This window comes from Litorerythrobacter xanthomarinus, from assembly GCF_046254955.1.
GTDB lineage: Bacteria > Pseudomonadota > Alphaproteobacteria > Sphingomonadales > Sphingomonadaceae > Qipengyuania_C.
In genome coordinates, this window is sequence record NZ_JBJXRG010000002.1 from 1 (window position 1) to 53917 (window position 53917).

Below are 53917 nucleotides of genomic sequence, written 5' to 3' on the forward strand. Positions count from 1 at the left end.
GGCGCCGGGATCGCAGGCAACACCGGCGATGACCGCGTCACCGCACAAATCGGCTTCGCAATCGGGTTCTGAGGAGGGGAGGCGGCGCGGATTGCTTGATTGCCGATCCGTGCGCCTTGCCATTCGGCGCGTTTTGCGCGACTTCTCCCGTCAGGTGGGAGTAGATCATGGTCACAATCTGGCATCGGGTTCGCAAAGGCGTTTCGGGCATCGGCGATACCGAATGGGCGCTGTTGCTGTTCGAGACGGTCGGAATCGTGCTTGGCGTGCTGCTGGCAGTGCAGGTTGGCACCTGGATCGAGGACCGCAAGGAAGCGCGTGAGCAGCGTGAACTGGTCGAGCGATTGTTCGAGGAATCGCAAATGGCGATCCCAATAATTCGTGGTCAGATCGGATTTTTTGAACGACCGAAGGAGAGACAAGTTGAAGCGCTTGACCAGCTGATCAATAGAGGCTCGTGTCCAGGACGAAGCGGCTGGGGCGCGCTTGCTAACACGCAATTTTTTCCCCCGCTTAATCCACCCTCAACGGCTTATGACGAGATGGTCGGCGCGGGAGGCCTCGGCCGCCTGAGAGATCCCCAAGTGAGGAATGCCGTGAGTACATTTCACGGTGGCCTCGCCCAATTCACTCAGCAGCAGGAGTTCTTCCGCAGCATTAACGTTGAAGAAGGCGCTTTGTTCAATGACAAGTTTCCTCTTAGTTTTGATCCCGAGACTGCCGAAGTGGGCATCGGAGATGAGGGCTACGATGCGCTTTGCGAAGATGACGAAATCAGGATGCACATGCTTTCTGCCTTCCGCTCTTCGCATGTGTTGAATAGCGCGCGCGAGGAATTGATGTCAGCCGCGATCAGAATGTGCGTTTTGCTGGGTGATGAAGTCGGCCGCGAATGCGTTCCAACCTTCGGCGAGCCGCTCACTCAAGAGCAAATCGCTGCGGCAAGAGGCCAGGACCGGGAGAGCGAATAGTCGAATTCCTTTGACTTTTTGCAGTGCAGCATCCACATGGCGCTCGAACGAAGCGCGCTAGCCAGCGTGAAGCGGCGGAAAAAAATCAAAATCATCCGCCCGGCCGCGACTTCGACGATTTCCAAGAGACTTCCCTTTTCACGCGGGTCGTTTTGACACCCGCGCCGCGCGAGCTGTGACTCTGCGCGCCGCATATATTGCGAGTTTAACACTCTATAATGACTACTACTTTTGATTCTCTCGGGCTGTCGCAGCCCGTGCTCCAGGCCCTCGATATGAAGGGCTATAGCGAACCCACGCCGATCCAGGCGCAGGCAATCCCGGCTGTACTCGACGGGCGCGACCTCATGGGTATCGCCCAGACCGGTACCGGCAAGACTGCGGCTTTCATGCTGCCAGCTATCGACCGGCTGCGCGCTGCCGATCGTCAAACCCCATTCAAGAGCTGCCGCATGTTGGTGCTCGCGCCAACGCGCGAACTGGCCGGGCAGATTGCCCAGGCAGCCAAGGAATATGGCGCATTGGCGGGCCTCAAGGTTCACTCGATCGTCGGCGGGACCTCGGTCAACAAGGATCGCAACAAGCTGCACCGCGGCACCGATATCCTGGTCGCCACGCCGGGCCGCCTGATCGACCTGATCGACCAGCGCGCCTTCCGTCTCGACGGTGTTGAGATCCTCGTGCTCGACGAAGCCGATCAGATGCTCGACCTTGGCTTTATCCACGCTCTGCGCAAGATCAGCGAGCTGGTCCCGGCCGAGCGGCAGACGCTGTTCTTCAGCGCCACCATGCCCAAGCAGATCAAGGAATTGGTCGGCAAATATTGTCGCAACCCGGTCCATGTGAGCGTGACCCCATCTGCCACGACCGCTGAACGCATCGACCAGTATCTTTTCATGGTCCAGCACGAGGAGAAGCAGGCTCTGCTCGAGCTCATCCTCTCGCAGCGCCACGAAGTACCCGGCAAGTTCGAGCGCGTGCTGATCTTCACGCGCACGAAGCACGGCGCTGATCGTGTGGTGAAGAAGCTGAGCCAGAAGGGCATTCCGGCTAACGCGATCCATGGCAACAAAAGCCAGCCGCAGCGCGAACGCGCGCTCGCCGAGTTCAAGAAGGCCAAGACGCCGATCTTGGTCGCGACTGACGTTGCCGCGCGCGGGATCGATATCCCGGGTGTAAGCCACGTGATCAATTACGAGCTGCCCAATGTGCCCGAGCAGTATGTCCACCGCATTGGCCGGACGGCGCGTGCCGGGGCAGACGGTATTGCAATCGCATTCTGCGGCGAGGACGAACGCGCTTATCTCAAGGATATTCGCAAGACGACCGATGCCGAATTCGAACGCTTGCCGTTGCCGGAGAACTTTCGCGCAGTGGTTGAAGGCGTCGGCCCGACCAAGCCGCCGCCCAAGCAGCAGCGTCAGCGCGTCAACCCGAAGCCCAAAGGTGCTCGTCCGCAAGGCGATACGCCGCAAGGAAACCGCTCCAAGCGCAAGCATCCGTCGCGCAAGGGTAAACCGGCGCACGCTGGCCAGGGTAATCCCGGCGGCGGCAATCGCCGGGGCGGCAATCGTCGCGGTGGTAAGCCAGGAAATGCACCGCGCGCTGCCCAGGGGTAACTTCCTGCTGCCAAGTAGCGAATAGCTCCTGACAACGGCATGGTTGGCAAGCGCGTTGCTTGCCGCCATATCCCCCGCACAGCAGGAGCATTCGCATGGCCGACCAGGATTCCGAAAACTACGACTACGACCTTTTCACCATCGGGGCCGGCTCGGGCGGCGTGCGCGCCAGCCGCGTTGCCGCCGCGCATGGTGCGAAGGTGGCAGTGGCCGAAGAGCACCGGGTTGGCGGAACCTGTGTCATCCGCGGCTGCGTACCCAAGAAGATGCTCGTTTACGGCGCGCACTTCGCCGAAGATCTGAAGGATGCGCGCAATTTCGGCTGGTCGACCGATGATATCGAGTTCGACTGGATTACGCTGCGCGATAACGTGCTCAACGACGTGGATCGTCTCAACGGGCTCTATGAAGAGACGCTCGAGAACCACAATGTCGAGATTTTCCATGAGCGGGCAGAACTTGTTGGACCGCACGAGATCAGGCTCGCCAGCGGCAAGACCGTCACCGCGAGATACATCCTGATCGCGACCGGCGCGCGTCCGCATGTCCCCGAATTCGAGGGCTCCGAGCACGCCATCACCTCCAACGAAGCCTTCCATCTCGACGAAATTCCGAAGAAGATCATCATCGCCGGCGGCGGCTATATCGCCAATGAGTTCGCCGGTATTTTCAACGAGTTCGGAAGCAAGGTCTGCCTCGTCAATCGCGGCGACCAGTTGCTGCGCAGCTATGACGAAGCTTTGCGCGATCGTCTGCTGCAGATTTCGATCATTAAAGGCATCGAATTCAAGTTCAACACGGTATTCAAGTACATCAAGCCGTGTGACGATGGTGGCTTCCATGTGAAGCTTTCGGACAATGACGAAGAGATTGTCGACCTGGTCATGTTCGCGACCGGACGTGTGCCCAATGTCGAAGGCCTGGGCCTTGGCAATGCAGGAGTCGAGCTGGGCGAAAAGGGCGAAATCAAGGTAGACGAATTCTCGAAAACCAATGTCGACCACATCTATGCGGTGGGCGATGTGACCGACCGTGTGCAGTTGACCCCCGTCGCGATCCGCGAAGGGCAGGCCTTCGCCGATAGTGTGTTCGGCGATGTCGAGCCCTATGCGGTCGACCATTCCTGCATTCCCAGCGCCGTGTTCAGTCATCCGCCGATTGCAGCGGTGGGCCTCACCGAAGGCCAGGCGCGCAACTCATTGGGCAATATCAAGGTTTACCAGTCGGACTTCCGGCCGATGAAGAACGTGCTCGCGGGTCGCAACGAGCGCTCGCTGTTCAAGATGGTCTGCGATGCAGCGAATGACCGGATCGTGGGCATCCACATGATCGCGCCCGAGGCTGCTGAAATGATGCAGGCTGCTGCTGTGGCAGTGAAGGCCGGGCTGACCAAGGCCGATTTCGATGCCACAACCGCGATCCACCCGACCATGGCCGAGGAGCTCGTACTCTTGCGCTGATCGGCGTTCAGCATCCGCTCATTAGATGAGGCGAGAATATTGCGCTCAATTGATGCAAGGTCGATTCCATGCGTATTTTCAATCTGTTGCCACTCATCGCGCTGTCCTGTGCTGCCTGCAGCCAAGGCAATGAAGGGGCCGCAGCGAGCGGCCCGACCGAATATGCCACGCAGACCCAAGCGCCCACTCCTGATTACAAGGCGCTGATGGCCGAACCTCGTCTCGGCGACGGAAGCTGGGTCCGCCGCGATGGGAGCCCGCCATTGCCTTCAAATGCCATGGAGATCGGCCAGGCCTGGTATGACCGGCTGGAGGCACGCAACGCGCTGCTTGGTGCAGGCTTCGGAGGCAAGGGCCCGGATGGCCCGGTCAATATGCTCGACACGGGGATGACTGAAGCCGAGTTCCTCGCCTGGGTCGACGATAACGACTGGACGATCCCCCAGCACATCACATTCAGCTTTGTACCGCCGATGAACCTTCCGGCGGTTTCGGATGCCGCGGATGGCGGAATCCGGATTTGGCCCGCATCAACCGCGCGCACCGGGGCCCAGAACGAGGCGTTGCTGTCGGGCCGGGTCGAGCTGCGCGATGGTTGCTTTTACGGGTCCGAAGGCTTCGGAACCCCGGATAAGCTGGCCTTCTTCCACGGGGAGATCGGTCTCGATATCGATGACGAAGGATATTACATCCTGCGGGATCGCGTTTCCGGGCATGTGCGCGCGCGGCTTGGCGAAGATATGCATTGGGGCGGTCCGCCTTCGGCATATATCGATCCAGAGCTCGAAAAGGAGATCCAGGAACAATGCGGCCCGGGAGAGATCCTGGTAGTTGGTTCACCGGAATCGCGTGAGCGTTTCTACGCGCAATATCCGCATACCCGCGACCCCAATGTTCTCCCGTCACCGCCAAGCGAATAGACCCGTTGCTGCCTGCAACCCTTTGGCGTAGCCTACGTTCAAAGGGAGATTTACATGTCGGGAACAGTACTGGTCACAGGCGGGACAGGCTATATCGGCGGCGAAGTCATCGGGCAGCTGCTCGCCAAGGGCTATACGGTCCACACCACTGTAAGAAACAAGGCCAAGAGCGAGCCGGGGCTGCGCGAGCGCTGGAGTGATGCTGATGATCACCTCAAGGTGTTCCAGGCTGATTTGCAGAGCGACGAGGGCTGGGCGGAAGCGAACGCCGGTTGTGAGGGCGTAATCCACGTCGCCTCTCCCATCCCGATCAATGCACCCAAGAATGAGGACGAGCTGATCGTTCCGGCGCGCGAAGGCACTTTGCGGGCGTTGCGATTTGCGAGCGATGCGGGCGCAAAGCGGTTCGTCCAGACAAGTTCGATGGCAGCGATTGCCTATGGCCGCGACGACAAGGTCTACACCGTCGACGAAAGCGACTGGACCGACGTCAATCATCCCGATGTCTACGCTTACGTGAAATCGAAGACGATTGCAGAACGGGCAGCGCGCGAATGGGTCGACGCAACGGGAACCGATATGGAATTCGTGTCTGTCAATCCATCGATGGTGCTGGGACCGGTTTATAGCGGGGATTTCTCCGCCAGTGTCGAACTGGTGAAGCAATTGCTCGACGGTTCGATGCCCATGGCACCGGATCTCGGTTTTGCCGTGGTCGACACCCGCGACATCGCTGATCTGCATGTGCGCTGCCTGGAAGAGCCGGGCCTGGCCGGCGAGCGGTTCATGGCCGCCGGTCGCTTTATGAAAGCGCTCGAGATCGGTGAAGTGCTTCGAAATGGCTTGCCGGAAAAACAGGCGCGCAAGGTTCCGACCAGACGCATGCCTGGCTGGATGGTGTCGGTGTTGGCGTTATTCAATCCGGGCGTGAAGCAGATCAAGGCCGAGCTTGGCAAGACACGCAATGCCGATTCCTCGCACGCAAAGGAGCGCCTCGGTTGGAAGACTCGCGCCGAGGAAGAGACGATCCTCGATTGCGCCAAGAGCCTGATCGAGCACGGCGTGGTCAAGGTTTGAGCTGTTCCCATGTGGAACGCCGCCAAGAGGCACGTTGCAGGCGCAAGCAGGGCCTGCCTATACCCGCAAGTGATCGAATCGCCTGCAATCCGGTTTCGGGGGACTGAATGAACGTTCTTGCTTCGCGCGGACAACTTCGTGCCAGCTTCTTTCGCTGGGCCTTGCTGACAGTACCAGCTGTACTGCTGCTCGGCTTCCTGAGCGGCCGCGCCGCACCGGGCGGGGCAGAAAACCGCTGGTTCATGTCGCTCGACATGCCCGACATCATGCCGCCGTTCTGGGCATTCCCATTGGCCTGGACAATTCTCTACCTCCTGATGGGTATCGCGCTGGCACTGGTATGCGCTGCGTGGGGCGCTCGCGGGCGCGCGATCGCCATCACCGCCTTCATCGTCCAACTGCTGGTCAACGTCACCTGGAATCCGGTGTTCTTCGGGATGCGCGACATCGAGATGGCACTAATGATCATCGGCATTCTCGACTTGCTAGTGATCATCACCATCGTGCTGTTCTGGCGCGTGCGGCGTCTAGCTGCTTTGTTGCTGCTGCCTTATCTCGCATGGATCCTCTTCGCGACGGTGCTCAACTGGCAGTTCCTCGAGCTCAATCCCAACGCCTCTTCGAGCGGAGATGGCAGCGCGGTCCAGCGGGTGGAGCTATAGGGGGTTGCCGCGGGGCGCCTCGATCTCCAAATACTCCATCATGCAAAGTGAAAACCCCCTCGTCGCCGATCTCGTTAAACTCGCCAATGGTGCCGCGGGCACTTTTGCCGGCATGACGCGCGAGGCGCGCGAAGGCGCAAAAGAACGCCTGCGTGAAGCGGTTGGCGGAATGGATTTCGTCAGCCGAGAAGAATTTGACGCGGTCAAGGCGATGGCAGCGAAGGCGCGCGAAGAAGCGGAAGAGCTCAAGGCCCGCGTTGCGCAGCTGGAAGCGAAGCTCTCGAAATAATCTTGCTGGCGCTGTAGGCGCTTGGCCATGCAGCTTCGCGCACCCGCCATCCTTGTTGCCGCTCGCCCGCATGGCGAGACGGCGGTCGTGGCGCGTATGCTCACCGAGCAGAACGGCCTGGTGGCGGGCTATGTCGCCGGGGGCAGGGGGCGGCAATTGCGGCCCGTAGTCATTCCCGGAAATCTCGTCGAGGCTGACTTGCGCGCCCGCTCTGACAGCCAGCTACCCTTCGCGCGGCTGGAACTTGTCACCAGTCGCGGACCCTGGCTGAGCGAACCTTTGGCCGCTGCAGCGATCAACTGGACCTGCGCGCTTACCGCCAGCGCCTTGCCCGAACGCAATGCCTATCCCGCGCTCTATCACGCGCTGGGCGGCTTGCTCGACGCGGTCTGCGGAGCGCCCTCGGCGCGTGGGTGGGCACCTGCGCTGGTCGCCTTCGAAAGCCTGATGCTGCGAGATCTCGGATATGGCGGCGGCGAAACGCGTCCGCAGGTAGCCAATCTATCGGAGGCCCTCGAAATTCTCGACCTCATGGAACCTCAAATCGCGCGCAACCTGCTTGCCGGGCATCAAAGCGATGTTATGGCAACGCGAGCGCTGCTGAGAGCGCGACTGGCACGGATGGAAGAATGAAGATTGCGCTCCTTCCCGGCGATGGGATCGGCCCCGAAGTTTCCGCGCAGGCGGTGCGCGTGCTCGAAGCGCTCGATTTGCCCGGTGTCGAAATGCGCACAGCCGATGTCGGCGGCATCGCCTTCCGCAATCACGGTCATCCGCTACCCAAGGAAACGCTCGACCTCGCGCGCGCTTCGGAGGCAATCCTGTTCGGTGCGGTGGGGGATCCGGCCTGCGACGATCTCAAGCGCGAGTTGCGGCCCGAACAGGCGATCCTGGGCCTGCGCGCTGAACTCGGCCTGTTCGCCAATCTGCGCCCGGCCAAGCTATTCGAAGGGCTGGAGGAGCTATCCACGCTGCGCCCAGAAGTGGCGAGCGCCATCGACCTGCTGATTGTGCGCGAACTGAACGGCGACGTCTATTTCGGTGCGAAGGGTATCGACACGCTGGAGAATGGCGAGCGCGAAGGCTGGGACCGGATGTCCTACCGGACAAGCGAAGTGAGGCGGATCGCCGAGCTCGCATTTCGCGCGGCGCAGGGGCGCCGGGGCAAGGTCACCAGCGTCGACAAGGCCAATGTCCTCGAAACCAGCCAGGTGTGGCGCGATACGGTGATCGAAGTCGCCAAGGACTTCCCCGACGTCGCGCTCGAACACATGTATGTCGATAACGCCGCGATGCAGCTGGTACGCGCGCCCGGCGCTTTCGACGTAGTGCTGACCGGAAACCTGTTCGGCGATATCCTCTCGGACCAGGCGAGCGTCTGTGTCGGTTCGATCGGATTATTGGCGAGCGCATCGCTCGGCGAACGGCGGACCGACCATGGCACTTTCGGCCTTTACGAGCCGATTCATGGCAGCGCGCCCGATATCGCGGGGAAGGATATCGCCAATCCGATGGCGATGATCCTTTCGGCCGCGATGATGCTGCGCCATTCCTTCGGCTGCGAAGCGGAGGCGGCACGGATCGAAGCGGCGGTTGCAAAGGCGCTCGGTAATGGCGTGCGCGGCGGCGATATCGGCGGTGAAGCAGGATGCCGCGAAGTCGGCGACGCGGTGCTCGCGCGGCTCTGAAAAATGCGCTGAGAGTAACCTTGCGTTGACGTTTACCATATATCGCGCGAGGTCATGGACATGACGCACACGACGGTTTCCGATGCCGTAAGGGCAGCGAGCGACGGAAAGTCGCTCGAGCTCGCCATCATTCTCCCCACGCTCAACGAGCGCGATAATCTGCCTTCGCTGGTCGAACGGATCGATGGCGCGCTTGGAGCGCTGCGCTGGGAAGTGCTGATTGTCGACGACAACAGCGCCGATGGCACCGCCGAGGCCGCACGTACCCTCTCGCTGACGGATCCGCGCGTGCGCGTGATCCAGCGCATCGGTCGCCGCGGCCTTGCAAGCGCTGCAATCGAAGGCTTTTGCGCGACCGCTGCGCCGTATGTCGCGGTAATGGATGCCGATCATCAGCACGATCCGGCATTGCTTCCTGGTATGCTCGAAGCCGTGCGCTCGGGCGAAGCGGATGTGGCAGTCGCTTCGCGCTTTGCCGAAGGCGCGAGCATGGAAGAATGGGGCCGTCCGGACCGAGAAAAGCTCTCCGGCGTCGCCAATGCCATGGCGCGCAAGCTGACGGGCGTATCGCTGAGCGATCCGATGAGTGGCTATTTCCTGCTTTCGAGCGATCGGGCGCGGGCGCTCGTGCCGAACCTCTCGGGTATCGGCTTCAAAATCCTGCTCGACCTGTTGGCGACATCTTCGGAGACTCTCACCGTGAAAGAATTTCCTCTGAGCTTCGCAGCGCGCCGTTCGGGCGAAAGCAAGCTCGACCGCGCGATCGCATTCGATTTCCTCGCCGGCCTTTACGACAAGACATTCGGCAAGCTGATCCCGACGCGATTTGCACTGTTTGGCACCGTTGGGGCGAGCGGAGTTCTCGTCCATATGGCGGTGCTGTGGGCAGTGCTGTTCATCTACGATGGCGCGTTCACTGTCGCTCAGACAATTGCCGTGCTCAGCGCGATGAGCTTCAACTTCTGGCTCAACAACTGGCTGACCTATCGCGACCAGCGCCTGAAAGGAACGAAGGCCGTGATGACCGGCTGGATCAGCTTCTGCTTGACCTGTGCAGTCGGCGGATTCGCCAATGTGGCGGTTGCAACGCTGCTCGAATCCGAAGGCTTGCACTGGATCCTGGCGGCCCTCGCCGGGATCGGCGTAGGCTCGGTCTGGAACTACGCACTGTCGTCCCGATTTGTCTGGGGCAGGTATTAACTACCTCCAGCTGTCGAGCCACATCCATGTCGTGAATGCTTGCGGTCCACCGAGCGGGGCCGCGCTGAGGATCGGGTAGAACCACGCGAAAATCGCAATACTTGCAGCGGGAATGAACATCGCGATCCGGCGCCAGCCGTCGCGCCAGAGCTCGTCAACCAGAAGCGCAAGCGCGGCCAGCAATGCGATGCTGGGTACAAAGTAGTGGTAATAGAACTGCACCGGCTTGTCGGCGACGAACCAGGCGCCAAGGCTCGCCAGATAGATTACCACCACGGAGAGGCAGTCGACCCGCCTGTGTTTGATCGCGGCCCAGGCGCACCAACCCAGCGCGCCGAGACCCAGCAGCATGGTAAGCGGATTGCCGATTAGCATTACACCGCGCTGAGCTCCGTCGACGGGCTCGTAGAGATACCAGATTGCACGCACGTTGAGCACCCAGTCAGGCCAGGTACTCTGGTAGGGATGCAGTTCGAGCACGCTCTGATGCAGCGCAATCATCTCTTGCTGGCGCGCGATGAATGCTCCGAGATCGAGGCCCCCGGTGACTGGCCAGAAGGTCAGCCAGTACGCGAGGAACGGGACCAGCCCCAGCCACAACGCGGCTTCCGCAAGGCTAATTCCCGGAACAGGCGCCCCGCGCGATGACCAAGCCGCGCGCCAGCCTGTCGCATGAATGCGCGCGGCGAGGAAAGCGAGGCCGGGCAGGGGAAGCAACGGCAGCGCGTTCCATTTCGAGGCTGCTGCCAGGCCCAACGCGGTTCCGGCAAGAGCCAATCGTATTCTGCCGCGTTCCGGTTCGCGAATGGCGGCAGCGAACTGCCACGCTGCGATCGCGCAAAAGCAGGCCATGAAGATATCCAGCATGGCGATCCGCGACTGGATGAACAGGATGAAGCCGCTTCCCAGAAGGACGCCGAACGCGATGGTGGCGACGTGCGAAAAGCTGGCAAACCACAAGGCGCGGCAGCTTGCGAAGAGCGTGGCAACGCCGGCAAGAGCCGGGAACAGGCGCCATCCCAGCGGAGCATCGCCCAACATGGCCATGCCTGCCGCGATGAGTTCCTTGCCAAGCGGGGGGTGTTCCCGGTTTAGGGCCTCTGCGCCATCGATCAGCGCGCGCGCGGCGGGCAGATAGTGCACTTCGTCGAACAGCGGCTGCGAGGGAATGTTGATTCGGATCACGATCAACGCACCAAATAGCGTAGCAATGGCCCAGCACCAGCCGATCGGGTCGCGAGGATGGGGCGGCGCGTAGCTCATTAAGGTACTGGCTAGAAATGGAATCCCCGCAGAGCAAGCAAATGTCTTTGGGAAATAGTTTGCGACTCAATTCGTCGCGCAAAATTCTCGTTTTGCCGCAAAGAAGGGCGAAATGGCTGATTCATACAACATATTTGGAACGCTATCTGCCACAACACGTTCTCAACCAAGAGTCGCAGTAATTCAGGGACATGAACATGAAGCTAGGAAAATTCGCATCGGCATTTGCAGCTGTATCGCTTGCAGCCGCACCGGTAGCCGTACAGGCACAGACAGCACAAACCGCTACTGCTGAGCAGGAAAGCGAACTTGGCTCGATTTCGCCACTGATTTTGGTCCTCGCTGCTGCCGCAGCGGTTGGTCTCTACCTGATTATTGACGATGGAGACGATGATCCGATCAGCGCCTGATCGCGACCATCAACATTTCAAGAAAAGCGGGGCCATAGCGCCCCGCTTTTTTGTGCCTGGAATGCTTTCCTCAACTTTCGCTATGACGTTCCAACCAGAATAGCCGAGCCACCATCGCGAGCAAGCCGATGCTGGCGGTCGCGGCCACGAACAATGCCCATGGCAAGATCTTCATGCCCCGAGCCCGCGCGCGAGGCGCGATCAAGAATAGTGCGAGGCTGACCGATATCAGCAGGTCCCACCACACCTGTACGCCCCAGAAAGTCTCCGTGTGATTGGCCCAAAGGATATCAGCACCTTCGCGGCTCATCGTAAGAAAGGTGTAGCCGCCAAAGCCAAGCGATAGCGCCGCAGCAAGGAGGGGGCTGCCGGTTTCCACCTGCGTGGCAACGATATAGATAATCACCGCCACTGTGGCGGCGATGCCGATTATGGCCAGGATCTCGAATGACGACATGTATTCTCTCCGACTCGTCTGTAGCAGATGCTACATTTGTACATGAATGTAGCACTTGCTACAAGTGCGTATGGACGTGCCAATGAACAGTTCTCCAAAGAAGCTACGCATGTCGCGTGAAACGCTGCTTCCGGCGCTTGCAGCGCACGTACTTGAGCACGGGATGGAGCATGCAAGCCTGCGCCCCTTGGCTAAAGCCGCCGGAACCAGCGACCGCATGCTCATCTATCACTTTGGCAGCAAGGAACAGCTTGTCGACGACGTTCTCGATTACATTGCCGAGACATATGCGAAGCTGCTCGATGCCGCATTTGCGGCCAAACCAGCCAAGTCCCGAGAGGAAGTGCTGGCGCGCGTGCTTGATTCCACCGGCGATGACGCGATGAAACCGTTCCTCGCGCTGTGGTGGCAAATCGTCGCCGGCTGCGCGCGGGGCAATGCCGGATATCTGAGCGCTGCGCAGTCGGTGATGGATACACTGCTGGCATGGCTCGAACGGCAAATGCCAGCTGACGATCCCGATCCAGCTAGCGGCGCGCGTTACCTGCTCACGCTGATCGAAGGAACGCAGATGCTCGAGGCGATCGGGCGGGGCGGCATTGCGGCAGACGGCCTGAAATCGCAGAAACTCGGCTGATCACCATGGCCAAGGCGCTTGCCCGCGTTAGTAACCGCGCTTACACCGCCCCGCGATGAAAAAGACCACTGGCACAGATCGCTCGATCACTTCGAAATGGCGCCCCGCAACGCGCGCCATCCGCGGAGGTACTTGGCGCAGCGAGCATGGGGAAACGAGCGAGGCGCTGTTCCTCACTTCGGGCTACACCTACGATGATGCTGCAACCGTTGCCGCGCGCTTTGCGGGCGACGAACAAGGCATGACCTATTCGCGCCTTCAGAACCCCACAGTCGCCATGCTCGAAGAGCGTATCGCGCTGCTCGAAGGGGCCGAAGCTTGCCGCGCACAGGCCAGCGGAATGGCGGCGATGACTGCGGCGCTATTGTGCCAGTTATCGGCAGGTGACCACTGCGTTTCGGCGCGCGCTGCATTCGGCTCGTGCCGTTGGCTGGTCGATGAGCTCCTGCCGCGCTTCCGCATCGAGACCACAGTGATCGACAGTGCTGACAATGACGCCTGGGAAACGGCGATACGGCCCAACACCAAGGTGTTCTTCTTCGAAACGCCCGCCAATCCCACGCTCGATATCGTCGATCTCAAGCATGTCTGCGATCTCGCGAAGTCGCACGGGATTACAACGGTCGTCGATAATGCCTTTGCCACCGCTGCGCTCCAGCGCCCGCTCGAATTCGGTGCGGATGTGGTTGCTTATTCGGCCACCAAGCTGATGGACGGGCAGGGCAGGGTGCTCGCCGGTGCGGTCTGCGGGACCGAGAAGTTCATCAACGAGACACTGCTGCCATTTCAGCGCAACACCGGGCCGAACCTCGCGCCCTTCAATGCCTGGGTGGTCCTGAAAGGGCTCGAGACGCTTTCGCTGCGCGCCCACAAGCAGAGCGAGAATGCACTTGCGCTGGGCAAGTTCATGGAAGGCCGCGTGCCGCAGATGCTGCATCCGGGCCTCCCGAGCCATCCGCAGCACAATCTCGCCATGAGCCAGATGGACGCCTGCGGGCCGATTTTCAGCTTCGTCGTCGATGGTGGGCGGAAACAGGCTCACGCGATCCTCGACGCTTTGCAGCTCGTCGATATCTCGAACAATATCGGCGACGCGCGCAGCCTCATGTGCCACCCGGCCTCAACCACCCATGCCGGTATGACCGAGCAAGCGCGACAGGAAATGGGCGTGGTGGAAGGCATGCTGCGGATCAATGTCGGCCTTGAGGACATCGAAGACCTCAAGGAGGACATCGACGAGGCGCTAAAGGCAGCAGGGCTAGAATCATGACCAAGACCGTGGAACTGATTTTCGACTGCGTTAGCCCCAATGCCTATATGGTGTGGTGGCCGCTACGCGAGCTGGCCGAACGTCAAGATGCGCAGCTGGAAGTCACACCGGTATTCCTCGGCGGGATGCACAAGCTGACCGGCAATGCTCCGCCGTTCATTCGCGATGCCGAAATCAAGGGCAAGAACGCCTATGCGATGATCGAGATGCAGCGTTTCATTGCGAAGCACGGCCTCGATAAATACACCATGCCGCCTGAGTTTCCGTTTAATTCGATAACGTCGCAGCGCATGCTGCTGGCTGTAGAAGGCAGCGAGCGTGTCGCTTTGGCAGAAACCATTCTCAAGCTGGTGTGGGAAGACAGTGTCCTGCCGGGCGATGCCGAGACGTTTGGGGCGGCTCTAAGCGAAGCGGGCCACGATGGCGCGGCGCTGCTGGACGCAACGCAGGATCCGGCAATTAAGCAGCAACTGATCGAAAATACCGAAAGCGCGGTCGAACGCGGGGCATTCGGCATTCCGACGATGTTCGTCGATGGCGAGATCTATTTCGGCAAGGAACGCCTGGGGCAAATCGAAGAACAGCTCGCCGGCTGAGCCTCTGCTAGCCGCAGCGTTCTCTGGCCTTGGTTAGAGGCCCGCCTGCAGGTAAATCTGCTTTTCCTCGTTGATCACGATCGGCGGGATCGGTGCAAACGGCAGCAGCGGCTGCAGTTCGTACTGCATCACCATCTTGCCGAAACTCGCGCCATTGGTGCTTGTACCGCGGGTAAACACCAGCTTCTTGATCCCGCTGTGCGCGACGCCAACGAACTCGTCCTTGGTTTCATCGGTCACTTCGGCGGCGGTCGCTGTTGGATTGACCTTGGCGAGCCGTAGCCCTTCGCCCATCGCGTTGCGCATCGCGCCCGACGCATGCAGCACCATCGCGAACTGCAGGATCCCGAGCATCAGCGTCACCAGGATCGGCAAGGCGATGGCAAATTCGAAACCGAGAGAACCGTTCTCGTCACGCTTGATCGCGTGGAAGGGCTTGAGACGTGTGATCATTGGTACCTCACAGTGCTGTCGCCCACGACACGAACGGTCGACGACCGCTCCTTGCCGTCGAAGAAGCTGGCCATTTTCGACCAGTTGAAATCGGTCTGAACCGCATCCGCGATCGAGACATAGGCGAAGCGTGCGGTGGTCTCGGTGTCGAGGCACTCGTCGGTGACCTTATCGGCCCGGACGCCATCGCATTCGAGGAAAAATGTGACAGTGACCTTGTCGGTACCAACACCGGCTGCTTCGGCTGCTTCGGCAGTGTATTTTGTCGTCCGGCCGTCGGTCGGACGTTTGGCGAGCACGAAATCGGTTGTGCGCTGAGCCGCCTGTTCGAGGTCGATCTTGGCTGCGACAAGGCGCGAGATATCGATCATGCCGAGGCACAGCAGCATCAGCAGCGGGATCGACATCGCCATTTCGACCAGGGCAACGCCTTCCTGGTCACGCTTGAGCGCGCGCAGGGTCTTGAAGATGGACAGTTTTGGCATGATGATCACTCCACCACCCGGATGATCTTGGAAGCGTTATCGATCGTCGACGTATCGAACGGACACTTGGTCGAATCGTAGTCGAGCGAGGATTCGCCGCCGAATGTGACGGTGCTGGCAACCAGCAGCAGGCAATCGGCATGCTGGCCCGAGCTGCCGTTGAACTGCACATCGCCATTGGGCATGTAGACAATGCCTTCCAGACCGAGGTCCGAACCGCCGTTGATCGTGCTGGTATGGTTCGAACCCACCGGATCCTGGTAAATCAGAATACCGTCCCAGTCGCTCGTATCGTCGTCGGTCGCCGTGAGGTCGACCACCGCGCTACCCGAAATATCGACATCGGCCATCTTGCCGGCATTGTCGCCCGTCAGGATGATGGTGACATCGTTACCGGTGATCTTTGCGCCCGAGTTGATCTTCAGATCACCACCATCGATGACGTAGATCCCCGACTGCAGGGTCAGCGTGCCTTTCACGTCAAGGCCGCCGCAAATCGTGGTAAAGCCGTCACCGTCTTTGTCGTAGACGATGCTCCCCGCGCTACTGGGATTTATGACCTTATTGTCAGAAGGTGCGATCGAAATACCCTTGTTGCCGGTATTGTCACAGGCGGAGTTCGGCGGGGTCAGGTTGCGCCCGGCAATCGGGTCTGCGACCTCTTCACCATAGGGAATCAGCGTCGTCCCGCTGTCGATGTTGGAATCGGCATAGTCGATCCCGCCTTGCGAGCTGATCGGGTTGGCCTTGAGGTAGCTGTTACCGTCGAGCTTTACTGCAGGGCTGCTCTTGGAGTTTGCCGCGACGCCGCAACCCAGATTGACATTGGCCGTACCGACAACGCCGATCCCGACACCGTTTTTCTTAAGCGAGATCACGCAGTGCTCACCTTCGCCGATCGCAGTTGCGACCGAACGCACGCGGATCACGGCAGCGTTTTTCATAAATACGCTAGAAAACGGTAGCTTGGCACTAGTCGTTGCGATGACTTCGATCGCCAGATTATCGCCCGTATAGGCGCCCGTGTCCGGCGGATTGGTCAGTTTCTCGATCGAGTAAGGTTCGTTGGTGGTCTTATTCATTGCGAGCTTGGCAGCCGCTTCCCAGTCGTCGCCCTTGTGCAGCGCAAGCGCCGCAGCCATCGATCCGGAATCCACAGTCTGCTGCATCTGCCGCTTCCACAGATACCATTGTACGGCATCCACGCCGATGCCGGCTGAGCCCACCAGGGCAGCCGTGCCCGCGCCAACCATCACCAGGATGTTGCCGCTCAAATCGGTTCTCAGCTGCTTGAGCCGCCGAAACAATGCACGCATCGTCAGTTCTCCAGATACTGCGCAAAAGGCGCAATTCGTCATTGCTTCCATGCCACCGGTCTCCCTAAAGAATTGCTCGAAAACAGGGTTTCCGCTTGGTTAAGTATGCGCCTGTGGAAACCCGCGAGAGACCTGCTTTTCAGGCGCAAGAACGGCCGAAAACTCTGGAAAACTCGCAAGTATTTGCCCCCGTTACCCCTTGCAGGAGCGGACAAAGCCGTTAGGCTGGCATCACTATGAAGGAGCTATTCCAGCACGCCGCGGTCACCGACGGCATTACCGTGAGGGTCGCGGTCAACTTCCTGCCCGAGCAGTCGCAGCCGGAAGCTGGCAAGTGGTTTTGGGTCTATCACGTCCGGCTCGAGAACCACTCGCACGAAGTCATCCAGCTGGTTTCGCGTCACTGGCGGATCACAGATGCACGCGGCATGGTCAATCATGTCGATGGCGAAGGCGTAGTGGGCGAGCAACCGGTCCTGCGGCCCAATGAGAGCCATGACTATGTCTCGGGCTGTCCGCTGACGACGCCGCATGGCTCGATGGAAGGCTATTACACTTTCTACCGCGAGGATGGTTCACCGCTTGAGGTGGCAATCCCGTTTTTCCCGCTTGCGGCACCCGCGACCGCTACCTGAACCTATTCCAGATCAAAGTCGCCGGTCTCGATCACAGGTTCGAGATCGAGCCAGCTCGCCAAAACCTCAAGATCGAGCGTTAGAGGGTAGTGCGCCAATGCCCTGCGGCTCTTGTCGAGCCGCAGTGTCAGCCGTTCTTCATTGCGGGTGAGCGAACTGGCGGAGAGCGACATGCGCGAAGCTGCCCCCAGCCGCCGTGCCAAGCGAAAGCCAAGTCCCCAGGTCAGTGCTTCGCGCAGATCGTCGTCGCTGGCGAGGCGGCGGAACGAAGCGGGGACTGCGGTGCGTCCGAGACTACCGAACAGTGCAGCGCAGATCATCGCCTTGCCGCGCGCGTCACAGCCGATCCAGCGCTTGTCGAGCGCCCATTCGGTGGCGTGATTGACCCGCATGTTGGGCTCGACCCGCTGGAGAGCCATCGCCAGTTGCGCAGCGGCAAGCCGGTAGCGCTCGTTATCCTTCCCGTTGCCTCCTGCCAGCTCGACCGTCCAACCCGCCAGCAGCGTTGCATCGGTGATGGTCGCAAGGCGCACCGAAGCGAAGGAATCGATCCCGGCAAGCAAAGGATCCTTGGCCTGCTGCAATGGATCAAGCTGGTCGAACAGCAGACCTTCACGAAGGCCCCAGGCCGAAAATACCAACCGCTCCGGTGCGAATTCCTTCAGCATTACGCGCAGCAGGGCGGCGGCATCGGGCAAGTAGCCTGCCCGCATCGGGCTGATCCCGCCGATCTCGACCAGCCGGTCGGGCTTCGCCCGTACCAGCTTCGCGCAAAGCCGCTCGGCCGTTTCGACATCGAGCACAAACCCGTGCGGATCGGTCAGCGGATAACCGTCGCTGTGCATCGCGTAGCTCGCCAGCGCGCGCCAGGTTCCGCCCACCATATAAAGCGGCCCGGGACTGGATTGCGCCCAGCCGGCCTTGCCCAGCGCGCTGCGGACCCGCCTGCCAAAGCCATCCTTCGCGCGCAGTGAGGGGAGCCGCAGGGTTCCGAGCGGAAAGGTCGCGCCGTGGTGGCAATCCCCATCGGCAATCGAGACCAGCTCAAGACTGCCGCCGCCCAGATCGGCGACGACCCCGTTGGCACCGGGGAAAGCGCCGATCGTGCCCATCGCCGCGGCGCGTGCTTCTTCTTCCCCGCTGAGTAGCCTAGGCTCGAGCCCTAACTTTGAAACTTCTGCAAGGAACTCAGCGCCATTGCTGGCATCGCGCGCCGCTGCGGTAGCCACCGTCTGGATCTCATCGACTTCCAGATCCTTCACGATCAGGGCCTGCCGGGCGAGGGCGCCCAGCGCCTCATTCCATGCTTCTTCCGGTATCAGCCCGGTAGTCGAGAGGTCCCGCCCCAGCCGCGCGGCGACTTTCTCGTTCCAGACCACTTCGGGCGCGCGCTGCGGACCCTCGTATACGACCAGTCTGACGGTGTTTGACCCGATGTCGATCACGGCACGGCGCGGATGGATGATGCGCCGTTCCCAGCGCGCCTTGCGCGGCCCGAGTTCGGTCACGCCGTGCGCTCGCCGGGTTGGCGTCCTTCCAGCGACAGGCGAGGGACCTCCTGCGATTTGAGCGCCGATCCGCGACCGGAAAGCGAAGGATTGCTCATGAAATACTCATGGCAATTGAAGCCTTCTTCACCGATCCGCATGCGCTCATACTGCCCGTCGGCGAGCAATTCCCAGCTCTGTTCGGTGTCGAGGATATTGGCCAGCATGACCTGGCCCAGCACCTGGTCGTGCACGGTCTTGTTGGTGATCGGAACCATGACCTCGACCCGGCGATCAAGGTTTCGCGACATGGCATCGGCGCTGGTGATGAACACCTCCGCCTTGCGGCTCGGCAGCTCATGTCCATTGGCAAAGGCCCAGATCCGCCCGTGCTCAAGAAATCGGCCGATAATCGATTTGACCCTGATATTCTCGGACAAACCGGGAATGCCTGCGCGCAGGCTACAGATGCCGCGCACGACAAGATGGATCTCAACCCCAGCATTGCTCGCTTCGTAGAGCTTGTCGATCATTGCCTTGTTGGTGATCGAATTGAGTTTGGCCCAGATACCTGAAGGTTTGCCGGCCTGCGCATTGGCGATCTCGCGATCAATCAGCTCATTCAGCTTCTGGCGTAGACCGATCGGGGAAACCGAAAGCTTTTCCAGCCCCGCCGGTTCGACATAGCCAGTGACGAAATTGAACAGTTTAGCAGCATCGCGGCCCAGCGCCGGGTCGGCGGTAAAATAGCTCAGATCGGTATAGATGCGCGCATTGACCGGGTGGTAATTCCCGGTGCCGAAGTGGCAATAGGTGCGGTATCCCTCGTCCTCGCGGCGCACCACGAGCGAGACCTTTGCGTGGGTCTTCCATTCAGTGAATCCGTAGATCACCTGCACGCCAGCGCGTTCCAATTCGCTTGCCCAATGAATGTTGCGCTCTTCATCAAAGCGCGCCTTGAGTTCGACCACCGCCGTTACCGCTTTGCCTGCCAGTGCCGCCTCAATCAGCGCAGCGATTACGGGTGACTGGTCGCCTGCACGGTAAAGCGTCTGTTTGATCGATACGACCGCCGGATCGATTGCGGCCTGGTGGAGGAAATCGACCACCACTTCGAAGCTTTCGTAGGGGTGGTGGATGACGATATCCTTCTCGCGAATGGCAGAGAAACAATCGCCATCATGCGCCAGGATACGCTCGGGATAGCGCGGATCGAACGGCGCGAATTTCAAGTCTGGACGGGATTCGTTGCAGATTGCATCGAGATGCCTGAGGCCGATCATGCCTCCGGTCTTCACGATCATCGCGGCATCGATGTTGAACTGCTCGCGCAGCAGGGCCTCTGCTTCCTCGTCGCATTCGTCGTCGAGCTCGAGCAGGACAGCGCGGCCGCGGCGCCGCCGCTGGATCGCGGTGCGGAAATAGCGCACGAGGTCCTCGGCCTCGTCTTCCACTTCGATATCGCTGTCGCGCAGCACGCGGAACACGCCGTCGCCGCGGATCTTGAAACCGGGGAAGAGCTGGGCGGCGAAGCGGGTGATGAGCTGCTCAATCCCGACATAGATCGCCTGCGGGCCGGGCACACGAACGAAGCGCGGGACGCCGCTGGGGATCAGTACCATTTCGACGAGCTCGCCCTTGCGCTTGCCGCGCTTGAGGCGGAAGATCACGCCCATTCCGAGGTTCGCGACGAACGGGAAGGGGTGCGAGGGATCGATCGCCTGCGGCGTGATCAGTGGCAGGATGTCGTTGGTGAAGTATCCTTCCAGCCACGCGATGTGTTCTTCGCCCAGCTGGTCGATCGCGGGGATCAGGATGTCTTCCTCGACAAGCAGTTCGCACAGCGTGTCGAGCGCTTCCTGCTGGCGGTGCTCCAGTTCGAGCACTTGCTCCCGGATCGCTTCGAGCTGCTGGGCGGGGGACTTGCCGTCAATCGCCGTGGTCTCGATTCCTCGGCTCGCCTGCCCTTCCAGACCCGCAATGCGGATCATCGTGAACTCGTCGAGGTTGCTGGCAGAGATCGAGAGGAACCGCAGCCGCTCTAGCAGCGGGTAGCGCTCGTTCTCCGCTTCGGCGAGCACGCGGCGGTTGAACGACAGCCACGAAAGCTCGCGATTGACATAGCGAGCGTCCGCACCGTCGGCTGAAGCTGGGACAGCAATGTTCCCTGGCGCATTCATCTCGGGTTCTTGCTCCATCGCCGGCCGGGCTTGCGGGCCGGATGTGACAGTCTCGTTACAGCTTTGCGCAAGGGGCGGGGCGGGGCAAGCCATTTCACGTTGTTGCGATGCAGCGAAGGTCGGTCTAAAGGCCCGATCCGGACATGAAACGCACGCACCTGCCCCTCAATGCCCTGCGCGTATACGACGCGGCGGCGCGCCACCTCAGCTTCACCCGCGCGGCGGACGAGCTGGCGGTGACCCCGGCTGCCGTCGGCCAGCAGATCCGGGCGCTGGAGGATCACCTCGGCACGGTGCTGTTCCGCCGCACCAGCAAAGGGCTCGAGCTGACCGAGGAAGGCGCCTCTGGCCTAGACGCATTGCGCGAAGGCTTCCTCAAGTTCGAGGAGAGCGTGCAGGCGATGCAGGCGGGGCAGGCGAGCGATCGCTACACCATCGCCGCGCCGCGCGAATTCTACGCCCAGTGGCTCGCGCCCAAGCTGGCCCAGTTCCGCGAGGCCAACCCCTCGATCACCTACCAGCTGATCGAGAACGAGAATGCCGACTTCACCGAAGCCAACCTTGATCTTGCGATCCGGCTGGTCAACGGCCCGGGCGAGCTTGAAGGGGTGGAGCTTGCGCCCGCACGCCGGGTGATCGTCGCCGCGCCCGGTGCCAGCGAGGAGACGCTCTCCACCTGGATCGACTGGCCGGGCAAGGAGCTGCCCGAAGGCGAGCGGGCCTGCGTCCACGTCGGCAATGCCGGGCAGGCGCTGTCGAGCGCGGTGGCCGGGCTGGGCAAGGCGATCATGCCGCTGCTGCTGGTCGAGGAATCGATCGCGGCGGGCAAGCTGGAAGTGCTCGAAGGGCCGGAAGAGGGCAACCGCGCTTACTGGCTCGTCGCCCCGCTGCCGCAATGGCGCCAGAAGAAGGTGAAAGCCTTAGTCGCCTTCCTTTCAGGAGATGGATGATCAGGTTTCATTTGTTTAGCCTCAAGCGCCGGCGTTCGCCTCCGCTCACTTGGCTTGCGGCCTAACCGGCCAGGAAAGTAACCGAGGCGTAGCCGAGGCAAGGCCGACCGGCCGCCCGCAGCGACGCGACCTTCAGGTCGCATGAGCGAGGATTTCGCACTGCGGAGGCAGTGCGGAAAACAAACAATCAGCGAAGCGGCGCCAGCAGCCGCGCCAGTTCCTTGTCGCTTTCGACGCGCGCCTTGTGCTGCTCGAGGATCATCTGCGCATTCTCCGGCAGGCTCTTGGTCTTGTCGAGCCCCTCGACCCCCGGCTTCCGGTTGCGCCGGTTGGCGACCATATGGTCGAACAGCGCATTGAACGCCTCGATATTGTCCCACTGCCGATCGCGCAGCCACTCCTCGGCGGCCTCCATCGCCTGGTCCTCCAGCTTGCGGCGCAGTTCCTCGGTCACCGTCTCGCGCTCGGGGCCATAGCGGGTGGGCAGGCGGTGCGAGAGGAGGAAGCGCAGCAGCGCATTGTCGGGCTTGTCCCACCAGCCGAGGATTTCGCCCCCGCTGACGATCGGCGTGCGCGTGCCGAACATGGCACGCTCATGCGCAATATCCTCGAGCCGCCGCGCCCCGCGGTCGAGCGCCATGTCCCACGCTTCGGAAAAGCACTCGGCCCCCGGCTTGTGGCGTAGCTTGTAAAGCGCTTCGAGAGACTTGCCGATATACCGCGCGGCACTTTTGACGATGCCGGTGGCGGCGAGATGCGCGATAAAGCGGCGCTGCAGATCGGGCGTGATCGAGTTGGAGCGCGGTGCCTTGTGGATATAGGGCGGGAAGGTGAGCAGCGGATCTTCGTCGTCCGGCTCCTCGCCCTGGAACGCGACCGCCGATGTGGCCTGCCGGGAAATGGCGCGGGTGTTTTTCGGGGAGGTCACAGGGCAAGGGTCCTAACTGGCGAAATCAACCGAGCCGGAGGCGAGGCAAGCGCGACCGCGCGCCGGCCGGTTAGGCCGGAAGCCAAGGCGGACGGACGTCCGCCGCCCGGCGATTGAGGGACTAAATCAAACTAAACCCAAGTAGGAAAATCGTTTCTGGCTGGTGCTGTTTCCGAGGCGAAGTCGGGACAACGCCGACTGGCCGTCGCGCCTTATGGCGCGGTAGCCAAGGCGGACGGAGGTCCGCCGCCCGGCGCCTGAGGGACAAAATCAAACAAACTCTATTCTTCACCCACCCCAGATTGCAGAAATTTAATGAGTAGGAAAATGGATTGAAGCCAGAGCTACAAAGCTTCCAATTGTCCTGGCGCATACCGCTGAATAACAATGATTGCCTCTTGGCATGCAAGGGTTAGGTCTTCCGGCGGAGGAATTTCTTCGAAGAAGGATCCGTGAGATAGGGCATTGATAATGACGCTCTTTATCTTAATTCCCTCTTCCCCAGCTAGGTGGATGATGAAATTCGACAAGGTATTCGCTTTGTCTGGCCGACAGAAACGACCAACGGCTTCCAGAACACTTCGAACGCAATTGGCGGTGCCGAAATCTGGCGGGGAACCATCTGCGACAGCCTTAATGTGTCGCAACTGTTCTTGAAACGGCGCAACAAAAGTTTGCAGCTTCTTCGCGGTATGGATTTCACCGTCCGCTGAGATGCTAAAGGCTGCATTAGTCTTGATGACCCTGTTTGTATAAAGGACGTTGAAGAAATAGCTGCTGTGGGTGAGTATCAACAGCCTGGGTCGGGACGTATCCTGACCATCTATCTCTGCCGGATTTAGCGAAACTTCTCCAGTTTTTGAGATGCTTAAGTTCTTCAAGATTTGTGCTATTGAAAAGATGAAATCATATGACATTGAGGCGACTGGATCATCAAGAACAAGAAACAGCCGCTCGTACTCGAAGTCAGCTTCAACACACTTGTGAATAGACGCGACGAAGTAGCAGAACGCTATCGCGGTTTTCTCGCCATCGCTTAGTGTCTTGTCTGTTTGTCGTGGGAGAGCTTTGTCCGAAAGGGTAAGCACGAACCTTTCTCGGTCAAATTTGTACTTTCCCGTGAATACTGCTCCTAGGAGCAATTCAAAGGTTTCCGCGACCCTTGTCTTCGCATCAGTGGCTGGCATGGACCGCTGTAAGCGCGCTATTTCTGCCGCTTGTTTTTTCTCATCAATTGAGAGAATCCTTAGCGACTCGAGTTTCTGCCAGTTATCAATAGCGAATTGTTTTCCGAACACTACGCAAAGCCTGCGGTGCAAGTTCTGTCTTTCCGCATCAGAAAGACGAATGGCTTCGTTCAGCGATTGCACTGCGACATTGTTTCGTTGAAGTGCATTAACGAGCAACTCCTGTTCGGATTCGTACTTCGATGAATCCCAGTGGAGCGGCTCATCCAGTCGGGTAAACTTCTCCTCGATTTGCTTCAGTGCGCCACTTAACTCTGCTTGCATGGTCGTGATGAAATTGATCGGAGCTTCGATTATTTCGCCCCGTTTGGAAGGTAGAAAAGTCTTGAGTGAATCGAACTCCGCGACTTGATTTTCCGCGCTATTCCTAAGCATTGACAACGATTGCTGCAGCTTCTGGATTTTGGACTGCAAGAGTCGAAGCTCCTGCTTGTGGCTCTCTTCCTCGTCGTTGAAATAGCGCAAAAGTGAATCGATAAGGCCTTTAGCTCGCTCAGTTTGGAGGTCCTGCTCACAAAATGGGCAGGTGTTATCTTCAATCTGAAAGAGGGCGGTCCCGATCCGATAGAATTCTGGTTCTTTCTCGATCTTGGACTTGATATCTTCGGCAATCGTCGAGAGCGACGTAGTGCGACCAAGCGACTCATTCAAAGCAGTCGCATCGAAGACACCAAATTCGTTCCATGATGCTTCGGCAGGATATCTCGGACTATCTGGGATGCCTCGGACCGTCTCGAGATCGGAAAGAAGTTGAGCAAATGTAGGGCTTGGTGGGTCTGGTTTATCTCCCACACGAAGGTGTTCGAGCGTGACGTTCTTAAACTCTCGAAGTCCTTTGTTCACCCCAGCGCCTTTTGACAGCTTTTCGTTCTTCTCACGATTGAACTGCCGTTCTAATTCGTCGCCGAATTGTGATCTCTTCAGGACTGTTTCACTCAGCCTCGCCTCAGCTTCGTCCAGTTCGATGTTGTCTCTATCTACTGCTATGTGGCCAGTGATTTCACTGTCTGGATCGAAGCCTCTAGCCCTTAGTTCATCGCGAACGAAGTCTTCGGAAAAAACATGAAAAATGAGTTCCCCAGAATCCGTTTGGGTCGAGGCCGTTGTTCGATCTAGGATGGCTTGTGCGGCTACTGTCTCGTCGAGGTGTAGTTTCAGAGAGCCGCGCCCATCGATTGCTTCCTGCGAGACTATCTCATTTGGCGCCCGAGAGAGGAATTCCTCGCCTCTATTTCTTTCCAAACAACGCAGGGTTCGGGCCAGAAATGACTTACCTGTCCCGTTGCGGGCAAAGATCAAATTCTGCGCATGCTTAGTCAGTTCGGCGTCTAACTGAAAAATGGGGCCAAGGTTGCGAGCACTGACTTTCAAAGTTGGATTTGAATTTGTCATCGCGACCCTCCATCATATTGACGATGCTATAGTAAATGGGCAGGGCAAGAAAGCTGCTCGGCATAATAGTTCGTAGTTCCCCTACAACCCTTGACCTTTCCAACATTCCAACATAGATGCGCGCCCATCCGAAGGGTCTCAGGTGATTCACCTGCTTTCCCCCAGGTAGATAGAGCTGAACATTGCCGGTTTGTCCCGGGAGCCTGTCGCTGTTGCGACGAGGCTCTTTTCTATTGAGCGCATATGCGTTGGGGCGGCCGTCAAAGTAACCCGGTGGCCATAGGCTGATGGGTGGAGTGAATTTAGCTCGCGCCTCGATGTCGCGCTTTCGCGCGGCGTTTTATCTCGCTGGATCCCGGATCATCTCCGGGATGACGATAGGCGGGATAGCGCGAACCTCACTCCTCACCCTGACGCACACGTCGCCGCCATATAACCGGTGAAGAGTACTTATGCCGACGATTAACCAGCTGGTCCGCAAGGGCCGCACTCCGCAGAAGGCCAAGTCCAAGGTCCCTGCGATGGAGCAGAACCCGCAGAAACGCGGTGTCTGCACGCGCGTCTATACGACGACGCCGAAGAAGCCGAACTCGGCGCTGCGCAAGGTGGCCAAGGTCCGCCTGACCAACCAGCGCGAGGTCATCAGTTACATCCCAGGCGAAGGCCACAACCTGCAGGAGCACTCGGTTGTGCTGATCCGCGGCGGGCGTGTGCGCGACCTTCCCGGCGTGCGCTATCATGTGCTGCGCGGCGTGCTCGACACGCAGGGTGTGAAGGACCGCAAGCAGAGCCGTTCGAAGTACGGCGCCAAGCGTCCGAAGTAATTTAGGCGCGGGAAGGTCCGGCTCCGGCCCGATGCGCCACCCGGCTACCTACACGGTAGTCTTTGGGTGGCCGGGTGGGGGAGCGGGCTGGAGCCGCAAGGTGGGCCCGGACGGGCGCACCGCACTCCCAAGGAGTTTTAAACATGTCACGTCGTCGTCGTCCCGAGAAGCGGGTCATCCTGCCCGATCCCAAGTTTGGTGATCAGGTGCTGTCGAAATTCATGAACAACCTCATGCTGGACGGTAAGAAGTCCACTGCCGAGCGGATTGTTTACGGTGCGCTGGAAACGGTCGAGACCAAGGCCAAGGCCGATCCGATCGCGTTGTTCCACGAGGCGCTCACCAATGTCGCCCCGCAGGTCGAGGTTCGCTCGCGCCGTGTGGGCGGTGCAACGTACCAGGTGCCGGTCGAGGTTCGCCCCGAGCGTGCCCAGGCCCTCGCCATCCGCTGGCTGATCGGCGCCGCGCGCGGTCGCCCCGAAACCACCATGTCGGCGCGCCTTTCGGGCGAGCTGATGGATGCGGCCAACAACCGCGGCAATGCCGTCAAGAAGCGCGAAGACACGCACCGGATGGCCGACGCCAACCGCGCGTTCTCGCATTACCGCTGGTAAACTGGCGCTGGTAACTATTTTACGAGGGGGCTGATCCCCTCACACGGAGACTTAACATGGCCCGCGAATATCCGCTGGAGCGTTATCGCAATATCGGCATCATGGCTCACATCGATGCCGGCAAGACCACCACGACCGAGCGTATCCTCTATTACACCGGCAAATCCTACAAGATCGGCGAAGTGCACGATGGCGCGGCGACGATGGACTGGATGGAGCAGGAACAGGAGCGCGGGATCACGATCACGTCTGCTGCCACCACGACGTTCTGGCAGAACGATGATGGCAAGGGTGAAAAGCACCGCATCAACATCATCGATACGCCCGGGCACGTCGACTTCACGATCGAAGTCGAGCGTTCCTTGCGCGTGCTTGACGGCGCGGTCGCCGTGTTTGACGGCGTCGCGGGCGTGGAACCTCAGTCGGAAACGGTTTGGCGCCAGGCCGACAAGTACAAAGTCCCCCGGATGTGCTTCATCAATAAATTGGATCGCACGGGCGCCGACTTCTATTACTGCGTGCAGTCGATCATCGATCGCCTCGGCGCGACGCCGCTGGTGCTCTATCTCCCGATCGGCATCGAAGGCGGCCTTAAGGGCGTCGTCGACCTCGTCAACAACCGCGGCATCGTCTGGAAGGATGAGAGCCTGGGCGCAGAATTCGAATATGTCGATATCCCGGAAGATCTCGCCGACAAAGCGGCCGAATATCGCGAGAAGCTGATCGAAGCAGTTGTCGAACTCGATGACGAAGCGATGGAAGCTTATTTCGAAGGCAATATGCCCGAACCTGCCAAGATCAAGGAACTGGTTCGCAAGGGTACGCTTGACCAGGCCTTCGTCCCGGTCCTGTGCGGCTCGGCGTTCAAGAACAAGGGCGTGCAGCCGCTGCTCGACGCAGTGGTCGACTACATGCCTTCGCCGCTTGACGTTCCCGCGATCCGCGGCGTGCTGCCTGACAGCGACGAAGAAGAGAAGCGCCCGTCAAGCGACGATGCGCCGTTCTCGGCGCTGGCCTTCAAGATCATGAACGATCCCTTCGTTGGCTCGCTCACCTTTACCCGCATCTATTCGGGCAAGCTGGCCAAGGGCCAGGTCCTGAACTCGGTAAAGGACAAGAAGGAAAAGATCGGCCGCATGCTGCTGATGCACTCGAACAACCGCGAGGACATCGAAGAAGCATTCGCTGGCGACATCGTTGCCATCGCCGGCATGAAGGATACGACGACCGGCGATACGCTGTGCGATCCTGCTCACCCGATCATCCTTGAGCGTATGGAATTCCCCGATCCGGTTATTGAACTGTCGGTGGAACCCAAGACCAAAGCCGACCAGGAAAAGATGGGTGTTGCGCTCAATCGCTTGGCAGCTGAAGATCCGTCTTTCCGCGTTTCGACCGATCATGAAAGTGGTCAGACGATCATCAAGGGTATGGGTGAACTTCACCTCGATATTCTTGTTGATCGCATGAAGCGCGAATTCAAGGTGGAAGCCAATGTCGGCGCGCCGCAGGTGGCCTATCGTGAAGCGCTCAAGCGCGAAATCGAGGTCACCTACACCCACAAGAAACAGTCGGGTGGTTCGGGTCAGTTCGGTGAAGCCAAAGTCGTCGTCACTCCGGGTGAACGCGGCCAGGGGATCATCTTCGAAGACAACATCAAGGGCGGCAACATTCCCCGCGAGTACATTCCTTCGGTCGAGAAGGGTATGCGCGAGCAGGCGGAGAGCGGCTATCTTGTCGGCTTCCCGATCATCGACTTCACCATCCAGCTGATCGACGGCAAGTACCATGACGTCGACTCGAGCACGGTCGCGTTTGAAATCACCGGCCGCGGCGCGATGCGCGAAGCGGCGGATCGAGCTGGTATCAAGCTTCTCGAGCCGGTGATGAAGGTCGAGGTTGTCACGCCCGAGGAATACCTCGGCGACGTGATCGGCGATCTCAACTCGCGTCGCGGGCAGGTGCAGGGACAGGACACGCGTGGCAACGCCATGTCGGTCGACGCCTTCGTGCCGCTCGCCAACATGTTCGGCTACGTCAATGAGCTGCGTTCGTTCACTCAGGGCCGCGCCCAGTACACGATGCAATTCAGCCACTATGACGAAGTTCCGGCAAGCGTGGCGCAAGAAGTTAAGGAGAAGCTTGCCTAAGCTTCACTGAGCGTTTAGGGGCGGCGCCTGATTCAGCGGGTGCCGTTTTCCCCGCAGAAAATCACATCTGATAGACAGAGGTTAAGAGTAAAATGGCTAAGGAAAAATTCGAGCGGAACAAGCCGCACTGCAACATCGGCACCATTGGCCACGTTGACCACGGCAAGACGACGCTGACAGCAGCAATCACCAAGGTGCTGGGTGCACCGGTTGATTTCGGCAACATCGACAAAGCTCCCGAAGAGCGCGAGCGTGGGATCACGATCTCGACCGCACACGTCGAATATGAAACCGATGCTCGCCACTATGCGCACGTCGATTGCCCGGGCCACGCTGACTATGTGAAGAACATGATCACCGGTGCGGCGCAGATGGATGGTGCGATCCTGGTTGTGAACGCAGCTGACGGCCCGATGCCGCAGACCCGCGAGCACATCCTGCTTGCCCGTCAGGTCGGCGTTCCGGCGCTTGTCGTATACATGAACAAGGTTGACCAGGTTGACGATGAGGAAATCCTCGAGCTCGTCGAGCTGGAAGTCCGCGAACTGCTTTCGAGCTACGACTTCGACGGCGACAACATTCCGATCATCAAGGGCTCGGCTCTCGCTGCTCTCGAAGGTCGCGACGACGAAATCGGCGCGAACTCGATCATGGAACTGATGGCTGCTGTTGACGAGCACATCCCGCAGCCCGAGCGTCCGGTTGACCAGGCATTCCTGATGCCGATCGAAGACGTTTTCTCGATCTCGGGTCGTGGTACGGTTGTTACCGGCCGTGTCGAAACCGGCGTTGTGAACGTGGGCGACGAAGTCGAAATCGTAGGTATCAAGGACACCACCAAGACGACCGTTACCGGCGTCGAAATGTTCCGCAAGCTGCTTGATCGCGGTGAAGCCGGTGACAACATCGGTGCCCTGATCCGCGGTGTTGGTCGTGAAGAAGTCGAGCGTGGCCAAGTTCTGGCGAAGCCCGGCTCGGTTACCCCGCACACCGAATTCAGCGCAGAAGTCTACGTCCTGTCGAAGGACGAGGGCGGCCGTCACACGCCGTTCTTTGCGAACTATCGTCCGCAGTTCTACTTCCGCACCACCGACGTGACCGGTGAAGTTATCCTGCCCGACGGCACCGAAATGGTGATGCCTGGTGATAACGTGACCATCAACGTCAAGCTGATTGCTCCGATTGCAATGGACGAAGGTCTGCGTTTCGCAATTCGCGAAGGCGGCCGTACCGTTGGTTCGGGGGTTGTCAGCAAGATCACGAAGTAATATAGGCCGCGCGAACGCGGGGATTCGTCTCCGCGCCGCCGAGCTTGCTTCGGTTACATTTGAATTCATCAGCCCCGCTCTCCCTCGGAGACGGGAGGGGGCGGGGCTGATTTTTTGTTTGCTCTTTCTCATCGGTAGTTGGACATGGAAGCCCAGAATATTCGCATTCGCCTTAAGGCGTTCGATCATCGCGTTCTCGACCAGGCAACTGGCGAGATTGCCGAAACAGCACGCCGTACTGGCGCGCTGATCCGGGGTCCCATTCCGATGCCGACGAGGATTGAGAAGTTCACCGTGAACCGCGGCCCGCACATCGACAAGAAGTCGCGCGAGCAGTTCGAGGTGCGCACTTACAAGCGGTTGCTCGATATCGTTCAGCCGAACGCCCAGACAGTCGACGCTTTGATGAAGCTCGATCTCGCTGCCGGCGTAAACGTCGAAATTAAGCTCGCTTAATCGGCAATCCGGTCGCAAGGCCGGCAAGACATAGAGATACCGCCGGAAAGAACTGTGGTTCTTGGCCGGGTCTGCGTCTCCCGTCTCGCCCACAAGGCCATATTGGCTGCGTGAGCATTCAGCCCGGACGGGGCGACGCATCATAAATTGGGCTGACAAGCACCTGGGGATGGTCCCCTTGTGCCTCTGTTAGGAGAATGGATCATGCGCACTGGCGTGATCGCGAAGAAAGTCGGGATGACCCGCTTGTTCCAGGCGGACGGGCGTCACATTCCTGTTACTGTCCTCGCATTAGAAAATTGCCAGGTTGTGTCGCATCGTACTGCCGAGCGTGATGGTTATTTCGCGCTTCAGGTCGGTTCGGGCGAAGCCAAGCAGAAGAATGTCAACAAGCCGCAGCGCGAACATTTCGCCAAGGCTGAAGTGCCGCTAAAGATGCGTGTCGCTGAATTCCGTCTCGAGAACGAGGAAGGTCTCCTTCCCGTTGGCGCGACGATTACGGCTGACCATTTTATCGCTGGCCAGAAGGTCGACATTACCGGCCACACGCAGGGTAAAGGCTTTGCCGGCGCCATGAAGCGTTGGGGTTTCGGTGGTCTGCGCGCGACGCACGGTGTTTCGCTATCGCACCGATCGCACGGTTCGACGGGTAACCGCCAGGATCCCGGCCGCGTCTTCAAGAACAAGAAGATGGCCGGCCACATGGGCGATCGTCAGCGCACCCAGCAGAACCTTGAAGTGGTTCGCACGGATGCGAATCGCGGCCTGATCTTCGTCAAGGGATCGGTCCCGGGATCGAAGAATGGCTGGCTGATGGTTCAGGACGCTGTGAAGCTGCCTATCCCTGAAGAGGCTCCGTTCCCTGGTGCTATGCGCCGCAATGCTGACGAAACTGCTACCGAAGATGCGCCGGCCGGTCTGGTCGAAGCATCGGCAGAGCACGAAATTGTCGAGCAGGTTCCTGCCGAACAGCAAGAAGAGCTGGCGAAGGAAGCCGAAGCGGAGATCGCCGCAGACAAGGACGCAGGCGCTGACGCTCCGGCTGAAGAAAACACCAACGATGCGCCCGAAGCTGATGATGCTTCAGGCGAAGATAAGGAGGGCTGATCCGTGAAGGTGAAGGTCCAGAAAATCGACGGCAAGGCGTCAGGTGACATCGAGCTGAATGATGATGTGTTCGGGGTAGACCCACGCGCCGACATTCTGCATCGGGTCGTGACCTGGCAGCTTGAGAATCGTCGCGCCACCGCCCGCCCGACGCGCGAGCGTTCCGACGTCAACCGTACGGGAGCCAAGTTTGGCAACCAGAAGGGCGGCGGCCGTGCTCGCCATGGTGACCGTGGTGCCCCCATCTTTATCGGTGGCGGTAAGGCACACGGTGCTCGCAAGCGTGATTTCAACCAGTCGCTGAACAAGAAGATCCGCGCACTGGGCCTGAAAATGGCGCTGTCGAGCAAGGCGAAGGACAGCCTCGTGGTTGTCGATACGCTCGAACTCAAGGACGCCAAGACAAAGGTGCTCAAGGGTCAGCTGGAAAAGGCTGGTTATGCTGGCAAGATCCTGGTGATCGACGGAGAAGCCGTGAACGACGGTTTCAAGAAGGCCGCTGGCAACCTCAAGGGTGTCAACGTTCTTCCGGCCGCAGGTGCCAATGTTTACGACATCCTCAACCACGACACGCTCGTCCTCACCAAGGACGCGGTCGAAAAGCTGGAGGCGCGCTTCAATGGCTAAGAAGCAAGAAGTCGATGCGCGTCACTATGACGTCATCTTGGCCCCGCACATCACGGAAAAGGCTACTCTGCTGTCAGAAAACAACGCGGTTGTTTTCAAGGTAGCGGGCGATGCCACCAAGCCGCAGATCAAGGAAGCTGTTGAGGCGATTTACGCGCCGCAGAAAGCCAAGGTGGTCTCGGTCAACACGATCGTGACGAAGGGCAAGAGCAAGCGCTGGCGGGGCAAGCCCTACAAGCGCAACGACGTGAAAAAAGCGATTGTCACCCTCGCTGAGGGTTCGATGATCGATATCACCGAAGGTGTGAGCTGATCCCATGGCACTCAAGAACTTCAAACCGACCAGCCCCGCACGCCGTGGCCTGATCCTTGTCGACAAGTCCGGCCTTTATAAAGGCAAGCCGGTCAAGTCGCTCACGGAAGGCAAGCGCAAGACCGGTGGCCGGAACAACAAGGGCCATGTCACTTCGCGCGGCATCGGCGGCGGTCACAAGCAAAAGTACCGCTATATCGATTTCAAGCGTCGCAAGTGGGACGTGGAAGGTACGATCGAGCGGATCGAATATGATCCCAACCGCACGGCTTTCATCGCGCTCATCAAGTACGAGGATGGTGAGCTCGCCTACATCCTTTGCCCGCAGCGCGTACAGGAAGGTGACAAGGTTATCGCGGCCGAGAAAACCGACACCAAGCCCGGCAACGCTATGTTGCTTGGCCAGATGCCGGTCGGCACGATTTGCCACAATGTCGAGATGAAGCCGGGCAAGGGCGGCCAGATCGCCCGTTCGGCAGGCACATACGTGCAGCTTGTCGGCCGTGACCGCGGCATGGTGATCGTCCGTTTGAACTCGGGTGAGCAGCGTTACCTGCGGTCCGATTGCATGGGCACTGTTGGCGCTGTTTCGAATCCTGATAATTCGAACCAGAACTTCGCCAAGGCCGGCCGCACTCGCTGGAAGGGACGCAAGCCGCTGACTCGCGGTGTTGCCAAGAACCCGGTCGATCACCCGCACGGTGGTGGTGAAGGCCGCACCAGTGGTGGTCGTCACCCGGTCACTCCGTGGGGCAAGCCAACCAAGGGCGCCCGCACCCGCAAGAACAAGCAGACGGACAAGATGATTATCCGTTCGCGCCACGCCAAGAAGAAGAGGTAATCGGACATGGCACGTTCCGTCTGGAAAGGTCCGTTCGTCGAGCTCAGCCTTCTCAAGAAAGCTGAGGATGCACAGGAATCGAGTGGCTCCAAGCCCATCAAGACCTGGTCGCGTCGTTCAACGATCCTGCCGCAATTCGTCGGCCTGACGTTCAACGTCTACAACGGTCACAAGTTCATTCCCGTCTCCGTTTCGGAAGAAATGGTCGGTCACAAGCTGGGTGAGTTCGCTCCAACGCGTACTTATCATGGCCACGCTGCCGACAAGAAGGGCAAGCGCTAATGGGCAAGGCAAAATCACCCCGCCGCGTTGCGGAAAATGAGGCGCTGGCTGTCGGTACCACGATCCGTGGTTCGGCCCAGAAGCTGAACCTTGTTGCGGAACTCATCCGCGGCAAGAAGGCTGAAGAAGCGCTCAACATCCTCTCCTTCTCGAAGAAGGCGATGGCGAGAGACGCCAGCAAGGTGCTCGCTTCGGCGATTGCCAATGCTGAAAACAACCATAACCTGGATGTCGATGCACTGGTCGTGGCGGAAGCTTCGGTCGGCAAGTCGATCACCATGAAGCGGTTCCACACCCGTGGTCGCGGCAAGTCGACACGGATCCTCAAGCCGTTCAGCAAGCTGCGCATCGTGGTGCGCGAAGTAGAAGAGGCGTAAGATGGGCCAGAAGAGCAATCCGATCGGTCTGCGCCTGCAGATCAACCGTACCTGGGACAGCCGGTGGTACGCCGAAGGGCGTGACTATGCCGCGCAGCTCAAGGAAGACATCGAGATCCGCAAGTACATCATCAAGACGGTGCCGCAGGCAGCGATCTCGAAGGTGGTAATCGAGCGTCCGGCCAAGCTGTGCCGCATCTCGATCTATGCTGCGCGACCCGGTGTGATCATCGGCAAGAAGGGTGCAGACATCGAAAAGCTGCGCCAGAAACTCGCCACGATGACCGACAGCGAAGTAAAGCTGAACATCGTCGAAATCCGCAAGCCGGAAATCGATGCCAAGCTCGTTGCTGAAGGCGTGGCCGACCAGCTGATCCGCCGTGTGGCTTTCCGCCGCGCGATGAAGCGCGCTGTGCAGTCTGCACTGCGTCTGGGTGCCGAAGGCATCAAGATCGTTTGCGGTGGCCGTCTCGGCGGTGCTGAAATCGCCCGTGTTGAATGGTATCGCGAAGGACGCGTTCCGCTTCACACCTTGCGCGCCAACGTCGACTATGCCGAAGCCGAAGCGCTAACAGCTTATGGCATCATCGGTATCAAGGTCTGGATCTTCAAGGGCGAGATTCTTGCTCACGATCCGACTGCACAAGATCGCTTGATGCTCGAGGCGCAAACCTCGGGCGTGCGCCCAGCGCGCTGATTGCAGGACAGGTAAGAGAAAATGCTGCAACCGAAGAAAACCAAGTACCGCAAGGCCTTCAAGGGCCGGATCAAGGGCAATGCCCGCGGTGGCACTGATCTGAATTTCGGATCCTACGGCCTCAAGGCTCTGGAACCGGAGCGTATCACTGCGCGCCAGATCGAAGCGGCTCGCCGTGCGATCACTCGTGCGATGAAGCGCCAGGGCCGTCTATGGATCCGCGTCTTCCCCGATGTGCCGGTCTCGAAAAAGCCTGCTGAAGTCCGTCAGGGTAAGGGCAAGGGTTCAGTCGAATACTGGGCTGCTCGCGTTAAGCCGGGTCGGATCCTGTTCGAACTCGACGGTGTTCCCGGTCCGCTCGCCGCGCTCGCTTTCGAACGTGCCGCGATGAAGCTGCCGATCAAGACCAAGGTCGTTGCCCGTATGGGTGACACTTCGCACCTGGGAGGCAGATAATGGCCAACCCGATCGAAGATCTGCGGACCAAGACCGATGACCAGCTCTCGACCGAGCTGAACGAATTGAAGCGTGAGGCGTTTAACCTGCGCTTCCAGTCCGCCACCAACCAGCTCGAGCGCCCGGCACGGATCAAGGAAGTCCGCCGCCAGATCGCTCGTATCAAGACGCTGCAGACCGAACGTTCTGCAGCCGAGAAGGCCTGAGGAGTAGACCATGCCGAAGCGTATCCTGATCGGGACCGTCACCTCCGACAAGACCGACAAGACCGTGACCGTGCTTGTCGAGCGCAAGGTGAAGCACCCGCTTTACGGGAAGATCATCCGTCGTTCGAAGAAGTATCACGCGCACGACGAGAAGAATGAATACACACTCGGCGATACTGTCCGGATCGAGGAAACGAAACCGATTTCCAAGACCAAGACGTGGCAGGTCATTGATCGTGTGACGGCAGGCGGGACCCAGGCGGTGGAAGCCGATCTGGAAGTCGAAGCAGCCGGTAACTGAGTAGACGTAAAGGAACTGCCGGACTGGATCCGGCAAGCCAGAAGAAGGAAAAGCATCGATGATTCAGATGCAGTCAAACCTAGACGTCGCGGACAACAGCGGCGCGAAGCGCGTCCAGTGCATCAAGGTGCTGGGCGGGTCGAAGCGTCGTACCGCTAGCGTTGGCGACGTGATTGTCGTTTCCGTCAAGGAAGCGCAGCCGCGTGCCCGCGTGAAGAAGGGCGACGTTCACCGTGCGGTTATCGTTCGCACCAAGAAGGACGTTCGTCGTCCCGATGGCAGCGTGATCCGCTTTGACAGCAATGCTGCTGTTCTCGTTAACAAGAGCGAAGAGCCAATCGGCACTCGTATCTTCGGCCCGGTTGTGCGCGAATTGCGCGGCCGCGGCTTTATGAAGATCATCTCGCTCGCACCGGAGGTGCTGTAATGGCCGCCGCGAAGATCAAGAAGGGCGACAGCGTCGTCGTGCTCTCGGGCAAGGACAAGGGCCAGACCGGCATCGTGTCCAAGGTCCTGCCGAAGGAAGGCAAGATTGTTGTCGAGGGCGTGAACATTGCTGCGCGTCACCGCAAGCCGAGCCAGACCAACCCGCAGGGCGGCATCGATCGCTTCGAAGCGCCGATGCACATCTGCAAGGTAGCAGTGGCCGATCCCAAGGACGGCAAGCCTACCCGGGTCCGCTTCGAAGAGAAGGACGGGAAGAAGGTCCGCGTCGCCGTCAAATCCGGGGAGACTATCGATGGCTGATAGCTACACACCGCGTCTGAAGAAGAAGTTTGACGACGAGATCGTCAAGGCGATGACTGAAAAGTTCGGCTACAAGAACCGCCTCGAAGTCCCGCGTCTGGAGAAGATCACGCTCAATATGGGTGTGGGCGAGGCCAGCCAGGACAAGAAGAAGGTTCAAACGGCTGCTGAAGAAATGGCCCAGATTGCCGGCCAGAAGCCGGTTATCACCAAGGCCAAGAAGTCGATCGCCCAGTTCAAGCTGCGTGAAGGCATGCCGATTGGTTGCAAGGTCACCTTGCGGCGCGAGCGCATGTACGAATTTCTCGACCGTCTCGTAACCATCGCGATGCCCCGCATCCGTGACTTTCGTGGGCTGAACCCACGTTCGTTCGACGGCCGTGGCAATTATGCGATGGGTCTCAAGGAGCAGATTGTGTTCCCCGAGATCAGCTACGACAAGATCGAAAAAGTGCGCGGCATGGACGTGATCGTCACCACCACCGCGAAGACCGATGAGGAAGCACGCGAACTGCTGCGTCTGTTCGGTTTCCCGTTCCCCGCCGAAACGTCTTCGGACGAAGCGGCTGAAGAGAAAGAGGCGGCGTGAGCCGTCCTCTGATGAGCAAGAAGGTAAAGAGAGCTTAAGTCCATGGCGAAACTGAGTTCCATCAACAAGAACGAGCGTCGTAAGAAGCTCGTCAAGAAGTACGCGAACAAATATGCCAAGTTGAAGGCAATCGCGGACGACAAGTCGCTCGACGAGGGCGAACGTCTGATCGCGCGCCTGAAGATGGCGGAAATTCCGCGTAACGGAAATCCAACCCGGGTGCGCAATCGCTGCACCACCACCGGCCGCCCGCGCGGCTATTACCGCAAGTTCGGTCTTAACCGTATCGAGCTGCGCAATCTCGGCAACAAGGGCCTGATTCCAGGCCTGACCAAGTCGAGCTGGTGAGGATCTGAGATATGGCAATGACTGATCCCCTGGGTGATATGCTCACCCGTATCCGTAACGGCCAGCAGGCGAAGAAGGACTCGGTCCTTTCGCCCGCTTCCAAGCTGCGTGCTAACGTGCTCGAAGTTCTGACTCGTGAAGGCTACATCCGTGGCTATTCCGAAGATGCTACCGGCCATCACAAGGCGCTGCGGATCGAACTGAAATACTTCGAGGGCGAACCGGCTATCAAGCACGTCGCTCGCGTCTCCAAGCCAGGCCGCCGCGTCTATTCGGGTTCGCAAGAACTGCCGATCGTGCGCAACGGCCTTGGTATCACCATCGTCTCCACGCCCAAGGGTGTGCTTTCCGATGCGGAAGCGCGCACCGAGAACGTTGGCGGCGAAGTGCTGGCGGAGGTGTTCTGATGAGCCGCATCGGCAAACAGCCGGTCGCGATCCCCAACGGGGTCGAGGCCAAGATCGAAGGCGACACGCTGACTGTGAAAGGGCCGAAAGGCACGCTCACGCTCGGTCTCAGCGACCTGATCGACTACAAGGTCGAAGGCGACGAGATTCGCGTCAATCCGGCCAACGACACCAAGACGGCGCGCTCCTACTGGGGCATGCAGCGCACGCTGGTGTCGAACCTGGTTGAAGGCGTAACCGAAGGTTTCTCGAAAACCCTCGAAATCTCGGGCGTTGGTTACCGTGCCAAGGCACAGGGCCGGACCCTGAACCTGCAGCTCGGTTTCAGCCATGATGTCGATATCGCGGTGCCCGAAGGCATCGACGTAGCGACCCCGGACCAGACAACCGTGATCGTTTCCGGCATCGACAAGCAGGCCGTTGGTCAGCTTGCCGCCGAAATCCGCCGCTGGCGCAAGCCTGAGCCTTACAAGGGCAAGGGTATCAAGTACCAAGGCGAATACGTCTTCCGCAAGGAAGGGAAGAAGAAGTAAGATGGCAAAGCTTTCCCTATTCGAACGCCGCCGTCGCCGCGTGCGCACTGCCCTGCGGAGCCGCGCTGGCGACAAGCCGCGCCTGTCTGTGCACCGCACGGGCCGTCACATCTATGCGCAGATCATCAACGATGCCGAAGGCAAGACCGTTGCTGCTGCTTCCACGCTTGGTGGCAAGAGCTCAGGCGCCAATGTCGATGCTGCGGCGAAGGTCGGCAAAGATATCGCGGCTGCTGCCAAGAAGGTTGGCGTCACTTCCGTCGTGTTTGATCGCGGCGGCTTCCTTTATCACGGTCGCGTAAAAGCGCTGGCCGACGCCGCCCGCGAAGGCGGGCTGGAGTTCTGATTATGGCTGACAAGAAAACAGAAGAAGCACAGGTTGAAGAAACCGCTGCTGAAGAAGTGAAGGCCGAAGCGGTAACGGAGGAAGCTCCGGCTGCAGAGGCCAAGGCTGAAGCAGCTCCGGCGGAAGAAACACAGGCCGACGCCGGTCCTGTCGCCGATACCGAAGGTTCGACCCCTGCACCGACTGCAGCGACCACAGAAGCAGCTGAGAACCAGTCTGCCGAAGATGGTGCACCGAGCCAGCCTGCCGAAGCCGCTCCGGCTCCTGCAGAGCAGCCGCAGCAGCCGCAGCAGCAACGAGGACGCGGTAATCGCGGTGGTGGCCGTGATGGCGGCCGGGGCCGTGGTGGTCGCGACAATCGCCGCGGTCGTCGCGAAGAAGAAGATGACGGCATCATTGAGAAGCTCGTCCACATCAACCGCGTTTCGAAAACAGTGAAGGGCGGTAAGCGCTTCGGTTTTGCAGCGTTGGTCGTCGTGGGTGATGGTTCGGGCCGCGTTGGCTTCGGCAAGGGCAAGGCGCGTGAAGTGCCTGAAGCCATTACCAAGGCAACTGCAGCCGCCCGCAAGAAGATGATCCGTGTTCCGCTCAAGGAAGGCCGCACGCTGCACCATGATGGCAACGGCCGTTTCGGTGCCGGCAAGGTGACGATCCGTACTGCCCCTGCAGGTACCGGTATCATCGCCGGTGGTCCGATGCGCGCCGTGTTCGAAAGCCTGGGCGTGGCCGACGTCGTTACCAAGTCGGTCGGAACGTCGAACCCCTACAACATGGTCCGCGCTACTTTTGACGCGCTGCAAGAGCAGACTTCGCCGAAGTCGGTCGCGCAGCGTCGCGGTAAGAAGGTCGCTGACCTGCTTGGCCGCGGTGGCTCCAGCGAAGCCGAGGCGGAAGCCGAAGCTGCAGCTGTGGTGGAGTAAGATAGATGGCTGACAAGAAAACCGTCACGATCAAGCAGATCGGTTCGCCGATCCGCCGTCCCGAAAGCCAGCGCAAGATCCTGATCGGTCTTGGGCTCAACAAGATGCACAAGGTCGTCACCCGCCAGGACACTCCTGAGGTGCGCGGTGCGATCGCGAAAATCGCGCATCTTGTCGAGGTGATCGACTAACCATTTCACGAAAGCCCCGCTTCGGCGGGGTTTTCTACCCAACAGCGCGAAACAAAGCGAAAGCGAGTGCAAGACTATGAAACTCAATGAAATCCGTGACAACGAAGGTGCGCGCAAAGAGCGTACTCGTGTTGGCCGTGGTATCGGTTCGGGCAAGGGCAAGACCGGTGGCCGTGGCCAGAAGGGCCAGAAGAGCCGTTCGGGCGTTGCCATCAAGGGCTTCGAAGGCGGCCAGATGCCGCTTCACATGCGCCTTCCCAAGCGTGGCTTCAACAACCCATTCGGCAAGGACTTTGCCGAAGTGAACATCGGCATGGTCCAGAAGTTCATCGACGCCAAGAAGCTCGATGCCAAGAAGACCATCGATCACGAAGCGCTGAAGGCTGCCGGCCTCGCGCGAGGCGGCAAGGACGGTGTCCGTTTGCTCGCCAAGGGCGAACTCAAGGCGAAGGCGAAGTTCGTCGTTGCTGGCGCATCGAAGGGTGCTATCGAAGCGGTTGAAAAGGCTGGCGGTTCTGTCGAAGTGACCGCGCCGAAGAAGGCTGACGCCAAGGCTGCTGACGCCGAATAATTCGTAAAACGGGCAGCGGGGGGTTCGACATCGGGCCTCCCGCTACCTATGTATCCTGATCGAGCCGGGAGAGCCGGCACAAATCTGGGATTTCTAGACTGTTATGGCATCACGCGCCGACAATATTGCGAGTAATCTCAACCTCGCCAATTTCTCCAAGGCAACCGAGCTGCGCCAGCGTATCTGGTTCACGATCGGTGCGCTGATTGTCTTCCGTTTCCTTAGCTTTGTTCCGCTGCCGGGTATTAATCCACTGGCACTGGAAGGTCTGGTCGACCAGACCCGCGGCGGAATCCTGGACATGTTCAACATGTTCACAGGCGGTAGCCTCGAACGGATGAGCCTGATCGCGCTCGGCGTCATGCCTTATATTACCGCTTCGATCGTCGTGCAGCTGGCAGCTGCGCTTCACCCGACACTCGCTGCGCTCAAGAAAGAGGGCACGACAGGGCGCCAGAAGCTCAACCAGTATACTCGTTACGGCACTGTCTTCCTGTGCATGATGCAGGGCTGGTTCCTCGCTTCAGGCCTTGAGAGCTTCGGCGCACAGAGTGGCATCCAGGCGGTTGTCGATCCGGGCTACATGTTCCGTGTAGGCGCTGTGATTTCGCTGGTTGGCGGCACGATGTTCCTGCTGTGGCTGGGTGAACAGATCACCGCGCGCGGCATCGGTAACGGCGTTTCGCTGATCATTATGGCGGGCATTGTTGCCCAGTTCCCGAGCTTCACTGCCAACCTGTTCGAAGGTGGCCGCACGGGCTCGATTGGCCCCGCTATCATCGCCGGCTTTGTCATCATGGTAGTCGTGCTGATCCTGATCATCTGCTTCATGGAACGCGCCCAGCGCCGCTTGCTGGTGCAGTATCCCAAGCGCGCGACGCAGCGTGGCGGAATGCAGGCCGATCGTTCGCACCTGCCGCTCAAGCTCAACACCGCCGGCGTTATCCCGCCGATCTTTGCCAGCTCGCTTCTGCTCCTGCCGCTGACGATCACGCAGTTCGCCGGAAACTCGGTCAATACCGAGAGCACGGGCGGCAGTTTCATCGTTACGCTTAACCAGTATCTGGCGCACGGCCAGCCGCTGTACATGACGCTCTATGCAGCAGGCATCATCTTCTTCGCATTCTTCTATACTGCTGTGGTCTTCAATCCTGAGGATACCGCTGAGAACCTGAAGAAGAATGGCGGTTTCATTCCCGGCATCCGTCCGGGCAAGCGGACCGAGGAATATCTCGATTATGTCCTCACTCGCATCACCGTGGTCGGCGCGATCTATCTCGCCCTGGTCTGCGTCATTCCCGAATACATGATCGCGCAGACGGGTATTCCGCTTTTCCTTGGCGGCACAAGCCTGCTGATCGTCGTCAATGTGACGGTCGATACGATCACCCAGATTCAGTCGCACCTGCTGGCGCACCAGTATGGCGATCTGATCAAGAAAGCGAAACTCAAGGGCCGGACGCGCTAGGCGCCAGGCCAGTTAGTTCGGGGGTAAGCTAGCGTAATGGATATCATCCTTCTCGGCCCTCCGGGCGCAGGCAAAGGTACGCAGTCGGCGAGGTTGGTGGACCACCACCAGATGCGCCAGCTCTCGACCGGAGACATGCTTCGCGCGGCCGTAGCAGCGCAGACACCGGTGGGTCTTGAAGCGAAAGCGGTGATGGATCGCGGCGAGCTGGTTTCCGACGAGATTGTATCTGCGCTGATTGATGCTGAATTGACTGCCATGGGCGCAGGGGTAGGGGCCATTTTCGATGGTTACCCGCGTACCGAAGCCCAGGCTGTCGCGCTCGATGAAATCCTGCGCAATCATGGCCGCGAACTCGATCATGTGGTCGAACTTGCGGTTGACGAAGATGCGCTGGTCGATCGCATTACCGGCCGTTTTACCTGCGCCAAATGCGGTGAAGGCTATCACGAGCGTCACAAGCAACCCGAAGTCGCCGGCGTATGCGACAAGTGCGGCTCGAGCGAATTCAAGCATCGCCCCGATGACAACGAAGAAACCGTGCGCAAACGGATGCAGGAATACCGTGCCAAGACAGCACCGATCCTCCCCTACTACGAAGCGCGCGACATCGTGACCCGTGTCGATGGCATGGCCTCGATCGACGAAGTGGCACAGCAAATCGACGCCATCCTCAGCTAAGACGTTTCGCTCTTTCGCGCTTCGCGTTATGCAAGGCGCGAAGGGAGACAAGCTGGTGCTAAGAAATTTCCGCTATATGCTGGTTGCTGCGGCTTTGGCCGCAACCACGGGTGCAGCACACGCCGAGGTCATCGAGAAGAATGATCGCGGCTTCGTGACGCGCGATACCGCCGAGGTGACGACAGATCCACGCGCGACATGGCTGGCGCTAATTTCACCTGGCAAGTGGTGGAATTCTGCGCATAGCTGGTCGGGCGATTCAGCCAATATGACTCTGACCCCGCAGGCTGGCGGGTGTTTTTGCGAACGCTTGCCGGGTGAGGATTCGCCCGCCAATATCGCGCTGAGCGGCGGCGTTGAGCATATGACGGTGATTCTCGCGCTTCCCGACCAGGTATTGCGGATGCGCGGCGGCCTTGGGCCGCTACAAAGCGAGCCGGCCGACGGAGTGCTAACGGTGACGCTTAGGGCTACCGATGCTGGCACGCGCATCTTGTGGGAATACGCCGTTGGCGGCTTCCATCGCTTCGATCAGGACATGATCGCCAATGCCGTAGATGGTGTCATGAGTGAGCAGTTACTTGGTCTCGCCAACCATCTGGGACCGGTTGCCGAACCCGAAGCGGACGATACGGGCCGGAGCGCATCCGAGATTGATGCTGAAGAAGCCGGCGAAGCGATTGAGGACGCGGCTGCTGAAGCTGCCGAGGCAGCCGATGAAGCCGATGAAGCGGCCGAAGATCCTGGCGAAGCGCGAGCCAGCGTCGAGGACGCGTTTGACGATCTGAATTGACGACCTAGGATTTGCGCGCGCGGCGTCCGTCGCCAATGAGGAGAGAAGGTAATGGCTGTTTCCGATCACGTAGACCTCAACCAGTTCATGGAAGGGGTGAAGAAGCGCAATCCGGGGCAGACCGAGTTCGTTCAAGCGGTCCAGGAAGTCGCGCAGGACATCTTCGAATTCATCGACGACAAGGAAGAATACCACGAGGCACAGATCTTGCGGCGTATTGCCGAGCCGGATCGGGTGGTAAGCTTCCGTGTGTGTTGGGAAGACGACAATCACAACATCCGTGTGCAGCGCGGCTGGCGGGTGCAGAACAACAACGCCATTGGCCCCTACAAAGGCGGCATTCGTTTTCATCCCACGGTTACCGAAAGTGTGCTCAAGTTCCTCGCTTTTGAGCAAACCTTCAAGAATTCCCTTACCGGACTGCCTATGGGTGGCGGGAAAGGCGGATCGAATTTCAATCCGCGCGGTAAGTCCGATAGCGAAGTGATGCGCTTCTGCCAGAGCTTCATGAACGAACTTTTCAGACATATTGGCCCGGATACCGACGTTCCGGCGGGCGATATCGGTGTGGGTGCGCGCGAGATCGGCTACATGTTTGGCCAGTACAAGCGGATCACCAATCGCTGGGAAGGCGTTCTAACCGGCAAGGCGCTAGAATATGGCGGCTCGCAAATGCGGCCCGAAGCGACAGGCTATGGTGCCGTCTATTTCCTGCGCAACATGCTTCAGCACAACGATGAAGATATCGAAGGCAAAGCTGCGCTGATTTCCGGATCGGGAAATGTCGCAGTGCACGCTGCGGAAAAGTTCACCGAAATGGGAGGGAAGGTCCTCACTCTGTCAGACAGTGACGGGGTGATCCATGATCCAGATGGTATCGGCCAGGAGAAGATCGATTGGGTGAAAGAGCTCAAGTTCGAGAAACGCGGGCGGATCAAGGAATATGCGGAGGAATTTTCTGGCGCGGAGTACCACGAAGGCGCGGAACCGTGGGATTTTGAAGCCGACGTCGCTCTCCCATGCGCGACGCAGAACGAGATAAGCGAGGACGAGGCAAGAAAGCTGGTCGACAACGGAGTCAAAGCGGTGGCCGAGGGCGCTAACATGCCAACCACCATTGATGGCGTTGAAGTATTTCGTGATGCCAAGCTGCTATATGGACCAGGCAAGGCGGCCAATGCCGGGGGGGTAGCAGTGTCCGGCCTTGAGATGAGCCAGAATGCCGACAGGATCAGCTGGAACACTGAAAAGCTCGCGACAATGCTCGAAGACATCATGGGCGACATACATGAAAAGACAGTCGAATACGGCACCGAGGGTGATTACGTGAACTACGTAAAGGGTGCGAATATCGCCGGCTTCAAGAAAGTCGCTGACGCGATGCTCGCATTCGGCGTAGTCTAAAGGAACACATTATGGATTTGGGAATTGCTGGCCGCCACGCGGTCGTATGCGGATCGAGCGCCGGCCTCGGCAAGTCATGCGCTCTTCATCTCGCACAGGCAGGTTGCAGTGTCGTGATAAATGGCCGGGATGAAGCCAAGCTGGCACGGACCGCCGAGGAAATGCGCGAAGAGACTGGTGCGGAAATCACGCCGATCGCAGGCGACGTAACCCAAGCCTCGGTACGCGAAGAACTCGTGGGCCATGCCCCGGTCGATATTCTGGTGAACAACGCCGGCGGTCCGCCGCTGGCAGATTTCCGCGACCTTGATGGCAACGCGATACGCAAGGGCGTGGAAGGCAATATGATCACGCCAATCGCGCTGATCCAGCTGGTCATCGACGGAATGGCCGAACGCGGCTTCGGACGCATTATCAACATTACTTCGTCAAGCGTGCTGATGGGGATCGAGAAGCTGGATCTCTCATCCGGGGCGAGGGCAGGGCTCACTGGTTTTCTTTCGGGAGTGTCGCGCCAGGTGGCCTCCTCAGGGGTCACGATCAACAACCTGCTCCCCGGCAGTTTCGACACGGATCGGCAAGATTCGATTATCGCAGCCGCTGCCGAGCGAATGGGAAAGAGCGTCGAGGAAATCAAGGCGGGGCGGGATGCGGCAAACCCCACCGGACGCATCGGATACCCCGGCGAATTCGGCGCTATGTGCGCTTTCCTGGCCAGCCAATATGGGGGATTTATCGTGGGTCAGAACATCCTGATGGATGGCGGCGCGACCCGTATGAACTTCTGATCGGGCGCGATCCGAAACGCCCATTTTGACCATTCGCGCGGTTTGTTGTACAAATCCGCCATCGACTGCGTTAAGTGACCGTTCTGGCGGTCGCTGGCGCTTGTCTGCGCTTAGGTGTTGACGCAGCGGGCGAATCCCCTTAAGCGCGCCCTCATTCGACACTTTCAAGTGAGTCCGGCAGGCGCCTGCCTTTGATGTGCGCCATCCGGACTTTTCGCCGTTTCGGCACCCTGAAAATGTTGAAAAACAACGCGTTGAGATGGGTGTTGTACCAGTCCGAACCCGGAAAATGGTGCGAATCCTGTGGAGCATGGAGAATTAAGTGGCTCGTATTGCCGGGGTAAATATCCCCACCAACAAGCGTGTAATTATCGCGCTGACCTATATTCACGGTATCGGCCGCACCACGGCCGTCAAAATTGCTGACAAACTGGGCATCGATCACGCGCGCCGCGTGCAGGACCTCACCGACGAGGAAGTGCTGCGTATTCGCGAGACCATCGACAGCGACCATTCGGTCGAAGGCGACCTGCGTCGCGACACGGCGATGAACATCAAGCGCCTGATGGACCAGCGGTCCTATCGCGGCCTCCGTCATCGCGCCGGTCTGCCCGTTCGCGGTCAGCGCACCCACACCAACGCCCGTACCCGCAAGGGCAAGGCCAAACCCATCGCGGGCAAGAAGAAGTAAGCTCGGGTCTCTCGCCCACGCTTTTCCCTTCTTGAGAATATAGAGGAACACACCATATGGCACGCGAACCAGGTCGCATCAGGCGCCGCGAGCGAAAGAATATCACGAGCGGTGTTGCGCACATCAACGCCAGCTTCAACAACACGATGATCACCATCACCGATGCACAAGGCAATGCGATCAGCTGGTCTTCGGCCGGCATGATGGGCTTCAAGGGCAGCCGCAAGTCGACTCCCTATGCTGCCCAGGTTGCCGCCGACGATGCCGGCAAGAAAGCTGCCGAGCACGGCGTGCGGACGCTGGAAGTTGAGGTGAAGGGTCCCGGTTCCGGCCGTGAGAGCGCTCTGCGCGGTCTCGCTGCCGTTGGCTTTACGATCACTTCGATCCGTGACGTCACACCGATCCCGCACAACGGAGTGCGGCCGTCCAAGCGGCGCAGAGTCTGATTAGGGCGTCTGATCCGTAGTTGTCTGGTGGCTCACAAGGTCGCCGCTATTTTACGGACCGGACGCGCTGCACGAGCGCTTCGGTCCTGAACAAATTTGAACACGCCATCGAGCGAATTAGGGGAAATCCATGTCCGTCAATACCAAGAACTGGCAGGAACTGAAAAAGCCCAACGGCCTCGACATCAAGGAATCGAGCGATCCCAAGCGTAAGGTGACCTTCGTCGCCGAGCCTCTGGAGCGTGGCTTCGGCCTGACCATCGGTAACGCACTGCGCCGCGTGCTCCTTTCGAGCCTGCAGGGTGCCGCGATCACCTCGATCAAGATCGAGAACGTATTGCACGAATTCTCGTCGCTTGCCGGCGTTCGTGAAGACGTGACCGACATCGTCCTCAACGTGAAGCAGATCGCGCTGAAGATGGAAGGCGAGGGTGCCAAGCGCCTGCAGCTTTCCGTCACCGGCCCGGCTGAAGTCACTGCCGGCGACATCGCCGTTTCGGGCGACATCGAAGTGATGAACAAGGATCTGGTGATCTGCCATCTCGATGAAGGCGCAACGCTGAACATGGAACTGACGGCTGATGTCGGCAAGGGCTACGTCCCCGCCGTTCAGAACCGTCCGTCCGATGCGCCGATCGGTCTGATTCCGGTCGATAGCTTGTATTCGCCGGTTCGCCAGGTGAGCTACAAGGTTGAGAATGCCCGCGTTGGCCAGGAACTCGACTACGATAAGCTCTCGCTCACCGTGGAAACCGATGGCACCGTGGCACCTGAAGACGCCGTGGCTTATGCCGCTCGTATCCTGCAGGACCAGCTGACCCTCTTCGTCCACTTCGAAGACGGCGTTCCGCAGGCACCTTCGCAGATGATCGGCCAGGCTGCCGCTCCGCAGGAAGACGACGCCAACCAGCTCAACCGTTACCTTCTCAAGAAGGTCGACGAGCTCGAGCTGTCGGTCCGTTCGGCCAATTGCCTCAAGAACGACAACATCATCTACATCGGCGATCTGGTCCAGAAGACCGAAGCCGAGATGCTGCGCACGCCGAACTTCGGCCGCAAGTCGCTCAACGAGATCAAGGAAGTGCTTTCCAGCATGGGCCTGCGTCTCGGCATGGACATCCCCGGATGGCCGCCTGAGAACATCGAGGAAATGGCCAAGAAGCTTGAACAAGAGTTGCTTGGTTAATCAGGGTAATGGCGGCGCACCCTCAAGCGCCGCCGGCACTGGGCTACCTTACACGGGCCCTTTTCGAACTGAAGGAAGAAGACAATGCGTCACGGAATTTCGCAGCGTAAGCTGAGCCGTAAGTCGGGCCACCGCAAGGCCCTGTTCCGCAACATGGCCGCAGCACTGATCAAGCACGAGCAGATCCTCACGACCTTGCCCAAGGCGAAGGAACTGCGTCCCTATGTTGAAAAGCTGGTCACACTGGCCAAGCGCGGCGGCCTGTCAAACCGTCGTCTGGCGCAATCGCGCCTGCTCGACGAGACACAGCTCAAGAAGCTGTTTGACGTCCTGGCCGAGCGTTATGCTGATCGTGAAGGCGGCTATACCCGTATTATCAAGGCGGGTTACCGCGGCAGCGACGCGGCACAAATGGCAATTATCGAATTTGTCGACCGCGACGAGGATGCGAAGGGTCAGGACAGCGGCCCCGACATGAGCGAAGAAGAATTCGAAGACGCGTAAGAGTTTCGCAAAGGAACTCGCGCCCTTCGGGTACGCGGAAGGGTCAGGCGGCAACGTCTGGCCCTTTTCTTTTGTGTTCCGGCAGCGCATGAAACGCGCATGATCAATCGACTTGTTGCAACCGCTGCTCTGCTGCTTGCTGCTCCGCTCTCTGCCCAGAATGCGCAGGAACGCCTCGATGCGCGGTATGACCGGGCGCTGGCCGCCGGTTACAAGGCGCTGTTCCTGTGCAGCGCCATTGCCAATGCCGAACGCAATGGCGCGACGCGCACACCCGAAAGTGTCGAGAAGTGGGAGTTGACGGGTATCCAGTCGCCGCTCGACGAGATTGTAGGCGAACTCACTGCAGACATCATCCGTGACGATGAGGGATTGATCGACGGCGTTACGGTCGCTTGGAATGATCACATGCCGCCACGCCTTGCGATGCACCATGTCGGCCATGGCTGCCGCAATGCGCCTATCGGGGCCACGCTCGAACGAATGGATGGCGCCTTGGCTGACCCGGCAGGACTTACGGTTGTATTGCCCAGTCACATCGGGCGCTTCCATACCGACGCGTGGCCGAGCTTCGCTCCGGTGGTAGCGGCATTCACCGACAATGCGTTCCGCAAAGACGCGCGGACAACTGCAGCGATGGTGGTGAAGGATCGCACCGTAGTAGCGGAACGCTATGCGGAGGATTTCGGCCCCGACGTCCCGCAGCGCACCTGGTCTGTTGCCAAGAGCATCGCTGCGACATTGGTTGGCGCTGCGATAATGCATGAGGATATCGACCCGGATGGTTCGGCGGGGCGCGGCGTTAACGAGAGCGACCCACGGCGAGCAATCTCGATCGATGCTCTGCTGCGCATGGCTTCAGGCCGGTATTCCGATACACCGGGTAATCGCACCGATCCGCTCTACTTCGGTGGCGCAACGGTCGAGGAAACCGCGACGCACTGGCCACTGATTGACGAGCCGGGGGAGACCTTTCGTTACGCCAATAATGATACATTGATGGCAATCCGGGCAATCAAACACACGTTCGAGGAACATCCGCCCGCAAGATTCTTCGCCAAGGTGGGCATGGACCACACGGTCGCCGAAACCGATTGGCAGGGCGATTACATCCTCTCTTCGCAGGTCTGGGCTACCGCTGGCGATCTCGCGAAACTCGGCCAGCTCTATCTCGATGACGGAGTGCTTCCATCGGGCGAGCGCATCCTCCCCGAAGGCTGGGTTGAGTATGTTTCCGCTCCATCAGGCCCGCAACCGGACCGAGGCTGTATCGGCTACGGCGCAAGCTGGTGGCTATTCAACAGTTGCGAAGGCATTCCGCCTGATACCATCGCTGCGATGGGTAATCGCGGGCAGTATGTGGTCGTTGTGCCCAGCCGTGATGTCGTCATCGTCCGGCGCGGCGAAGATCCGGCAGGCGGCGACGGTTTCGATATCATCAGTTTTACGCGCGATGTGCTTGCAGCGCTCGAGAATTGAAACCTGCAGCGCATTCGCTACGTATAATAGATCAAGCGATGGAGCCACACTGACAGGAAGGGCGATGCGACGGACACCGATAGCTCTTGTGGGAGCACTTCTTGCCTTGTCCGCGCCCGCGATTGGCAATGATGTCGCTGTCGAAGGATACCCTCAAACCCGCACGGAACCGATTGTCGAGACCATTTTCGGTGAAAAGGTGGCAGACCCTTTCCGCTGGCTGGAACAGGATGTGCGGCGCAGCCCGGAAGTGGCGGCCTGGGTCCAGCGGCAAAATGCCCATAGCGCGCGCGTCCTGGCGGAGATTCCCCAGATCGACTGGTTCAAGCGCAAGATTGCATCGCTGATCGATTACGAGCGCTTCGGGGCTCCGATCCGGGCGGGGAACCGGTACTTCTTCAGCCGCAATAGCGGCACGCTCGATCATGCGCAGTTGTTTGTTCAGGAAGGGCTTGATGGCGAGCGCGAGCTGCTAATCGATCCCAATATCTGGTCGCAAGACGGCACCGCCGCCTTGGGAGATATCAGGCCGACACGTTCGGGCGGACTGCTTGCCTTCTCGATCCAGGACAATGGCAGTGACTGGCGCACCATCCGCTTCATGGACGTCAATAGCGGAGAGGTTCTCCCCGACCGGCTGCAATGGGTGAAGTACCCTGCATCGCTGGCCAATTTCGACTGGGTAGGGGAGAACGGGCTTCTCTATCTTCGCTACCCAGAGCCAGAAGAAGGCGAGGAGTTCTTTGCTCCCAACGCGGGGCAGGCGCTCTATTACCACCGTCTCGGAACCGATCAGTCGGAAGATGTAAGGGTATTCTCCACGCCCGGTGCCGCTATCGGTCGGCACGATTTCCACGTTTCCCACGACGGACGATGGCTGGTGATTGCGAGCCGGCAGGGAACCGAGGCTCGGCATGAGATCCGGGTGATCGATCTTGCTTCGCGCAACGGCCTTAAGGATCTGCCGGAGCAACTCGTCAGGGGTTTCGATCACGAGTGGGATTTCATCGATGCGCTAGGCCCCACGCTCTACTTCCGGACCAACGAAGGAGCGCGAAACTTCCGGCTCGTCTCAATCGATATGGAAGCGGAGCAGCCAGGCTGGCAGGTTGTGATCCCGGAGCGCGAGCTTTCCCTTGAACAGGCCGCGATCGTTGGCGACCGGTTCATCATTTCCTACCTCCAGAACGGCGCGACAACCGCCGCAATGGTCACGCTCGACGGTGAGCCGATGTCGGGTATCCGGCTCGGCCAGATCGGCACAGCGGCCGGGTTCACCGGCAGTCCGGGTGATTCGGAGACATTTTACCGCTTCTCGAGCTTCAATCGGCCCGCTTCGATTTTCCGGCTCGATCTCGACACAGGGGATACGACGGTCTTCGCCGAACCGGACGCGAAGATCGATCCCGACGCTTTCCTGATCGAGCAGAAGTTGTTTCGCTCGAAGGATGGGACTGCGGTGCCGATGTTTGTCGTGCGGCGGAAGGACACGCTGCTGCCTGCACCGACGCTTCTTTATGGCTATGGCGGGTTCGATATTTCGCAAACTCCTGCTTTCTCGTCGGTTCGAATGGCGTGGCTCGAAGCGGGCGGGGTGTTTGCGCTGGCCAATATCCGCGGCGGTGGCGAATTCGGCAAGCAATGGCATGATGGAGGGCGGCGCGAGAACAAGCAGAATTCCTTCGACGACTTCATCGCTGCTGGCGAAACGCTGATCGCGGCGGGCTACACGCCGCCGGACGGTCTTGCGATCCAGGGAGGTTCGAATGGTGGGCTGTTGGTAGGAGCGGTCACCAACCAACGTCCGGACCTGTTTGCGGCCGCCAATCCCAATGTCGGCGTGATGGATATGCTGCGCTTCGACCGGTGGACGGCTGGGCGCTTGTGGGTTGACGATTACGGCTACCCGGAGCGGGAAAAGGACTTCAGGGTCCTGCGTTCCTATTCGCCCTACCACAACATTCGCGATGGCAAGGATTACCCGGCCATCATCGTGACGGCCGCCGATACCGATGACCGCGTGGTCCCCGCTCACAGCTTTAAATACGCCGCAGCGCTGCAGGCGGCCGATCTCGGCGATGCGCCACGAATCATCCGAATCGAGACCGGGGCAGGGCATGGGGCGGGCAAGCCGACCAGCAAGCTGATCGAGGAAAATGGCGAGATTCTTGGCTTCCTGGCGCATCACGCGGGATTGAAAGTGGCTGAAAAACCGCAATAACTCGTGATTGCTGATACATTCAGGAAAGAGGCCCTTTTCCTGAACAGTTCCTGCACTGCCGATTAAGGCTCGCCTCACAGGGGGCTGCGTAGAACGCTCTTCATAGCCGAGGCAATCCCGCCACGGCCTTTTGAGGAGGGCCTCAACATGACCAACAAGATGAAATCATTTGCGAAGGGTGGGATCGCAACGAGTGCAGTGGGCGCGATGGCGCTGGCAACTGCCGCACCGGCCTATGCCGACCACCGCGACCGCGACAAGATCGGCGCGGGCGAGATCATTGCCGGAGCAGTTATCCTGGGCGGTATTGCCGCCATTGCCAACTCATCCAAGCGCGACCGATATGATTACCGCGATGACCGCCGCTATCGCAGCGACTATCGCCGCGGTGGCAATCCGCGCCGGGCAGTCGAGAAATGTGTGCGAGCAGTGGAACGTGATGCCCGCCGCAGCGGCTATCGCTATGCCGATGTCACCCAAATCCGAGATGTCGACGACACTCGCTACGGCTGGCGCGTGAAGGGTCGGCTCGAAGTCGCCAATCGCGGCTATGACCGTTACCGCGACTATCGCCGTGACCGCTATGATCGCTACGATCGCCATGACCGGCGCGGATATCACCGCAGTGACGACGGCAAGTTCACCTGCTTCGTCGAGCGCGGCCGGGTAGCAGATATTCGCTACAAGGGTCTGCGGCGCCTCTGAGGTGACAGATTACACAAGCTAAACGACACACAAGGCGGTTCAGGCTAAGGTAAGTCTGGGCCGCCTAGGCGACTCGGCATTCGGTGGGGAATGTTGCGAATTCTAACAGGGATCGGATTATGCCCGTTTTCAAGCCAGTTGCTCAATCCGTAGCGCTTATCGTCGCCGCGTCTTTGACCGCCACCCCCGCTGTCGCAGTCGATCTGCCGCACTTGCCCGCTCCTGTGCCGCAGGATCACGCGCCGCAAGAAGTGTCCACTGACGAGAGTTCGGACTATCACCGTCGCTATCGTTACCGTCGCCACCGGGTCGATGCGGGCGATGTCTTGGCAGGCGTGCTGATCATCGGCGGGATCGCCGCCATCGCCAACGCTGCCAAGAACAACCGCGACCGTGACTACCGGGACCGCGACTACCGCAACCGCGATCGAGAATACCGCGATCGGGACACGCGTTACCGCGACCGCCGTGACGACCGTCGCTATGACAATGCGCGCGGTATCGATCGCGCCGTTTCGATGTGCCTGCGTGAAATCGAACGCGACGTGCGGGTCGACCAGGTCGATGAGGTAGAGCGCGACGGCGAAGGCTGGAAAGTCAAAGGTCGGCTCTACAATGGCGAGAGCTTCAGCTGTGAAATTGGTGCCGATGGCCGGATCGACGAGATCGATTATGACGGCGCGCGAGAATTTGCTTCGGCCGAACCGGTAGAAGATAACCAGTGGGGCGATGATCGCTATGCGCAGGCGCGCCAGCGGATCGAACGTCAGGCATCGGCGGACTCGGAC

Annotated in this window: 63 protein-coding genes (1 of these 63 cut by a window edge); 54 read left to right on the top strand and 9 right to left on the bottom strand. The window is 59.6% G+C overall.

Translation table 11 applies throughout. From position 1 onward, the window contains the following. Window positions 1-167 precede the first annotated feature (167 nt). The 10 genes from ACEWMW_RS09205 to ACEWMW_RS09250 all read left to right on the top strand — a co-directional run bounded on the left by ACEWMW_RS09205 (window position 168) and on the right by ACEWMW_RS09250 (window position 9886). The gene (locus ACEWMW_RS09205) at window positions 168-971 is read left to right on the top strand and encodes a hypothetical protein (RefSeq protein WP_409413635.1); all 804 of its coding nucleotides are present in this window, start codon (window positions 168-170) and stop codon (window positions 969-971) included. A gap of 218 nt (window positions 972-1189) precedes the next feature. Next, complete coding sequence (locus ACEWMW_RS09210; protein WP_409413636.1) at window positions 1190-2590, top strand: DEAD/DEAH box helicase; 1401 nt, start codon at window positions 1190-1192, stop codon at window positions 2588-2590. 95 nt (window positions 2591-2685) lie between these two features. Next, window positions 2686-4050 carry a glutathione-disulfide reductase gene (gorA, locus tag ACEWMW_RS09215; RefSeq protein ID WP_409413637.1) on the top strand — a complete coding sequence of 455 codons (1365 nt, stop codon included), beginning with the start codon at window positions 2686-2688 and terminating at the stop codon, window positions 4048-4050. 68 nt (window positions 4051-4118) lie between these two features. Then, window positions 4119-4970: a hypothetical protein gene (locus ACEWMW_RS09220; RefSeq protein ID WP_409413638.1), complete on the top strand. Its 852-nt coding sequence runs from the start codon at window positions 4119-4121 to the stop codon at window positions 4968-4970. Window positions 4971-5024: 54 nt separating this feature from the next. Continuing rightward, on the top strand, window positions 5025-6047 hold the full coding sequence (locus ACEWMW_RS09225) for an NAD-dependent epimerase/dehydratase family protein (RefSeq protein ID WP_409413639.1): 1023 nt from the start codon (window positions 5025-5027) through the stop codon (window positions 6045-6047). A 107-nt stretch (window positions 6048-6154) separates the two neighbouring features. Continuing rightward, the gene (locus ACEWMW_RS09230; RefSeq protein ID WP_409413640.1) at window positions 6155-6709 is read left to right on the top strand and encodes a TspO/MBR family protein; all 555 of its coding nucleotides are present in this window, start codon (window positions 6155-6157) and stop codon (window positions 6707-6709) included. Between the two features lie 40 nt (window positions 6710-6749). Then, a complete protein-coding gene (locus tag ACEWMW_RS09235; protein WP_409413641.1) occupies window positions 6750-6998 on the top strand; it encodes an accessory factor UbiK family protein in 249 nt (82 codons plus the stop codon). Window positions 6999-7025: 27 nt separating this feature from the next. Beyond that, entirely contained in the window at window positions 7026-7631 is a 606-nt protein-coding gene (gene recO, locus ACEWMW_RS09240) for a DNA repair protein RecO (protein WP_409413642.1), read from the top strand. Further along, window positions 7628-8686 carry a 3-isopropylmalate dehydrogenase gene (gene leuB / locus ACEWMW_RS09245; protein WP_409413643.1) on the top strand — a complete coding sequence of 353 codons (1059 nt, stop codon included), beginning with the start codon at window positions 7628-7630 and terminating at the stop codon, window positions 8684-8686. Before recO ends, leuB begins: the two co-directional genes overlap by 4 nt. A 54-nt stretch (window positions 8687-8740) precedes the next feature. Further along, complete coding sequence (locus ACEWMW_RS09250) at window positions 8741-9886, top strand: glycosyltransferase family 2 protein (protein WP_409413644.1); 1146 nt, start codon at window positions 8741-8743, stop codon at window positions 9884-9886. Here the strand turns inward: ACEWMW_RS09250 and ACEWMW_RS09255 are convergent, their stop codons facing one another. Then, window positions 9887-11149, bottom strand: coding sequence for a phospholipid carrier-dependent glycosyltransferase (locus tag ACEWMW_RS09255; RefSeq protein WP_409413645.1), 1263 nt, complete (start codon window positions 11147-11149; stop codon window positions 9887-9889). A 197-nt stretch (window positions 11150-11346) separates the two neighbouring features. Between ACEWMW_RS09255 and ACEWMW_RS09260 the strand changes: the two genes are divergently transcribed. Further along, on the top strand, window positions 11347-11559 hold the full coding sequence (locus ACEWMW_RS09260; RefSeq protein WP_409413646.1) for a hypothetical protein: 213 nt from the start codon (window positions 11347-11349) through the stop codon (window positions 11557-11559). A gap of 70 nt (window positions 11560-11629) precedes the next feature. Here the strand turns inward: ACEWMW_RS09260 and ACEWMW_RS09265 are convergent, their stop codons facing one another. Then, window positions 11630-12016, bottom strand: coding sequence for a hypothetical protein (locus ACEWMW_RS09265; protein WP_409413647.1), 387 nt, complete (start codon window positions 12014-12016; stop codon window positions 11630-11632). Window positions 12017-12098: 82 nt separating this feature from the next. Here ACEWMW_RS09265 and ACEWMW_RS09270 point away from each other — a divergent pair, with 82 nt between their 5' ends. From ACEWMW_RS09270 to ACEWMW_RS09280, 3 genes are read left to right on the top strand one after another with little or no spacing between them, the layout of a single operon-like run. Beyond that, on the top strand, window positions 12099-12653 hold the full coding sequence (locus ACEWMW_RS09270) for a TetR/AcrR family transcriptional regulator (RefSeq protein ID WP_409413648.1): 555 nt from the start codon (window positions 12099-12101) through the stop codon (window positions 12651-12653). A 55-nt stretch (window positions 12654-12708) separates the two neighbouring features. Further along, on the top strand, window positions 12709-13923 hold the full coding sequence (locus ACEWMW_RS09275) for a trans-sulfuration enzyme family protein (RefSeq protein ID WP_409413649.1): 1215 nt from the start codon (window positions 12709-12711) through the stop codon (window positions 13921-13923). After that, entirely contained in the window at window positions 13920-14519 is a 600-nt protein-coding gene (locus tag ACEWMW_RS09280) for a 2-hydroxychromene-2-carboxylate isomerase (protein WP_409413650.1), read from the top strand. The genes ACEWMW_RS09275 and ACEWMW_RS09280 overlap by 4 nt, the downstream gene beginning before the upstream one ends. A 33-nt stretch (window positions 14520-14552) precedes the next feature. On the opposite strand, the gene ACEWMW_RS09285 is transcribed toward ACEWMW_RS09280, so the two are convergent. Genes ACEWMW_RS09285 through ACEWMW_RS09295 form a run of 3 tightly spaced genes read right to left on the bottom strand, consistent with a single transcriptional unit; the run spans window position 14553 to window position 16824 of the window. Next, on the bottom strand, window positions 14553-14972 hold the full coding sequence (locus ACEWMW_RS09285) for a TadE/TadG family type IV pilus assembly protein (protein ID WP_409413651.1): 420 nt from the start codon (window positions 14970-14972) through the stop codon (window positions 14553-14555). After that, complete coding sequence (locus ACEWMW_RS09290; protein WP_409413652.1) at window positions 14969-15457, bottom strand: TadE/TadG family type IV pilus assembly protein; 489 nt, start codon at window positions 15455-15457, stop codon at window positions 14969-14971. Before ACEWMW_RS09290 ends, ACEWMW_RS09285 begins: the two co-directional genes overlap by 4 nt. A 5-nt stretch (window positions 15458-15462) precedes the next feature. Then, complete coding sequence (locus ACEWMW_RS09295; protein WP_409413653.1) at window positions 15463-16824, bottom strand: TadE/TadG family type IV pilus assembly protein; 1362 nt, start codon at window positions 16822-16824, stop codon at window positions 15463-15465. Between the two features lie 185 nt (window positions 16825-17009). On the opposite strand from ACEWMW_RS09295, the gene apaG reads away from it, so the two are divergent. Next, the gene (gene apaG / locus ACEWMW_RS09300; protein ID WP_409413654.1) at window positions 17010-17408 is read left to right on the top strand and encodes a Co2+/Mg2+ efflux protein ApaG; all 399 of its coding nucleotides are present in this window, start codon (window positions 17010-17012) and stop codon (window positions 17406-17408) included. Between the two features lie 2 nt (window positions 17409-17410). On the opposite strand, the gene ACEWMW_RS09305 is transcribed toward apaG, so the two are convergent. Both ACEWMW_RS09305 and ACEWMW_RS09310 read right to left on the bottom strand, forming a co-directional pair. Continuing rightward, a complete protein-coding gene (locus ACEWMW_RS09305) occupies window positions 17411-18916 on the bottom strand; it encodes a Ppx/GppA phosphatase family protein (RefSeq protein WP_409413655.1) in 1506 nt (501 codons plus the stop codon). Continuing rightward, window positions 18913-21075, bottom strand: a complete 2163-nt coding sequence (locus ACEWMW_RS09310; protein WP_409413656.1) for an RNA degradosome polyphosphate kinase — start codon at window positions 21073-21075, stop codon at window positions 18913-18915. Before ACEWMW_RS09310 ends, ACEWMW_RS09305 begins: the two co-directional genes overlap by 4 nt. A gap of 143 nt (window positions 21076-21218) precedes the next feature. Here ACEWMW_RS09310 and ACEWMW_RS09315 point away from each other — a divergent pair, with 143 nt between their 5' ends. Then, window positions 21219-22025 (top strand): LysR family transcriptional regulator, encoded by an 807-nt coding sequence (locus tag ACEWMW_RS09315; RefSeq protein WP_409413657.1) that lies wholly within the window; start codon window positions 21219-21221, stop codon window positions 22023-22025. Between the two features lie 187 nt (window positions 22026-22212). Here the strand turns inward: ACEWMW_RS09315 and ACEWMW_RS09320 are convergent, their stop codons facing one another. Continuing rightward, window positions 22213-22953 carry a hypothetical protein gene (locus ACEWMW_RS09320; protein WP_409413658.1) on the bottom strand — a complete coding sequence of 247 codons (741 nt, stop codon included), beginning with the start codon at window positions 22951-22953 and terminating at the stop codon, window positions 22213-22215. A 344-nt stretch (window positions 22954-23297) separates the two neighbouring features. Next, complete coding sequence (locus tag ACEWMW_RS09325) at window positions 23298-25592, bottom strand: AAA family ATPase (RefSeq protein ID WP_409413659.1); 2295 nt, start codon at window positions 25590-25592, stop codon at window positions 23298-23300. A gap of 452 nt (window positions 25593-26044) precedes the next feature. Between ACEWMW_RS09325 and rpsL the strand changes: the two genes are divergently transcribed. The 38 genes from rpsL to ACEWMW_RS09515 form a co-directional block, all read left to right on the top strand. Further along, entirely contained in the window at window positions 26045-26416 is a 372-nt protein-coding gene (rpsL, locus tag ACEWMW_RS09330; RefSeq protein WP_007164630.1) for a 30S ribosomal protein S12, read from the top strand. A gap of 143 nt (window positions 26417-26559) precedes the next feature. Beyond that, a complete protein-coding gene (gene rpsG, locus ACEWMW_RS09335; protein ID WP_409413660.1) occupies window positions 26560-27030 on the top strand; it encodes a 30S ribosomal protein S7 in 471 nt (156 codons plus the stop codon). 56 nt (window positions 27031-27086) lie between these two features. Further along, window positions 27087-29180 (top strand): elongation factor G, encoded by a 2094-nt coding sequence (gene fusA / locus ACEWMW_RS09340; RefSeq protein WP_409413661.1) that lies wholly within the window; start codon window positions 27087-27089, stop codon window positions 29178-29180. 92 nt (window positions 29181-29272) lie between these two features. Continuing rightward, window positions 29273-30448, top strand: coding sequence for an elongation factor Tu (gene tuf / locus ACEWMW_RS09345; RefSeq protein WP_409413662.1), 1176 nt, complete (start codon window positions 29273-29275; stop codon window positions 30446-30448). Between the two features lie 144 nt (window positions 30449-30592). After that, complete coding sequence (gene rpsJ, locus ACEWMW_RS09350; protein ID WP_061924928.1) at window positions 30593-30904, top strand: 30S ribosomal protein S10; 312 nt, start codon at window positions 30593-30595, stop codon at window positions 30902-30904. A 204-nt stretch (window positions 30905-31108) separates the two neighbouring features. Continuing rightward, window positions 31109-32011, top strand: coding sequence for a 50S ribosomal protein L3 (gene rplC / locus ACEWMW_RS09355; protein WP_409413663.1), 903 nt, complete (start codon window positions 31109-31111; stop codon window positions 32009-32011). 3 nt (window positions 32012-32014) lie between these two features. After that, the gene (gene rplD / locus ACEWMW_RS09360) at window positions 32015-32638 is read left to right on the top strand and encodes a 50S ribosomal protein L4 (RefSeq protein ID WP_409413664.1); all 624 of its coding nucleotides are present in this window, start codon (window positions 32015-32017) and stop codon (window positions 32636-32638) included. After that, window positions 32631-32951: a 50S ribosomal protein L23 gene (locus ACEWMW_RS09365; protein ID WP_409413665.1), complete on the top strand. Its 321-nt coding sequence runs from the start codon at window positions 32631-32633 to the stop codon at window positions 32949-32951. The genes rplD and ACEWMW_RS09365 overlap by 8 nt, the downstream gene beginning before the upstream one ends. 4 nt (window positions 32952-32955) lie before the next feature. Further along, complete coding sequence (gene rplB, locus ACEWMW_RS09370; protein ID WP_409413666.1) at window positions 32956-33792, top strand: 50S ribosomal protein L2; 837 nt, start codon at window positions 32956-32958, stop codon at window positions 33790-33792. A 6-nt stretch (window positions 33793-33798) separates the two neighbouring features. Continuing rightward, entirely contained in the window at window positions 33799-34074 is a 276-nt protein-coding gene (gene rpsS, locus ACEWMW_RS09375) for a 30S ribosomal protein S19 (protein WP_409413667.1), read from the top strand. After that, window positions 34074-34451: a 50S ribosomal protein L22 gene (gene rplV / locus ACEWMW_RS09380; RefSeq protein WP_409413668.1), complete on the top strand. Its 378-nt coding sequence runs from the start codon at window positions 34074-34076 to the stop codon at window positions 34449-34451. Before rpsS ends, rplV begins: the two co-directional genes overlap by 1 nt. Window position 34452: 1 nt before the next feature. Further along, window positions 34453-35148 carry a 30S ribosomal protein S3 gene (gene rpsC / locus ACEWMW_RS09385; protein WP_409413669.1) on the top strand — a complete coding sequence of 232 codons (696 nt, stop codon included), beginning with the start codon at window positions 34453-34455 and terminating at the stop codon, window positions 35146-35148. A gap of 21 nt (window positions 35149-35169) precedes the next feature. Beyond that, on the top strand, window positions 35170-35604 hold the full coding sequence (gene rplP, locus ACEWMW_RS09390; RefSeq protein WP_409413670.1) for a 50S ribosomal protein L16: 435 nt from the start codon (window positions 35170-35172) through the stop codon (window positions 35602-35604). Next, on the top strand, window positions 35604-35810 hold the full coding sequence (gene rpmC, locus ACEWMW_RS09395; protein WP_409413671.1) for a 50S ribosomal protein L29: 207 nt from the start codon (window positions 35604-35606) through the stop codon (window positions 35808-35810). Before rplP ends, rpmC begins: the two co-directional genes overlap by 1 nt. A 10-nt stretch (window positions 35811-35820) precedes the next feature. Then, the gene (rpsQ, locus tag ACEWMW_RS09400) at window positions 35821-36111 is read left to right on the top strand and encodes a 30S ribosomal protein S17 (RefSeq protein ID WP_409413672.1); all 291 of its coding nucleotides are present in this window, start codon (window positions 35821-35823) and stop codon (window positions 36109-36111) included. 58 nt (window positions 36112-36169) lie between these two features. Beyond that, the gene (gene rplN, locus ACEWMW_RS09405) at window positions 36170-36538 is read left to right on the top strand and encodes a 50S ribosomal protein L14 (RefSeq protein ID WP_128892966.1); all 369 of its coding nucleotides are present in this window, start codon (window positions 36170-36172) and stop codon (window positions 36536-36538) included. Further along, window positions 36538-36858 (top strand): 50S ribosomal protein L24, encoded by a 321-nt coding sequence (rplX, locus tag ACEWMW_RS09410; protein WP_409413673.1) that lies wholly within the window; start codon window positions 36538-36540, stop codon window positions 36856-36858. The genes rplN and rplX overlap by 1 nt, the downstream gene beginning before the upstream one ends. Then, the gene (gene rplE, locus ACEWMW_RS09415) at window positions 36851-37447 is read left to right on the top strand and encodes a 50S ribosomal protein L5 (RefSeq protein WP_409413674.1); all 597 of its coding nucleotides are present in this window, start codon (window positions 36851-36853) and stop codon (window positions 37445-37447) included. Before rplX ends, rplE begins: the two co-directional genes overlap by 8 nt. Window positions 37448-37489: 42 nt before the next feature. After that, window positions 37490-37795 carry a 30S ribosomal protein S14 gene (gene rpsN / locus ACEWMW_RS09420; RefSeq protein WP_409413675.1) on the top strand — a complete coding sequence of 102 codons (306 nt, stop codon included), beginning with the start codon at window positions 37490-37492 and terminating at the stop codon, window positions 37793-37795. A gap of 11 nt (window positions 37796-37806) precedes the next feature. Beyond that, window positions 37807-38202: a 30S ribosomal protein S8 gene (gene rpsH / locus ACEWMW_RS09425; RefSeq protein ID WP_409413676.1), complete on the top strand. Its 396-nt coding sequence runs from the start codon at window positions 37807-37809 to the stop codon at window positions 38200-38202. Then, the gene (rplF, locus tag ACEWMW_RS09430; RefSeq protein ID WP_409413677.1) at window positions 38202-38735 is read left to right on the top strand and encodes a 50S ribosomal protein L6; all 534 of its coding nucleotides are present in this window, start codon (window positions 38202-38204) and stop codon (window positions 38733-38735) included. Before rpsH ends, rplF begins: the two co-directional genes overlap by 1 nt. A 1-nt stretch (window position 38736) precedes the next feature. After that, window positions 38737-39081: a 50S ribosomal protein L18 gene (gene rplR, locus ACEWMW_RS09435; protein WP_409413678.1), complete on the top strand. Its 345-nt coding sequence runs from the start codon at window positions 38737-38739 to the stop codon at window positions 39079-39081. A 2-nt stretch (window positions 39082-39083) separates the two neighbouring features. After that, window positions 39084-40001: a 30S ribosomal protein S5 gene (gene rpsE / locus ACEWMW_RS09440; protein ID WP_409413679.1), complete on the top strand. Its 918-nt coding sequence runs from the start codon at window positions 39084-39086 to the stop codon at window positions 39999-40001. A 5-nt stretch (window positions 40002-40006) separates the two neighbouring features. Then, on the top strand, window positions 40007-40192 hold the full coding sequence (gene rpmD, locus ACEWMW_RS09445) for a 50S ribosomal protein L30 (protein ID WP_409413680.1): 186 nt from the start codon (window positions 40007-40009) through the stop codon (window positions 40190-40192). 76 nt (window positions 40193-40268) lie between these two features. Continuing rightward, the gene (gene rplO / locus ACEWMW_RS09450) at window positions 40269-40763 is read left to right on the top strand and encodes a 50S ribosomal protein L15 (protein WP_409413681.1); all 495 of its coding nucleotides are present in this window, start codon (window positions 40269-40271) and stop codon (window positions 40761-40763) included. Between the two features lie 103 nt (window positions 40764-40866). Beyond that, a complete protein-coding gene (gene secY / locus ACEWMW_RS09455; RefSeq protein ID WP_409413682.1) occupies window positions 40867-42231 on the top strand; it encodes a preprotein translocase subunit SecY in 1365 nt (454 codons plus the stop codon). A 36-nt stretch (window positions 42232-42267) separates the two neighbouring features. Next, window positions 42268-42912: an adenylate kinase gene (locus ACEWMW_RS09460; RefSeq protein ID WP_409413683.1), complete on the top strand. Its 645-nt coding sequence runs from the start codon at window positions 42268-42270 to the stop codon at window positions 42910-42912. A 55-nt stretch (window positions 42913-42967) separates the two neighbouring features. Continuing rightward, on the top strand, window positions 42968-43705 hold the full coding sequence (locus ACEWMW_RS09465) for an SRPBCC family protein (RefSeq protein ID WP_409413684.1): 738 nt from the start codon (window positions 42968-42970) through the stop codon (window positions 43703-43705). A gap of 51 nt (window positions 43706-43756) precedes the next feature. Then, the gene (gdhA, locus tag ACEWMW_RS09470; protein WP_409413685.1) at window positions 43757-45109 is read left to right on the top strand and encodes an NADP-specific glutamate dehydrogenase; all 1353 of its coding nucleotides are present in this window, start codon (window positions 43757-43759) and stop codon (window positions 45107-45109) included. Window positions 45110-45120: 11 nt separating this feature from the next. Then, window positions 45121-45897 (top strand): SDR family NAD(P)-dependent oxidoreductase, encoded by a 777-nt coding sequence (locus ACEWMW_RS09475; RefSeq protein ID WP_409413686.1) that lies wholly within the window; start codon window positions 45121-45123, stop codon window positions 45895-45897. 322 nt (window positions 45898-46219) lie between these two features. Next, the gene (gene rpsM / locus ACEWMW_RS09480; RefSeq protein ID WP_409413687.1) at window positions 46220-46588 is read left to right on the top strand and encodes a 30S ribosomal protein S13; all 369 of its coding nucleotides are present in this window, start codon (window positions 46220-46222) and stop codon (window positions 46586-46588) included. 56 nt (window positions 46589-46644) lie between these two features. Continuing rightward, a complete protein-coding gene (gene rpsK, locus ACEWMW_RS09485; RefSeq protein ID WP_409413688.1) occupies window positions 46645-47034 on the top strand; it encodes a 30S ribosomal protein S11 in 390 nt (129 codons plus the stop codon). 130 nt (window positions 47035-47164) lie between these two features. Further along, a complete protein-coding gene (locus ACEWMW_RS09490) occupies window positions 47165-48220 on the top strand; it encodes a DNA-directed RNA polymerase subunit alpha (protein ID WP_409413689.1) in 1056 nt (351 codons plus the stop codon). A gap of 84 nt (window positions 48221-48304) precedes the next feature. Further along, window positions 48305-48724 carry a 50S ribosomal protein L17 gene (rplQ, locus tag ACEWMW_RS09495; protein WP_409413690.1) on the top strand — a complete coding sequence of 140 codons (420 nt, stop codon included), beginning with the start codon at window positions 48305-48307 and terminating at the stop codon, window positions 48722-48724. A 99-nt stretch (window positions 48725-48823) separates the two neighbouring features. Further along, window positions 48824-50203 carry a serine hydrolase domain-containing protein gene (locus ACEWMW_RS09500; RefSeq protein ID WP_409413691.1) on the top strand — a complete coding sequence of 460 codons (1380 nt, stop codon included), beginning with the start codon at window positions 48824-48826 and terminating at the stop codon, window positions 50201-50203. 64 nt (window positions 50204-50267) lie between these two features. Continuing rightward, on the top strand, window positions 50268-52424 hold the full coding sequence (locus ACEWMW_RS09505; protein WP_409413692.1) for a prolyl oligopeptidase family serine peptidase: 2157 nt from the start codon (window positions 50268-50270) through the stop codon (window positions 52422-52424). A gap of 147 nt (window positions 52425-52571) precedes the next feature. Then, window positions 52572-53129 carry a hypothetical protein gene (locus tag ACEWMW_RS09510; RefSeq protein WP_409413693.1) on the top strand — a complete coding sequence of 186 codons (558 nt, stop codon included), beginning with the start codon at window positions 52572-52574 and terminating at the stop codon, window positions 53127-53129. Between the two features lie 119 nt (window positions 53130-53248). Next, window positions 53249-53917: the 5' portion of a hypothetical protein gene (locus ACEWMW_RS09515; protein WP_409413694.1), read on the top strand. 126 nt of this gene lie beyond the right edge of the window; only the first 669 of its 795 coding nucleotides appear in the window; its start codon is at window positions 53249-53251; the stop codon falls past the right edge of the window.

Excerpts from the sequence above, each read along its gene's own strand:
- ACEWMW_RS09205 (WP_409413635.1), top strand. The coding sequence starts at position 168 with ATGGTCACAATCTGGCATCGGGTTCGCAAAGGCGTTTCGGGCATCGGC.
- ACEWMW_RS09210 (WP_409413636.1), top strand. The coding sequence starts at position 1,190 with ATGACTACTACTTTTGATTCTCTCGGGCTGTCGCAGCCCGTGCTCCAG.
- gorA (WP_409413637.1), top strand. The coding sequence starts at position 2,686 with ATGGCCGACCAGGATTCCGAAAACTACGACTACGACCTTTTCACCATC.
- ACEWMW_RS09220 (WP_409413638.1), top strand. The coding sequence starts at position 4,119 with ATGCGTATTTTCAATCTGTTGCCACTCATCGCGCTGTCCTGTGCTGCC.
- ACEWMW_RS09225 (WP_409413639.1), top strand. The coding sequence starts at position 5,025 with ATGTCGGGAACAGTACTGGTCACAGGCGGGACAGGCTATATCGGCGGC.
- ACEWMW_RS09230 (WP_409413640.1), top strand. The coding sequence starts at position 6,155 with ATGAACGTTCTTGCTTCGCGCGGACAACTTCGTGCCAGCTTCTTTCGC.
- ACEWMW_RS09235 (WP_409413641.1), top strand. The coding sequence starts at position 6,750 with ATGCAAAGTGAAAACCCCCTCGTCGCCGATCTCGTTAAACTCGCCAAT.
- recO (WP_409413642.1), top strand. The coding sequence starts at position 7,026 with ATGCAGCTTCGCGCACCCGCCATCCTTGTTGCCGCTCGCCCGCATGGC.
- leuB (WP_409413643.1), top strand. The coding sequence starts at position 7,628 with ATGAAGATTGCGCTCCTTCCCGGCGATGGGATCGGCCCCGAAGTTTCC.
- ACEWMW_RS09250 (WP_409413644.1), top strand. The coding sequence starts at position 8,741 with ATGGACATGACGCACACGACGGTTTCCGATGCCGTAAGGGCAGCGAGC.
- ACEWMW_RS09255 (WP_409413645.1), bottom strand. The coding sequence starts at position 11,149 with ATGAGCTACGCGCCGCCCCATCCTCGCGACCCGATCGGCTGGTGCTGG.
- ACEWMW_RS09260 (WP_409413646.1), top strand. The coding sequence starts at position 11,347 with ATGAAGCTAGGAAAATTCGCATCGGCATTTGCAGCTGTATCGCTTGCA.
- ACEWMW_RS09265 (WP_409413647.1), bottom strand. The coding sequence starts at position 12,016 with ATGTCGTCATTCGAGATCCTGGCCATAATCGGCATCGCCGCCACAGTG.
- ACEWMW_RS09270 (WP_409413648.1), top strand. The coding sequence starts at position 12,099 with ATGAACAGTTCTCCAAAGAAGCTACGCATGTCGCGTGAAACGCTGCTT.
- ACEWMW_RS09275 (WP_409413649.1), top strand. The coding sequence starts at position 12,709 with ATGAAAAAGACCACTGGCACAGATCGCTCGATCACTTCGAAATGGCGC.
- ACEWMW_RS09280 (WP_409413650.1), top strand. The coding sequence starts at position 13,920 with ATGACCAAGACCGTGGAACTGATTTTCGACTGCGTTAGCCCCAATGCC.
- ACEWMW_RS09285 (WP_409413651.1), bottom strand. The coding sequence starts at position 14,972 with ATGATCACACGTCTCAAGCCCTTCCACGCGATCAAGCGTGACGAGAAC.
- ACEWMW_RS09290 (WP_409413652.1), bottom strand. The coding sequence starts at position 15,457 with ATGCCAAAACTGTCCATCTTCAAGACCCTGCGCGCGCTCAAGCGTGAC.
- ACEWMW_RS09295 (WP_409413653.1), bottom strand. The coding sequence starts at position 16,824 with ATGGAAGCAATGACGAATTGCGCCTTTTGCGCAGTATCTGGAGAACTG.
- apaG (WP_409413654.1), top strand. The coding sequence starts at position 17,010 with ATGAAGGAGCTATTCCAGCACGCCGCGGTCACCGACGGCATTACCGTG.
- ACEWMW_RS09310 (WP_409413656.1), bottom strand. The coding sequence starts at position 21,075 with ATGAATGCGCCAGGGAACATTGCTGTCCCAGCTTCAGCCGACGGTGCG.
- ACEWMW_RS09315 (WP_409413657.1), top strand. The coding sequence starts at position 21,219 with ATGAAACGCACGCACCTGCCCCTCAATGCCCTGCGCGTATACGACGCG.
- ACEWMW_RS09325 (WP_409413659.1), bottom strand. The coding sequence starts at position 25,592 with ATGACAAATTCAAATCCAACTTTGAAAGTCAGTGCTCGCAACCTTGGC.
- rpsL (WP_007164630.1), top strand. The coding sequence starts at position 26,045 with ATGCCGACGATTAACCAGCTGGTCCGCAAGGGCCGCACTCCGCAGAAG.
- rpsG (WP_409413660.1), top strand. The coding sequence starts at position 26,560 with ATGTCACGTCGTCGTCGTCCCGAGAAGCGGGTCATCCTGCCCGATCCC.
- fusA (WP_409413661.1), top strand. The coding sequence starts at position 27,087 with ATGGCCCGCGAATATCCGCTGGAGCGTTATCGCAATATCGGCATCATG.
- tuf (WP_409413662.1), top strand. The coding sequence starts at position 29,273 with ATGGCTAAGGAAAAATTCGAGCGGAACAAGCCGCACTGCAACATCGGC.
- rpsJ (WP_061924928.1), top strand. The coding sequence starts at position 30,593 with ATGGAAGCCCAGAATATTCGCATTCGCCTTAAGGCGTTCGATCATCGC.
- rplC (WP_409413663.1), top strand. The coding sequence starts at position 31,109 with ATGCGCACTGGCGTGATCGCGAAGAAAGTCGGGATGACCCGCTTGTTC.
- ACEWMW_RS09365 (WP_409413665.1), top strand. The coding sequence starts at position 32,631 with ATGGCTAAGAAGCAAGAAGTCGATGCGCGTCACTATGACGTCATCTTG.
- rplB (WP_409413666.1), top strand. The coding sequence starts at position 32,956 with ATGGCACTCAAGAACTTCAAACCGACCAGCCCCGCACGCCGTGGCCTG.
- rpsS (WP_409413667.1), top strand. The coding sequence starts at position 33,799 with ATGGCACGTTCCGTCTGGAAAGGTCCGTTCGTCGAGCTCAGCCTTCTC.
- rplV (WP_409413668.1), top strand. The coding sequence starts at position 34,074 with ATGGGCAAGGCAAAATCACCCCGCCGCGTTGCGGAAAATGAGGCGCTG.
- rpsC (WP_409413669.1), top strand. The coding sequence starts at position 34,453 with ATGGGCCAGAAGAGCAATCCGATCGGTCTGCGCCTGCAGATCAACCGT.
- rplP (WP_409413670.1), top strand. The coding sequence starts at position 35,170 with ATGCTGCAACCGAAGAAAACCAAGTACCGCAAGGCCTTCAAGGGCCGG.
- rpmC (WP_409413671.1), top strand. The coding sequence starts at position 35,604 with ATGGCCAACCCGATCGAAGATCTGCGGACCAAGACCGATGACCAGCTC.
- rpsQ (WP_409413672.1), top strand. The coding sequence starts at position 35,821 with ATGCCGAAGCGTATCCTGATCGGGACCGTCACCTCCGACAAGACCGAC.
- rplN (WP_128892966.1), top strand. The coding sequence starts at position 36,170 with ATGATTCAGATGCAGTCAAACCTAGACGTCGCGGACAACAGCGGCGCG.
- rplX (WP_409413673.1), top strand. The coding sequence starts at position 36,538 with ATGGCCGCCGCGAAGATCAAGAAGGGCGACAGCGTCGTCGTGCTCTCG.
- rplE (WP_409413674.1), top strand. The coding sequence starts at position 36,851 with ATGGCTGATAGCTACACACCGCGTCTGAAGAAGAAGTTTGACGACGAG.
- rpsN (WP_409413675.1), top strand. The coding sequence starts at position 37,490 with ATGGCGAAACTGAGTTCCATCAACAAGAACGAGCGTCGTAAGAAGCTC.
- rpsH (WP_409413676.1), top strand. The coding sequence starts at position 37,807 with ATGGCAATGACTGATCCCCTGGGTGATATGCTCACCCGTATCCGTAAC.
- rplF (WP_409413677.1), top strand. The coding sequence starts at position 38,202 with ATGAGCCGCATCGGCAAACAGCCGGTCGCGATCCCCAACGGGGTCGAG.
- rplR (WP_409413678.1), top strand. The coding sequence starts at position 38,737 with ATGGCAAAGCTTTCCCTATTCGAACGCCGCCGTCGCCGCGTGCGCACT.
- rpsE (WP_409413679.1), top strand. The coding sequence starts at position 39,084 with ATGGCTGACAAGAAAACAGAAGAAGCACAGGTTGAAGAAACCGCTGCT.
- rpmD (WP_409413680.1), top strand. The coding sequence starts at position 40,007 with ATGGCTGACAAGAAAACCGTCACGATCAAGCAGATCGGTTCGCCGATC.
- rplO (WP_409413681.1), top strand. The coding sequence starts at position 40,269 with ATGAAACTCAATGAAATCCGTGACAACGAAGGTGCGCGCAAAGAGCGT.
- secY (WP_409413682.1), top strand. The coding sequence starts at position 40,867 with ATGGCATCACGCGCCGACAATATTGCGAGTAATCTCAACCTCGCCAAT.
- ACEWMW_RS09460 (WP_409413683.1), top strand. The coding sequence starts at position 42,268 with ATGGATATCATCCTTCTCGGCCCTCCGGGCGCAGGCAAAGGTACGCAG.
- gdhA (WP_409413685.1), top strand. The coding sequence starts at position 43,757 with ATGGCTGTTTCCGATCACGTAGACCTCAACCAGTTCATGGAAGGGGTG.
- ACEWMW_RS09475 (WP_409413686.1), top strand. The coding sequence starts at position 45,121 with ATGGATTTGGGAATTGCTGGCCGCCACGCGGTCGTATGCGGATCGAGC.
- rpsK (WP_409413688.1), top strand. The coding sequence starts at position 46,645 with ATGGCACGCGAACCAGGTCGCATCAGGCGCCGCGAGCGAAAGAATATC.
- ACEWMW_RS09490 (WP_409413689.1), top strand. The coding sequence starts at position 47,165 with ATGTCCGTCAATACCAAGAACTGGCAGGAACTGAAAAAGCCCAACGGC.
- rplQ (WP_409413690.1), top strand. The coding sequence starts at position 48,305 with ATGCGTCACGGAATTTCGCAGCGTAAGCTGAGCCGTAAGTCGGGCCAC.
- ACEWMW_RS09500 (WP_409413691.1), top strand. The coding sequence starts at position 48,824 with ATGATCAATCGACTTGTTGCAACCGCTGCTCTGCTGCTTGCTGCTCCG.
- ACEWMW_RS09505 (WP_409413692.1), top strand. The coding sequence starts at position 50,268 with ATGCGACGGACACCGATAGCTCTTGTGGGAGCACTTCTTGCCTTGTCC.
- ACEWMW_RS09510 (WP_409413693.1), top strand. The coding sequence starts at position 52,572 with ATGACCAACAAGATGAAATCATTTGCGAAGGGTGGGATCGCAACGAGT.